53 protein-coding genes, 1 rRNA gene and 1 riboswitch (1 of these 55 running past the window's edge) are annotated in these 56,729 nt (G+C 70.3%); of the genes, 27 read left to right on the forward strand and 27 right to left on the reverse strand.

What is annotated here, in order from left to right:
* Positions 1-83 (forward strand): 5S ribosomal RNA (rrf, locus tag E1295_RS12055); the annotation flags it as partial.
* Between the two features lie 143 nt (positions 84-226).
* On the opposite strand, the gene E1295_RS12060 is transcribed toward rrf, so the two are convergent.
* Positions 227-706, reverse strand: coding sequence for a GNAT family N-acetyltransferase (locus tag E1295_RS12060; protein ID WP_220448670.1), 480 nt, complete (start codon positions 704-706; stop codon positions 227-229).
* A gap of 31 nt (positions 707-737) precedes the next feature.
* On the opposite strand from E1295_RS12060, the gene E1295_RS12065 reads away from it, so the two are divergent.
* Complete coding sequence (locus E1295_RS12065; RefSeq protein ID WP_246079988.1) at positions 738-1,448, forward strand: class I SAM-dependent DNA methyltransferase; 711 nt, start codon at positions 738-740, stop codon at positions 1,446-1,448.
* 138 nt (positions 1,449-1,586) lie between these two features.
* Here the strand turns inward: E1295_RS12065 and E1295_RS12070 are convergent, their stop codons facing one another.
* Positions 1,587-1,994 (reverse strand): RidA family protein, encoded by a 408-nt coding sequence (locus E1295_RS12070; RefSeq protein ID WP_132630346.1) that lies wholly within the window; start codon positions 1,992-1,994, stop codon positions 1,587-1,589.
* A 9-nt stretch (positions 1,995-2,003) separates the two neighbouring features.
* Here E1295_RS12070 and E1295_RS12075 point away from each other — a divergent pair, with 9 nt between their 5' ends.
* Entirely contained in the window at positions 2,004-2,576 is a 573-nt protein-coding gene (locus tag E1295_RS12075; protein WP_246079989.1) for a TetR/AcrR family transcriptional regulator, read from the forward strand.
* 97 nt (positions 2,577-2,673) lie between these two features.
* Here the strand turns inward: E1295_RS12075 and E1295_RS12080 are convergent, their stop codons facing one another.
* Positions 2,674-3,438, reverse strand: a complete 765-nt coding sequence (locus E1295_RS12080; protein WP_132630399.1) for a PhzF family phenazine biosynthesis protein — start codon at positions 3,436-3,438, stop codon at positions 2,674-2,676.
* A 168-nt stretch (positions 3,439-3,606) separates the two neighbouring features.
* Here E1295_RS12080 and E1295_RS12085 point away from each other — a divergent pair, with 168 nt between their 5' ends.
* Complete coding sequence (locus E1295_RS12085; RefSeq protein ID WP_132331033.1) at positions 3,607-3,990, forward strand: cell division protein SepF; 384 nt, start codon at positions 3,607-3,609, stop codon at positions 3,988-3,990.
* Positions 3,991-4,416: 426 nt separating this feature from the next.
* Here E1295_RS12085 and E1295_RS12090 read toward each other — a convergent pair whose 3' ends face one another.
* The 5 genes from E1295_RS12090 to E1295_RS12110 all read right to left on the reverse strand — a co-directional run bounded on the left by E1295_RS12090 (position 4,417) and on the right by E1295_RS12110 (position 11,716).
* A complete protein-coding gene (locus tag E1295_RS12090) occupies positions 4,417-5,748 on the reverse strand; it encodes a hypothetical protein (RefSeq protein WP_246079990.1) in 1,332 nt (443 codons plus the stop codon).
* A 119-nt stretch (positions 5,749-5,867) separates the two neighbouring features.
* The gene (argS, locus tag E1295_RS12095; RefSeq protein WP_132630347.1) at positions 5,868-7,595 is read right to left on the reverse strand and encodes an arginine--tRNA ligase; all 1,728 of its coding nucleotides are present in this window, start codon (positions 7,593-7,595) and stop codon (positions 5,868-5,870) included.
* On the reverse strand, positions 7,592-9,862 hold the full coding sequence (locus E1295_RS12100) for an HAD-IC family P-type ATPase (RefSeq protein WP_246079991.1): 2,271 nt from the start codon (positions 9,860-9,862) through the stop codon (positions 7,592-7,594). Before E1295_RS12100 ends, argS begins: the two co-directional genes overlap by 4 nt.
* Positions 9,863-9,949: 87 nt before the next feature.
* Positions 9,950-10,969 carry a phosphate acyltransferase PlsX gene (gene plsX / locus E1295_RS12105; protein ID WP_132630348.1) on the reverse strand — a complete coding sequence of 340 codons (1,020 nt, stop codon included), beginning with the start codon at positions 10,967-10,969 and terminating at the stop codon, positions 9,950-9,952.
* A 189-nt stretch (positions 10,970-11,158) separates the two neighbouring features.
* A complete protein-coding gene (locus tag E1295_RS12110; protein WP_132630349.1) occupies positions 11,159-11,716 on the reverse strand; it encodes a DUF1707 SHOCT-like domain-containing protein in 558 nt (185 codons plus the stop codon).
* A 177-nt stretch (positions 11,717-11,893) separates the two neighbouring features.
* On the opposite strand from E1295_RS12110, the gene E1295_RS12115 reads away from it, so the two are divergent.
* On the forward strand, positions 11,894-13,210 hold the full coding sequence (locus E1295_RS12115) for a KamA family radical SAM protein (RefSeq protein WP_132630350.1): 1,317 nt from the start codon (positions 11,894-11,896) through the stop codon (positions 13,208-13,210).
* A gap of 448 nt (positions 13,211-13,658) precedes the next feature.
* On the forward strand, positions 13,659-14,528 hold the full coding sequence (locus E1295_RS12120) for a hypothetical protein (protein WP_132630351.1): 870 nt from the start codon (positions 13,659-13,661) through the stop codon (positions 14,526-14,528).
* Between the two features lie 1,049 nt (positions 14,529-15,577).
* Here the strand turns inward: E1295_RS12120 and E1295_RS48640 are convergent.
* The 3 genes from E1295_RS48640 to E1295_RS12130 all read right to left on the reverse strand — a co-directional run bounded on the left by E1295_RS48640 (position 15,578) and on the right by E1295_RS12130 (position 17,703).
* A complete protein-coding gene (locus tag E1295_RS48640; RefSeq protein WP_165977444.1) occupies positions 15,578-15,733 on the reverse strand; it encodes a hypothetical protein in 156 nt (51 codons plus the stop codon).
* A 175-nt stretch (positions 15,734-15,908) separates the two neighbouring features.
* Positions 15,909-16,775 (reverse strand): ABC transporter ATP-binding protein, encoded by an 867-nt coding sequence (locus E1295_RS12125; RefSeq protein ID WP_181957977.1) that lies wholly within the window; start codon positions 16,773-16,775, stop codon positions 15,909-15,911.
* Complete coding sequence (locus tag E1295_RS12130) at positions 16,768-17,703, reverse strand: ABC transporter permease (protein ID WP_132630352.1); 936 nt, start codon at positions 17,701-17,703, stop codon at positions 16,768-16,770. The genes E1295_RS12125 and E1295_RS12130 overlap by 8 nt, the downstream gene beginning before the upstream one ends.
* A 604-nt stretch (positions 17,704-18,307) precedes the next feature.
* On the opposite strand from E1295_RS12130, the gene E1295_RS12135 reads away from it, so the two are divergent.
* The 5 genes from E1295_RS12135 to E1295_RS12155 all read left to right on the forward strand — a co-directional run bounded on the left by E1295_RS12135 (position 18,308) and on the right by E1295_RS12155 (position 23,913).
* A complete protein-coding gene (locus tag E1295_RS12135) occupies positions 18,308-19,816 on the forward strand; it encodes a peptide ABC transporter substrate-binding protein (protein ID WP_246079992.1) in 1,509 nt (502 codons plus the stop codon).
* A 125-nt stretch (positions 19,817-19,941) separates the two neighbouring features.
* Entirely contained in the window at positions 19,942-20,886 is a 945-nt protein-coding gene (locus E1295_RS12140) for an ABC transporter permease (RefSeq protein ID WP_132630354.1), read from the forward strand.
* On the forward strand, positions 20,879-21,853 hold the full coding sequence (locus E1295_RS12145) for an ABC transporter permease (RefSeq protein ID WP_132630355.1): 975 nt from the start codon (positions 20,879-20,881) through the stop codon (positions 21,851-21,853). The genes E1295_RS12140 and E1295_RS12145 overlap by 8 nt, the downstream gene beginning before the upstream one ends.
* Positions 21,854-21,866: 13 nt before the next feature.
* Complete coding sequence (locus tag E1295_RS12150; RefSeq protein ID WP_132630356.1) at positions 21,867-22,913, forward strand: ABC transporter ATP-binding protein; 1,047 nt, start codon at positions 21,867-21,869, stop codon at positions 22,911-22,913.
* Complete coding sequence (locus E1295_RS12155) at positions 22,897-23,913, forward strand: ABC transporter ATP-binding protein (protein ID WP_132630357.1); 1,017 nt, start codon at positions 22,897-22,899, stop codon at positions 23,911-23,913. Before E1295_RS12150 ends, E1295_RS12155 begins: the two co-directional genes overlap by 17 nt.
* Before the next feature lie 54 nt (positions 23,914-23,967).
* On the opposite strand, the gene E1295_RS12160 is transcribed toward E1295_RS12155, so the two are convergent.
* The 5 genes from E1295_RS12160 to E1295_RS12180 all read right to left on the reverse strand — a co-directional run bounded on the left by E1295_RS12160 (position 23,968) and on the right by E1295_RS12180 (position 28,209).
* Positions 23,968-25,152 carry a lipid-transfer protein gene (locus tag E1295_RS12160; RefSeq protein WP_132630403.1) on the reverse strand — a complete coding sequence of 395 codons (1,185 nt, stop codon included), beginning with the start codon at positions 25,150-25,152 and terminating at the stop codon, positions 23,968-23,970.
* Positions 25,149-25,553, reverse strand: a complete 405-nt coding sequence (locus E1295_RS12165) for a Zn-ribbon domain-containing OB-fold protein (protein WP_132630358.1) — start codon at positions 25,551-25,553, stop codon at positions 25,149-25,151. Before E1295_RS12165 ends, E1295_RS12160 begins: the two co-directional genes overlap by 4 nt.
* Positions 25,554-25,578: 25 nt before the next feature.
* Entirely contained in the window at positions 25,579-26,727 is a 1,149-nt protein-coding gene (locus E1295_RS12170) for a S8 family serine peptidase (RefSeq protein ID WP_132630359.1), read from the reverse strand.
* Positions 26,724-27,248, reverse strand: a complete 525-nt coding sequence (locus E1295_RS12175; protein ID WP_220448671.1) for a hypothetical protein — start codon at positions 27,246-27,248, stop codon at positions 26,724-26,726. Before E1295_RS12175 ends, E1295_RS12170 begins: the two co-directional genes overlap by 4 nt.
* 154 nt (positions 27,249-27,402) lie before the next feature.
* Entirely contained in the window at positions 27,403-28,209 is an 807-nt protein-coding gene (locus E1295_RS12180; RefSeq protein WP_132630361.1) for an SAM hydrolase/SAM-dependent halogenase family protein, read from the reverse strand.
* Positions 28,210-28,326: 117 nt separating this feature from the next.
* Here E1295_RS12180 and E1295_RS12185 point away from each other — a divergent pair, with 117 nt between their 5' ends.
* From E1295_RS12185 to E1295_RS12195, 3 genes are read left to right on the forward strand one after another with little or no spacing between them, the layout of a single operon-like run.
* Complete coding sequence (locus E1295_RS12185) at positions 28,327-28,629, forward strand: DUF3263 domain-containing protein (RefSeq protein WP_132331069.1); 303 nt, start codon at positions 28,327-28,329, stop codon at positions 28,627-28,629.
* Between the two features lie 39 nt (positions 28,630-28,668).
* Positions 28,669-29,439: a trehalose-phosphatase gene (gene otsB / locus E1295_RS12190; protein ID WP_166427189.1), complete on the forward strand. Its 771-nt coding sequence runs from the start codon at positions 28,669-28,671 to the stop codon at positions 29,437-29,439.
* Positions 29,440-29,462: 23 nt separating this feature from the next.
* Positions 29,463-30,038: a hypothetical protein gene (locus E1295_RS12195; protein WP_132630362.1), complete on the forward strand. Its 576-nt coding sequence runs from the start codon at positions 29,463-29,465 to the stop codon at positions 30,036-30,038.
* 4 nt (positions 30,039-30,042) lie between these two features.
* Here the strand turns inward: E1295_RS12195 and E1295_RS12200 are convergent, their stop codons facing one another.
* On the reverse strand, positions 30,043-31,467 hold the full coding sequence (locus E1295_RS12200; RefSeq protein ID WP_132630363.1) for an alpha,alpha-trehalose-phosphate synthase (UDP-forming): 1,425 nt from the start codon (positions 31,465-31,467) through the stop codon (positions 30,043-30,045).
* A gap of 178 nt (positions 31,468-31,645) precedes the next feature.
* On the opposite strand from E1295_RS12200, the gene E1295_RS12205 reads away from it, so the two are divergent.
* The 6 genes from E1295_RS12205 to E1295_RS12230 all read left to right on the forward strand — a co-directional run bounded on the left by E1295_RS12205 (position 31,646) and on the right by E1295_RS12230 (position 36,749).
* Entirely contained in the window at positions 31,646-32,200 is a 555-nt protein-coding gene (locus E1295_RS12205) for an RNA polymerase sigma factor (protein ID WP_132331073.1), read from the forward strand.
* A gap of 79 nt (positions 32,201-32,279) precedes the next feature.
* Positions 32,280-32,421: riboswitch (SAM riboswitch) on the forward strand.
* 13 nt (positions 32,422-32,434) lie between these two features.
* A complete protein-coding gene (thrC, locus tag E1295_RS12210; protein WP_132630364.1) occupies positions 32,435-33,667 on the forward strand; it encodes a threonine synthase in 1,233 nt (410 codons plus the stop codon).
* Positions 33,668-33,692: 25 nt separating this feature from the next.
* Positions 33,693-33,968 (forward strand): MoaD/ThiS family protein, encoded by a 276-nt coding sequence (locus tag E1295_RS12215; protein ID WP_132331077.1) that lies wholly within the window; start codon positions 33,693-33,695, stop codon positions 33,966-33,968.
* A gap of 239 nt (positions 33,969-34,207) precedes the next feature.
* A complete protein-coding gene (locus E1295_RS12220) occupies positions 34,208-34,408 on the forward strand; it encodes a cold-shock protein (protein WP_106250594.1) in 201 nt (66 codons plus the stop codon).
* Positions 34,409-34,760: 352 nt separating this feature from the next.
* Positions 34,761-36,389: a chaperonin GroEL gene (gene groL / locus E1295_RS12225; protein WP_132630365.1), complete on the forward strand. Its 1,629-nt coding sequence runs from the start codon at positions 34,761-34,763 to the stop codon at positions 36,387-36,389.
* Between the two features lie 156 nt (positions 36,390-36,545).
* Complete coding sequence (locus E1295_RS12230; protein ID WP_132630366.1) at positions 36,546-36,749, forward strand: hypothetical protein; 204 nt, start codon at positions 36,546-36,548, stop codon at positions 36,747-36,749.
* Between the two features lie 49 nt (positions 36,750-36,798).
* Here the strand turns inward: E1295_RS12230 and E1295_RS12235 are convergent, their stop codons facing one another.
* Together E1295_RS12235 and E1295_RS12240 are read right to left on the reverse strand one after the other, a co-directional pair.
* Positions 36,799-37,329, reverse strand: a complete 531-nt coding sequence (locus E1295_RS12235; protein ID WP_166427190.1) for a YbhB/YbcL family Raf kinase inhibitor-like protein — start codon at positions 37,327-37,329, stop codon at positions 36,799-36,801.
* A gap of 65 nt (positions 37,330-37,394) precedes the next feature.
* Positions 37,395-39,413, reverse strand: a complete 2,019-nt coding sequence (locus E1295_RS12240; protein WP_132630367.1) for a HelD family protein — start codon at positions 39,411-39,413, stop codon at positions 37,395-37,397.
* A gap of 120 nt (positions 39,414-39,533) precedes the next feature.
* Between E1295_RS12240 and E1295_RS12245 the strand changes: the two genes are divergently transcribed.
* Complete coding sequence (locus E1295_RS12245; RefSeq protein WP_132630368.1) at positions 39,534-39,869, forward strand: hypothetical protein; 336 nt, start codon at positions 39,534-39,536, stop codon at positions 39,867-39,869.
* 221 nt (positions 39,870-40,090) lie between these two features.
* Here the strand turns inward: E1295_RS12245 and E1295_RS12250 are convergent, their stop codons facing one another.
* The 3 genes from E1295_RS12250 to E1295_RS12260 form a co-directional block, all read right to left on the reverse strand.
* The gene (locus tag E1295_RS12250; RefSeq protein WP_246079993.1) at positions 40,091-41,737 is read right to left on the reverse strand and encodes a DNA repair helicase XPB; all 1,647 of its coding nucleotides are present in this window, start codon (positions 41,735-41,737) and stop codon (positions 40,091-40,093) included.
* A 175-nt stretch (positions 41,738-41,912) separates the two neighbouring features.
* Complete coding sequence (locus tag E1295_RS49630) at positions 41,913-42,269, reverse strand: DUF4190 domain-containing protein (RefSeq protein ID WP_181957978.1); 357 nt, start codon at positions 42,267-42,269, stop codon at positions 41,913-41,915.
* Between the two features lie 96 nt (positions 42,270-42,365).
* On the reverse strand, positions 42,366-43,844 hold the full coding sequence (locus E1295_RS12260) for an AMP-binding protein (RefSeq protein WP_132630370.1): 1,479 nt from the start codon (positions 43,842-43,844) through the stop codon (positions 42,366-42,368).
* Between the two features lie 340 nt (positions 43,845-44,184).
* On the opposite strand from E1295_RS12260, the gene E1295_RS12265 reads away from it, so the two are divergent.
* Positions 44,185-44,865, forward strand: coding sequence for a hypothetical protein (locus E1295_RS12265; RefSeq protein WP_132630371.1), 681 nt, complete (start codon positions 44,185-44,187; stop codon positions 44,863-44,865).
* A gap of 4 nt (positions 44,866-44,869) precedes the next feature.
* On the opposite strand, the gene E1295_RS12270 is transcribed toward E1295_RS12265, so the two are convergent.
* Positions 44,870-47,257 carry a helicase-associated domain-containing protein gene (locus E1295_RS12270; RefSeq protein WP_132630372.1) on the reverse strand — a complete coding sequence of 796 codons (2,388 nt, stop codon included), beginning with the start codon at positions 47,255-47,257 and terminating at the stop codon, positions 44,870-44,872.
* A gap of 45 nt (positions 47,258-47,302) precedes the next feature.
* Here E1295_RS12270 and E1295_RS12275 point away from each other — a divergent pair, with 45 nt between their 5' ends.
* Positions 47,303-48,277 (forward strand): hypothetical protein, encoded by a 975-nt coding sequence (locus E1295_RS12275; protein ID WP_132630373.1) that lies wholly within the window; start codon positions 47,303-47,305, stop codon positions 48,275-48,277.
* Here E1295_RS12275 and E1295_RS12280 read toward each other — a convergent pair.
* Together E1295_RS12280 and E1295_RS12285 are read right to left on the reverse strand one after the other, a co-directional pair.
* On the reverse strand, positions 48,270-48,887 hold the full coding sequence (locus E1295_RS12280) for a TetR/AcrR family transcriptional regulator (protein WP_132630374.1): 618 nt from the start codon (positions 48,885-48,887) through the stop codon (positions 48,270-48,272). The genes E1295_RS12275 and E1295_RS12280 overlap by 8 nt on opposite strands.
* Before the next feature lie 61 nt (positions 48,888-48,948).
* Positions 48,949-49,344 carry a hypothetical protein gene (locus E1295_RS12285; protein WP_132630375.1) on the reverse strand — a complete coding sequence of 132 codons (396 nt, stop codon included), beginning with the start codon at positions 49,342-49,344 and terminating at the stop codon, positions 48,949-48,951.
* Between the two features lie 113 nt (positions 49,345-49,457).
* On the opposite strand from E1295_RS12285, the gene E1295_RS12290 reads away from it, so the two are divergent.
* Both E1295_RS12290 and E1295_RS12295 read left to right on the forward strand, forming a co-directional pair.
* Positions 49,458-50,066 carry an HAD family hydrolase gene (locus tag E1295_RS12290; RefSeq protein WP_281284735.1) on the forward strand — a complete coding sequence of 203 codons (609 nt, stop codon included), beginning with the start codon at positions 49,458-49,460 and terminating at the stop codon, positions 50,064-50,066.
* 90 nt (positions 50,067-50,156) lie between these two features.
* Positions 50,157-50,552, forward strand: a complete 396-nt coding sequence (locus tag E1295_RS12295; protein WP_132331104.1) for a cold-shock protein — start codon at positions 50,157-50,159, stop codon at positions 50,550-50,552.
* 5 nt (positions 50,553-50,557) lie between these two features.
* On the opposite strand, the gene E1295_RS12300 is transcribed toward E1295_RS12295, so the two are convergent.
* Complete coding sequence (locus E1295_RS12300; protein ID WP_132630377.1) at positions 50,558-52,093, reverse strand: MFS transporter; 1,536 nt, start codon at positions 52,091-52,093, stop codon at positions 50,558-50,560.
* A gap of 125 nt (positions 52,094-52,218) precedes the next feature.
* Between E1295_RS12300 and E1295_RS12305 the strand changes: the two genes are divergently transcribed.
* A complete protein-coding gene (locus tag E1295_RS12305) occupies positions 52,219-53,019 on the forward strand; it encodes a DUF3027 domain-containing protein (RefSeq protein ID WP_132630378.1) in 801 nt (266 codons plus the stop codon).
* A 113-nt stretch (positions 53,020-53,132) separates the two neighbouring features.
* Positions 53,133-56,165, forward strand: coding sequence for a sacsin N-terminal ATP-binding-like domain-containing protein (locus E1295_RS12310; RefSeq protein ID WP_132630379.1), 3,033 nt, complete (start codon positions 53,133-53,135; stop codon positions 56,163-56,165).
* An 84-nt stretch (positions 56,166-56,249) separates the two neighbouring features.
* Here the strand turns inward: E1295_RS12310 and E1295_RS12315 are convergent, their stop codons facing one another.
* Positions 56,250-56,729, reverse strand: the final stretch of a protein-coding gene (locus E1295_RS12315; RefSeq protein ID WP_132630380.1) for an alpha/beta hydrolase. It continues 996 nt past the right edge of the window; 480 of the gene's 1,476 nt are visible here — the last part of the coding sequence; its start codon lies off the right edge, out of view; the stop codon is at positions 56,250-56,252.

Below are 56,729 nucleotides of genomic sequence, written 5' to 3' on the forward strand. Positions count from 1 at the left end.
ACATTCCGAACCCGGAAGTTAAGCTTCTCTGCGCCGATGGTACTGCACTCGGGAGGGTGTGGGAGAGTAGGTCACCGCCGGACAATCTTTGTGGGGGGGGTTCCACGCCTAGGGCGTGGAACCCCCCTTTTTTTTGTTGCGCCTGCAGGACCCGTGACCGCCGGTACGAGACTGCCGGCGGAGACGTCCTCACCTGTGAACCGGCGGCGATGGGAATCGGTTTGGGCTACGAGGAGAACTCGAAGGGCTGATGGGGGACGGCGAGCCGGTAGATCTGCCGGGAGCCGCCTTCCGGTCCCGGGTCGGTGGCCTCGGCAGGGGTGAAGCCGAGCCGCTCGTAGAAGGCGCGTGCACCGCTTGCCGTGGCACCAGGGTGGTCGGCGCCGAAGGTGACCACCTCGACGGTGCCTGGGCCGCGTACGAACCTGTGCATCGCCTCTGTCAGCAGTGCCCGGCCGACCCCCTGACCCCGTGCCTGCTCCGAGACGACGAGCCAGCGGATGTGGTAGATCGGCGCATGCGTGGTGGCGAACATCAGGCCGCCGGCCAGCCCCGGGCCCGACGAGGTCGCGACGAGCGCCGTTGAACGGAGCACATTCTTGCGCACGGCATCATGGAAACCCGGTTCGGAGACCATGGGCCCGAACCACTGTTCGACCTCGGCTGCCAAGTTCAGGAAACCGGTGAAGTCCTGTTCGTCAGCCACTCTGACCTGCATTGGTGGAGTATGCCACTGAATGGGGTGCGTCTCGCAGGGACTGTCGCGCTGCTGCCAGGCTCTAGCATGGCTTTCCATGACAGAGCCGGACCTTCTTACCGCAACCCGTGAGGCGTACGACGCCGTCGCCACTCGTTATGCCGAGGACATCCCTCCGCAGTACCGTGCCGAACCGCTCAGTCACGCGATGATCCCCGTCTTCGCCGAGCTGGTCCAGGCCCACGGCGGCGGTTCGGTGGCGGACGTGGGATGCGGTCCCGGCCACGTCACCGCGCATCTGGATTCCCTCGGCGTGACCGTGTTCGGCGTTGACCTTTCACCGGAAATGATCGTGCTTGCTCGGAGCCGGCATCCGGAGCTGCGCTTCGAGGTGGGAACGATGGAGGCGCTCAAGGTCGAGGACGCTGCTCTGGCCGGAGTCCTCGCCAACTACTCCATCATCCACACCCCGCCCGAACGGCTGCCCGAAACGTTCGCCGAGTTCCACCGCGTGCTCGCGCCCGGAGGCCATCTGCTGCTCGGCTTTCAGGCGCATGAAGACCCCACCAAGGTGGGCGAATCGTTCGACCACCTTGTGTCACTCGCCTACAGGCATTCGCCCGACCACATCGCCGGACTGCTGCTCAGCGCCGGGCTCACGGAGGTGGCCCGGCTGGTGATCTCCCCGGACCTGGACCCAAGGCGGGGCTACCCGCAGGCGTACCTCATCGCCCGCCGCGCGGTGAACTGAGTTTCGGCGCGGTGTGCCCAGGGCCAAGTGACGGGCTCGACGTTGTCACCTCCGCCCGCTGCCTCTGTTGACGGGTGCAGACGTCTCATCGATCTCGAGCTCCGCGCTTGTCCGAGGGGCGGGTGCGGGGTGCCGCGTTCAGTCGATGACGGCAGTGACCTCGATTTCTACGAGCAGGTCGGGTTCGCCCAGCGCGGCGACACCCAGCAAGGTGATCGGCTTGACCGGGTCTACTCCCAGCTTGGCCGCCGCCCGAGCGACGCCCTCTCCCAGCAGGGGCATCTTGTCGGGTGTCCAGTCGACGAGGTAAATGGTCAGGTCGGCCACGTCATCGAAGGATCCGCCGACCCCGGCGAGGGCGGTGCCGATATTGAGGTAGGCCTGCTCGACCTGAGCGGCCAGATCCCCCTCGCCGACCGGCCGGCCCTGGGCGTCGCGAGCCACCTGGCCGGCCAGGAACATCAGTTTCGATCCGGTGGCGATCGACAACTGGCGGTAGACGTCGGGTCTCGGCAGCCCGTCGGGGTTGACCAGGGTCACGGTCATGTCCGCTCCTTGCTGATCAACCGAGCGGCACAGATGCTCGCCGCCCGGCAGCCGGTCACGCTCCGCTCGCTGGTGGCCGGCACCGGGGTGTCGACCATGGCCGTCTACACCTACTTCGACAGCATGGACGGTCTGTGGACAGCGATGCGACAGGAAGGTTTCACCCGCCTGGCCGCCCAACTCGCCGCGGTCGCGCCATCGAAGGATCCGGTGCGGGACCTGGCCGCCCTCGGCGCCGCGTACCTGTCCAGCGCCCTGGCAAGTCCGGATCTCTACCGGGTCATGTTCGACGCCGGGTCCGAGCTGGAGGACGCCGCGGCCGCCGATCACACGCTGCACTGTCTCGTACGGGCCGTCGAACGGGCGACTGACGTCGGCCGCTTCCGCGACGACATCGACCCGCTGGAACCGGCCACGCAGAGCTGGACCATCGGCCATGGACCGGCCATCGCAGGTCGTGAACGGCCCTCTGCCCCGTCAGTCGCTGGACCATGGCGTGCCGCTGGTGACCGCCCTGTTCACCAGCGCGGGAGACGACCCCGACCAGTGCCGTCGGTCGGTCGAACGAGGCTGGCGCCCTGACCTCTGATCGCCCGCTTCACGTTGTCCCGCAGCGATGGTGACCGTTCATCCGCGTCAGCGTCTCGAACATCCGCGAGCACCCTCCTCGCGGATGCAGTTAGAGGTGCAGGGTGCCGGAAAGGACCGTGACGGCCCGGCCGGCCAGGTGAACGCGGTCGCCGTCGTGGGTCACGTGGACGAGGCCCCCTCTGGCCGACAGCTGGGCTCCCACCAAGGACGGGCGGCCGAGGCGGGACGCCCAGTACGGAGAGAGCGCGCAGTGGGCCGAGCCCGTCACCGGGTCCTCCGGGACGCCGACATTGGGGGCGAAGAAGCGGGAGACGAAGTCGGTCTCCGTGCCCCGCGCGGTGACGATCACGCCTCTCGCGTCGACGGCGGCCAGGGCCGGAATATCGGGGGTCAGCGACCGTACCGATTCCTCTGAGTCGAGCTCGACCAGCAGGTCGAGGTGGCTTTTCCCGACCTGAACCGGGGTCGCCCCGAGCGCTTTCTCGAGGCCGGCGGGAACGCTGGAGGGGGTCACCTCCTTCGCTGGGAAATCCATCGTGATCATGCCGTCGGAGCGTCGATTCACGGTAAGCGTGCCGCTGGCCGTCGTGAATTCGACCCGGCCGCTCGCCGCCCCGGTCGAATAGAGGACGTGGGCGGTCGCGAGGGTGGCGTGGCCACAGAGCGTGACCTCGACCGCAGGCGTGAACCAGCGCAGAGAATCTCCGAGCAGGAAAGCGGTCTCGGAGAGGTTCATCTCCGTGGCTACGCTCTGCATCCATCGGTCAGTAACCGGAGAGTCCAGCAGGCAGACCGCTGCGGGATTACCCTTGAAAGCTGTGTCCGTGAAGGCGTCCACAGTGAAGAGGCGCATGTGCTCGATGCTATCCAGGGGTCGGATATCCAGCTGCAACCGGGCTGCAAGCCGTACAAAATGGAATTAGTCCTGGGCGTGTCGCGTGGCGAATGCGGAATCGTCGGTTACCGTCCAATGTGTAGGGACGTGCCGATTACGGTGAGTTCCTGAGGAAAGGACAAGCCGATGGGGGCAGTGCGCAAGGTGGTGAGCTACCTTGGCCTGGGCGGAATCGACCAATACGACGAGGGCTACGACGACGACGGGCACTACGAGGACGAATACGTGCCCGCTACGGAGCGTGCCGCCAGGCGGTGGCGCGCGAACGTCGACTCGTCACGCATCGTGATGGTCCAGCCGCTCAAGTACAACGACGCGCCGATGATCGGTCAGCACTTCCGTGACGGACAGACGGTCATCATGGACGTCACGGGCATGCCCATGCCCGAGGCGACCAGGATGGTCGACTTCGCCGCAGGGCTGGCCTTCGGGTGTGAGGGAAGGATCGAGCGCATCGCCGACCGCGTCTTCCTGCTCGCACCCGCACACGTGGAGATCGAGGTTTCGTAGGAGACCCGCTGTGATGCGGGCCGCGGGTCTCCTGACGGGACGAGAGCTTCTTGTCGCGTGCGGGCGGGACGGGACGGCGGCCGGGTCACTCCGGGAACGGGCTGCGACGGTGTGTTCGCCCCTCCAGCTCAGCAGGTCAGGCCGCGACAAGCGAGCCGGTTAACGCCCCACGGGTGCGGGCCTGGACCCACGTGCGGGCGGACGATCCCCAGTACGCACCCGGCGCTCACCCGGGCGGGGAAGCCGTTGATTCCATCCGGAGAGCGATTCCGGGTCCCGCATGCTCAAAGCTCGGACGGGGGGTTCTGGAGTCCGCTGCTGGTGAGTGAGCCGGAAGGTTGCTGCTGCCTCGCGGGTGGGTGAGCCGGTAGGTTCTGGAGTCCGCTGCAGGGCGGGAAGTACGGCTCGTCCGCGAAGGTAGGAGGGTCAGCCCGCGCGTGGGCCACGGCGGATCAGCCGGGTGAGTTCCACCGCGTCGTCGGCGGCCTGCCTGGCGCGTACGTCGGCTTCGCGGGCGTAGGCGTGCAGCGCCCACACCGCCCCCTCGGCCAGCTCTTTCAGCTCGCTCACCTGGGCCGTCACGAAGCGGGCGTCGGCTTCGACGAGTTTGCGGCGCAGCCAGAGTTGCCAGCCGGCCAGGCCGATCATGGTTACGGCGGCCGCGACGAGCAGGTTGTGGAGGAAGGCGGCGCCGATGAGGCAGGCTACGCCGGCGACGATCAGCACCATGGCGGCCCATGGCCGGCCGCGGGGGGTGACTCCGTCGGCGACGATGGCGTCCTCGGCGGCGGCCATCGACTGCTGGTCGGGGCCTTCGGGACGCAGGTGGATGCGGTGGCCGAGCAGGGGGACCGTCAGCGTCTCCGGCGGCTCGAGGCGGCTGTCGGCCTCCAGTTCCTCGCAGACGCCCCGCAGGATGGGCGCCGCCACGTGCAGGGCGATCGCCGCCAGGTGCGGGTCGGCGCCGGGGTGCAGGTCGTCGAGCAGGTGGGAGTTGAGCGAGGCCATCGGGCCGGCCGGTCCGCTCTGGCCGATCAGCGAGCGTAGCACGGCGAGTGGTTCGTCCTCGGCCCACGACGTGGCGGGGCTGCCGGTGCTGTTGTCGAGCGGGGCGGAGGAGTCGTGGTCGGACTGGCGGGCCGAGGTGATCTCGGCGACCCGGCCGCGCAACCTCGCCAGGCGGGCGGCGGCCATCGCGGGCCTGGCCAGTTCGGGTAGTTCGGCCATTTCGGGAAAGTCGACGAGGGACGGCGGCACCACGACCGACGGCTCGTCGGGGACCAGCGCCTGCACCCACTGCTTCGGGTCCGCGTGTTCCTGCACGGCCAGTACGTCGAGCTTGCGCAGGACGAAGATCTTGCCCGCGGGGCCGTAGGCGCCCCGGGCGGCGGCCAGCCAGAGCGAGCGTTGCCCGTGGGTGACCGGCCGGTCGAGCGACAACTCGCCGAAGGCGGTGCCGAGCCACGAGGCGTGGATGCGGCTGCCCTGCCCGGACACGGCCAGGGCCAGGCAGAGGAAGAGCGCGGTCTGTTGCTGGTCGCGCCCGGCCGCCCTGCTCAGCGGCTCAAGGGGGTCGTCGCCGGCGAGGATGGCGACCAGCGCCTCGACGGCAGGAGGCAGCCAGTAGCCGGGGATGTCGCGGAAGCCCGGGGCGGCGGGAGGTGCGGAGCCGTTGGCGGCGAGGTGCGTGAGCAACGCCTCCGCGTAGCGATGCACCTCCGTCGCCGCTTGGGGGCTCGCAGTCAGGTCCGTGCTCAAGGCAGAGAACTCCCCCATTTCGGCCTCAGTTCATGACCGCGTAAAGCCTAGCTGCTGGGGCGCTCCAACGAGGTGAAGGCGCGCCCACGACGGAACGGGAGCTTTGCGTCAACTGCCTGTTACATGCGCTCGGGGACAGGGACGCCCAGAAGGTCGAGCCCGGTCTCCAGCACGGCCGTGGTCAGCGCGCACAGGGCGAGGCGGGAGTCGCGCGTCTCCGGCGGGTTGTCCTGCCGCAGCACCGGGCACTGCTCGTAGAACGTGCTCAGGAGGCTGGCCGTCTCGTAGAGGAAGGCGCACAGCCGGTGGGGCTCGGACTGCTCGGTCACCTGCTCGACGAGCGCGCCGAAGCCGAGCAGGTGGAGGGCCAGGGCACGCTCGGCGGGGGCGCCCAGCAGGATCGGGCCCTTCGCGTCGGACGTCTCGATGCCGGCCCGGCGGAAGATGGAGCGGATCCGGGCCGTGGCGTACTGCATGTAGGGGCCGGTGTTGCCGGTGAAGGCGAGCATGCGGTCGAAGTCGAAGACGTATTCACTGTCGTGGCTGACCGACAGGTCGGCATATTTCACGGCGCCCATGCCGACGGCCCGCGCGATCTCGCTCGTGGTGGCCTCGTCGTAGCCCCGGTCGGCGATCGCGGCCGTGGCCCGGTCGACGGCCTCCCGCAGCAGGTCCATCAGCTTGATCGACTCGCCGGAACGGGTCTTGAACCGGCGGCCGTCCTTGCCCAGCATCATGCCGATCTGGACGTGCTCGGCCGAGACCGTCTCAGGCAGCCAGCCCGCGACCCGCGCCGCCGCGAACACCATGCGGAAGTGCAGCGCCTGGTCGGAGCCCACGACGTAGAGGATGCGGTCGGCCTTGAGGTCGTGGACGCGGTAGCGGATGGCCGCCATGTCGGTGGAGGCGTAGCCGTAGCCCCCGTCGCTCTTCCTGACGATGAGCGGCAGGGGTTTGTCGTCGGAGCCGGTGAAGCCGGGCGGGAACACGCAGAGCGCGCCCTCGCTGACGACCGCCGCCCCTGAGCCCTCCAGGTCGTCGCACGTCTTCTGGAGCATGGGGTTGTACATGCTCTCGCCGGCGATGTCGGCGTCGGTCAGCGTGACGCCGAGCAGCTCGTAGATCTTGTTGAAGTAGCGGACGGTGGCGTCCATGAACACGTGCCAGAGCCGCATCGTGTCGGGGTCGCCGGACTGCAGCGTGGTCACCCGCACCCGGGCCCGCTGCTTGAAGCCCTCGTCGTTGTCGAACTTGACCCGCGCCGCCTGGTAGAACTCCGTGCCCAGGCCGGCTTCGAGCTGCTCGACGGCGATCTCCTCGCCGATGTCGAGCAGGTGCTCGATGAGCATGCCGAACGGGGTGCCCCAGTCGCCCAGGTGGTTCTGCCTGATCACGGTGTTGCCGAGATGCTCGTGCAGGCGGGCCAGCGAGTCGCCGACGATCGTCGTGCGGAGGTGGCCGACGTGCATCTCCTTGGCCGCGTTGGGCGCGGAGTAGTCGATCACCACGGTCTGCGAGGGGGCTTTGGAGCCGACGCCGAGCCGGGGGTCGGCGAGCATCTGCCGGGCCTCGGACTCGATCCACGAGTCGTCGAGCGTGATGTTGAGGAAGCCGGGGCCGCTGACCTCGACCGTGCCGGGGAAGTCGGACAGTGCGCCCCTGATCGCCTCGGCGACCTCCCGCGGCGCCCGTCGCAGCCGCTTGGCCAGGCTCATCGCGACGTTCGCCTGGAAGTCGGCGAACTGGGAGGGCCGGATCAGCGGGTCTGCGTCGGCGTGCTCGGGGCCGAACGCGTGCGCCAGCGCCTGCCGGACGCGCTCGGTGAGCACAATCTGCGGGTCGGTCATGGTCTAAGGGTACCGGCGAGCCTGACCGCGATGCCGATCGCCGCAGCCGCCACGACGGCGATGCCGACGGCCGTCAGATCCCTGGCCACGTCGCCCGGGCGGAGCGCGAAGAACTCCCTGACGAAGGGCAGGGTCAGGCTCACGGCGAACAGCACGGCCATGGAGCCGACGAGGACCGTACGCCACCAGTTGAGCGGCCTGGCGATCAGCACGAGCACCCACCACGTGGTGAGGAAGAGGGCGAGCACCGCGGCGGTCTGGGTCTCGACGAGCGTGGTGGTGCCGTCGTGCGCGGACCAGAACGCCAGCAGCACCGCCGCCGCGCACAACACCCCGGCGGGTACGGCGAAGCGCAGCACCCTGGGGACGAAGCCCGGTCGCGGGCGTTCGAGCGTGGGCGTGAGCGCGAGGAAGAGCACGGGGATGCCGATGGTCAGGGCGTTCGTCAGGGTCGAGTGGCGCGGCGCGAACGGGAACATGGTCCCCGTCAGCCCGACGATCACCGACAAGACGATCGCGTAGAAGCTCTTGACGAGGAACAGGTGGGAGACACGTTCGATGTTGGCCAGCACCCGGCGGCCCTCGCCCACGAGGTGCGGCAGCGTGGCGAACCTGTCGTCGAGCAGCACCACCTGGGCGACCGCCTTGGTGGCCGGGCTGCCCGCGCCCATCGCGATGCCGAGGTCGGCGTCCTTCAGCGCGAGCACGTCGTTGACGCCGTCGCCGGTCATGGCCACGGTGTGGCCGCGGGCCTGGAGCGCGGCGACGAACGCACGTTTCTGCCGCGGGGTGACCCGGCCGAAGACCGTGTGGGTGTCGAGCAGCTCGCCGAGCTTGCCGGGGTCGTCGTGCGGCAACGTGCGGGCGTCGATCGAGCGTTCGCCGCCGGGGATGCCGAGGCCGGTCGCGATCGCCGAGACCGTGTCGGGGTTGTCGCCGGATATGATCTTGACCGTCACGCCCTGCTCCTCGAAGTAGCGCAGGGTGTCGCGCGCGTCCGGCCTGACCCGCTGGGTGAAGGTGACGAGCGCGACGGGCTCCGGCCGCGCGGGGGTCGCGCCCGCCGGCAGGCCGTCGTCCGTACGGCACAGCAGCAGCACGCGAGTGCCGGCGGCGGCCAGCTCGGCGGCGCGGTCGTGACACTCGCCCGCGTCGAGCAGCACGTCGGGAGCCCCCAGCACCCAGGCGCCGCGCTCGCCGAAGTCGGCGCCGCTCCACTTGCGCGCGGAGGAGAACGGCACGGTCGCGCGGGCCGCCCACCCGTCCTCGATGCGCGGGTAGCGGGCGCGGAGGGCCTCGGCGGTGGCGTTGGGACGCTGGTCGAGGTGGGCCAGGGCGGCCAGCGCCGCCTCGGCCGGCTGGTCGTCGCGCAGCGGCAGCACCTGCCCGAGGTCCATCCCGCCGGAGGTGAGGGTGCCGGTCTTGTCCAGGCAGAGCACGTCGACCCTGGCCAGCCCCTCGATGGCGGGCAGCTCCTGGACCAGGCACTTGCGCCGCCCGAGGCGTACGACGCCGACGGCGAAGGCGATCGAGGTCATCAGCACCAGCCCTTCGGGGATCATGGTGACGATGCCCGCGACCGCGCCGGTGACGGCGGTGCCGAGGTCGGCGGAGTTGCTGAGCTGGCTGTAGAGCAGCAGGCCGCCGACCGGGACGAGGAGCCAGGTGACGTACTTGATGAAGCCGGCGATGCCGTCGCGCAGCTCGGAGCGGGCGAGGTGGAAGGTGCTGGCCTCCTCGGCCAGGCGCACGGCGTACGCGTCGGTGCCGACCTTCGTGGCCACGAACGAGCCGGAGCCCGCCACCGCGAAGCTGCCCGACAGGACCCCGTCGCCCGGGCGTTTGTGCACGGGGTCGGCCTCGCCGGTCAGCAGGGACTCGTCCACCTCCAGCCCGTCGGACTCGACGACCTCGCCGTCGACCAGCAGGCGCTCGCCGGGGCCGAGCAGGATGAGGTCGCCCAGCACGATGTCGGGGGCCTCGATGCGCTCCTCCCGGCCGGCGCGGCGGACGCGTACGGGCGCCTCGTTGATCACGGCGAGACGGTCGAGCGTGCGCTTGGCGCGCAACTCCTGGACGATGCCGATCAGTGCGTTGGCCACGATGATCAGCCCGAACATGACGTCCTGCCACTCGCCGAAGACGAGCACAAGGACGCTGAGCACGCCGATGACCAGGTTGAAGAGGGTCAGGACGTTCGCCCTGAAGATCGCGCTCAGCGACCTGCTCGAGCGGCGCGGGACGTCGTTGGTCCGCGCTCGCGCCACCTGAGCCGGAGTCAGGCCCCGCATCGTTGAGGCAAGCCCGTCCACATACCCCCCTGTCGCTGTGGATCGGTCTCACACCCTAAAGGGTCACCACAATCGGTGGGAGCGATGTGTGGCGGCGATCCGCTCGCCGACCTCGGTCACGATGCCGCTCGACGACAGGTCGGCCGCGAGCCGGCAGGCCGCGCTGACGCCCTGGGCCTTGGACGAGCCGTGGGCGATGACGACGGTGCCGTTGAGCCCGAGCAGGACCGCTCCGCCGTACGCCTCCGCGTCGAGGCGGCGGCGCAGCTCGCGCAGGCGCGAGCGCTGCATGGCGGCGCGGAGCCTGGCCAGCCTGCTGTCGCCGATGCTCTCCTGCAGCTCCGTGAACGCGTAGCGGACCGCGCCCTCCATGGTCTTGAGCGCCACGTTGCCGGTGAAGCCGTCGGTGGTGATCACGTCGGCCCGGCCGGTCAGCAGGTCGTAGCCCTCGACGTTGCCGGTGAAGTGCAGGCCGGGCGAGGTCTGCAGCAGCTCGTGGGCACGTTTGACGAGCTTGTTGCCCTTCTCGGCCTCGCTGCCGATGGTGAGCAGGCCGACCCTGGGCTGCTCGACGCCGTGGGCCAGCTCGGCGTAGGCGGAGCCGAGATGGGCGAACTGGACCAGCATCTCCGGCTTGGCCTCGGCGTTGGCCCCGGCGTCGAGGAGCAGGGTGGGGTGGGGGAGCGTGGGCAGGGCGACGGCTATGGCCGGTCTGAGCACACCCTGCTGGCCCTTGAGCCGCAGCCTGCCGGTGGCCACGATGCCCGCGGTGGAGCCGGCGGAGACCACCGCGCCGGCGTCGCCGCGGCGTACGAGGTGGCAGGCGACCGCGAGGCTGGAGCGGGGGCGGCGCAGGCTGGCCAGCGCGCCCTCGTCCATGGCCAGGGCCTCCTCGGCGCGGACGATGGGGATCTCCTTGTCCGCGTCGTGGTCGGCGAGCGCTTCGTGGAGCACGCGCGGCGAGCCGACGAGCACGACGCGCAGGCCGCGCTCGCGTACGGCGTGGACCGCTCCCGCCACGATCTCGTGGGGTGCGTGGTCGCCGCCCATCGCGTCGAGCGCGATGGGCCTGCTGTCGGACAATGATCACCTCGTACGGCTTCGAGCCCGCCGTCATGGCTTGGCCGGAACGCGGGCTCGGACGTCCGCATCGCAGGCACGGCAGGTGCCAGGTTAACCGGCGGGTAGGCCCTCCTGGTTCCCGGATGGGCGGGTTCCAGTCGTGCCCGGCCTCGGAGGGGTCGCGCGCGATCGATCAGAGGTGAGGCGCGGTCAGCGCAGGTTCCAGTCGGAGACGCCGCGCGACACGATGACCTTGGAGAACTTCGACGCCCCCGTGACGCGGATCAGCGGACCGTCGGCCTCGGAGCCGCCGCTCACGTTGCGTTTGCCGAACACGGAGCTGCCCTCGTCGATCACGTGGGCGTTCTCGGGGACGCGCACGATCAGCTTGCTGAACCAGGCGTTGGTCTCGATAGTGATCTCGCGGCCGGGCAGCACGGCGTCGGACAGGTCGATGATCAGGGCGCCGAACCGCGCGGACAGCCGGGTGTTCCTGGAGGCGATCCAGCGGCCCTTGCGTATGACTTTGCTGAACTTCGAGTCGATGACCTGCTGTTCGATGGTGGTGGGCACGTTTGCTGCGGACACCTGGGGCAGGTCCTTGGTGATGGGGACGAGCTCACCGACCGTCTTGGCGGTGTAGGCGAGGTCGAGCCGGTCGGCGTGCTCCACACTGGTGAGTCTGCCCGCGGCGAGTGCCTCCGAGAGCACGGCGGCCACGCGGTCGCGGTCGGCGTCGGAAGCGCGGAGGTCCGGATCGTCGGTCACGCACACGAGTGTAGGCCCATTCGCGATATGTCGCGAGTGTCGGCAAACCTGCAGAGAAACTTGGAGCCTGGTGGAACCGGTGACGCGGCTGGGAGCGTCCGGGTATTAAGAACCGTAGACGCGCGACAAGGTCGTGAGGTTTACATCAGATCGAACAAAAAAGATGGGACAGGCCTAGTGATCTTGAACCAGGCGGGCACCCGACGCTTCAAGGCGTACACGTCCAAGCATCTCGACGAGCTTCTGCGGCGTGCGGGGCTCGGCGACGAGGAGCGGCTGAAGGTCCGCGCCGTCGCCACGGTGCTGCCGTTCCGGACGAACGCCTACGTCGTCGAGGAGCTCATAGATTGGTCGGCCGCGCCCGACGACCCGATATACCGGCTCGTCTTCCCGCAGGAGGACATGCTGCCCGTCGAAGACGTCGCACGGCTCGCCGACCTGCTCAAGGCCGAGGCGCCCAATGCCGAGATCCAGGCCGAGGCCAACCGGGTCCGCGCACAGCTCAACCCGCATCCCGCAGGCCAGAAAGAGCTCAACGTCCCGAAGATCGACGACGAGCCCGTACCTGGCGTGCAGCACAAATATCCCGAGACTGTGCTGGTCTTCCCCAAGCAGGGGCAGACCTGTCACGCCTACTGCACCTACTGCTTCAGGTGGGCGCAGTTCGTCGGTGACGCGGACCTCAAGTTCGCCTCTGACGACATCGGCCAGATGGTGAGCTACATCCGCAGCCATCCCGAGGTCACCAGCGTCCTGATCACCGGCGGCGACGCCATGATCATGGGCGAGCCCGTCATCCGGCGATACATCGAGCCGCTCCTGGAGCTGGAGCAGCTCGAGTCCATCCGCATCGGCACCAAGGCGCTGGCCTACTGGCCGCAGCGCTTCACCACCGACCCCGACGCCGACGCCACGCTCGGCCTGTTCGAGGAGGTCACGAACGCGGGCAAGAACCTCGCGTTCATGGCGCACTTCTCGCACCCGCGCGAGCTGGAGTCGCCGCTGGTGGAGTCGGCGGTCAAGCGCATCCTGGGCAGCGGCGCCACGATCCGCACCCAGGCGCCGCTGATCAGGTCCATCAACGACGACCCGGCCGTGTGGGCGGGCATGTGGCGGCGTCAGCTCAGGATGGGGCTGATTCCCTACTACATGTTCGTCGAGCGCGACACCGGTCCTCAGGACTACTTCGCGGTGCCGCTGGCCCGTGCGTACGAGATCTTCCGGGACGCCTACGCCTCCGTCTCGGGGCTCTGCCGCACGGTCCGCGGTCCGTCCATGTCGGCCACGCCGGGCAAGGTGTGCGTCGACGGCGTCACGGAGATCGCCGGGGAGAAGGTCTTCATGCTCCACCTCATCCAGGCGCGCGACCCCTCACTCGTGGGGCGGCCGTTCTTCGCGCGCTACGACCCGGCCGCGGTGTGGCTGAGCGACCTCCGCCCAGCCTTCGCCGACCGTTTTCCGTTCGAGCAGGACGAAGCCCTGCTGCCCGCCTGACGGTCGCGCGCGTCCGGTGCGACCGTCGTCCAACGCGACAGGAAAATTACACCCCGGCCCGTGACATTTGTATTCGCGACCCATTGTTCACGGGCCGGAGGGTGGTGATAGTGAGGCCTCGCGCATGGGCGTGCACTATCAGAAACAAGGCCCTCCTATTTCCCGTTTTGTCTTCCCGCTCAACGCTCCCCCCTCACTCGGTAACCGAGCTGCAAACCCCTTCCACATGGGCATTCATGAGCCTGCGGCCGGTCACAGCGAGTGATAGAACTGCTGGCGTAGCTCAGCCGTGACGGCACGCCCGATGTGGTGCCCATAGCGCGTACGCCACGGCATTCGGGGGTTATCGATTCGCATTTCCATCGCATTCGAGAGCGATCGATCACGAGCCGGGAAGGCAATCATGAATCGAGTAGTCAAGGCGGCTGTAGCCGTCACAACATTTGGCTTGGCGGCGGCTTTGGCCGGGCCGGTCCAAGCGGAAGCCCTGGACAGCCGGGGCGTCGGCACCACCACCGCGACGAGCCCGCTGGGCGGGGTCCTCGACGGCGGCGTCGCCACCGGCCTGGTGCGTGCGCTGTTCGGCGCCACGGCCCAGCCGGTGGCCCTGACAGAGGCCGAGAAGGACGCCCTGGCCGAGGCCCGGAGGAGGGCCGACAACCAGCGGCGGACCATGGGCACGGCCAACTCGGCCGAGGACGTCGTCAAGGGCGGCGACCCGCTGACCGAGCTGTCGCCGATCGTCGGCGGATTCTCCCCGCTCGGCAACGGCCGCGGCAGCGTGACGTCGTCGCTGCCCCTGCTGTCGGGCGCGGCGCGCATGGCGGAGACCGCGACGCCGTCGGTCAAGACGTTCAACCAGGGCCGCAGCGAGGTCGCCACCCAGTCCGCGGGCGTGCACGGCGTCGTCGCCGCCATGGCGGGCCTGGCCGAGTCGTCCTTCGGCAGCACGCTGGGCAAGGTGCCGGCCGGCGGCGGCGCACCCGTCAAGGGTATCGAGTCCCTGTCGGCCGAGGCCTCCATGGCCGGCCTGACGCAGGCGGCCAAGAACGCGCTGCCGGGCATCCCCGGCGGACGGCTGTCCACGGTCGTCGGCAAGGTTGCGCCCGCCGAGGCGGCTCCCGTCGCCGAGGCGCTGACCGGCCTCACGCAGGCCGCCACGCTGGACGGGGCCGCCCCCCTCGTCGAGGAGGCCGCCGGAGCCGTCGAGAGCAGCGGCACCAAGGCCGCCGCGTCCTACCGCGACGTGGTGACCGCTCTGGGGTGGTCCACCAGCGCGCTGACCAGCTCGGTCCGGCAGTCCTGGGACCGCGACTAGCCACGACGGAGGCGCCGGCGAGCGTGGCTCGCCGAGGGCCGGCATGAGGGTTCACGGGCGTCACAGGTGCCGACGCCGGGAACCGTGTCGTGCCGGTGACCCGTACGCCGTCCCGCGGCCGGAGCGAAACGACCTCCGGCGGGGACATCGCCGTCCACGCAACGGTGTCTCACCGCAGCCGGGACGCCGCACCGACCTGCCGGACCACATGGGGCGCTCACAGGTGCCGAGCGCTCCGGCGGTGGCTTCTCACGCAGGTGCCGGGTGTTCCCGCGCCGTTCGGGCGTGGAGTGCCCGCAGGGTGTTCCGGGTCTGTCTGGTGTGGAGTGCTCGCAGGTGTTCCTGGTCCGCCGGGTGTGGAGTGCCCGCAGGGTGTTCCGGGTCTGTCTGGTATGGGGTGCTCGCAGGTGCCGGGCGCTCCGGACCGGTCGGGCGTGGTTCGCTCGCACTTGCCGGGTGGTCCGGGTCCGCTGGGCGTGGTTCGCTCGCAGGTGCCGGGTGGTCCGGGTCCGCTGGACTTGGAGCGCTCGCAGGTGCCGGGCGTTTCCAGGAGCGGCCGGGCGTGGCGAGGCGTCGTTCGTACGGGCCGCGCACGCGGGTGGTCTCATGACGGGCCAGGGCGGACGCGCCCCGAGCCCGTGGCGAGCTCGCGCACCGCGCCGCCACTGCAGGGCGGCGGCGCCGCACGAGCCCGCCCGCCGCCGACCCCGCCCCGGGGTCGGCGGCATGCTTTTTCCCCTTTTACGGCACCGCCAACGTCCCCCCACCCCCCCGCACGCGGCCGGGGGCCTCCAGGAAGACGCACTCTGACCCGCACGGGGCGGGCCGCCGAGACGCGCGCACAGTGGGCCCTCGAAGGCCGGACGTGCCGGCCCGCACGAGCCCCCTTGAGCATGGCCACGTGAACGGACGTGGGTGAGTCGTCGGGCATCGAGCGCACGGCAGGCGAGCGCGTGACCTGATCGGCAGGCCGGGTGCGTGACGTGAACGGCAGGCGGGTGCGTGACGTCATTGGGACGTTCGGGTTGTTCGGACGGCGTGTCGCGGGGTCAGGGGAGGCGCACGCCGGTGCGGCGGGCTATCTGCGCCTGGAGCCTGGCCATCTGCCAGTGGAGCTCCAGCAGCTGCTCGGCGAGCTGCATCCGCGGGATCTCGGACACGTCTTCGGTGGCCAGGTGGTCAATAGCGGCCGAAAGCTCCCCCATCGCGCGCTCCCACTCCATCGCCGTTCCCCAGCTCGAATCTGCGTTCGAATTCTATCGGAACGGCAGGCTCGCTGTCAGTCATTAGCCCCTCGCGTCGCGCGAGTTTCCGCACACACGGTCGATTTCGGGCATGACGAAAGGCGCCGCACCGGCGACGGGGTCGGTGGGCGGGGGATCAGCCCTTGTTGTAGGCGGCGATGACCTCTTTGGGGTCGCCGTCCATCTTGATCTTGCCCTTGTGCAGCCAGATGACGCGGTTGCAGGTCTCCTCGATGACCTTGTGGTCGTGGGCGACGAGGAAGACGGTGCCGGCCGACTCGCGGATCTTGCGGATGCGCTCCTGGCTCTTCTTGCGGAATTCGCGGTCGCCGGTCGCCAGGGCCTCGTCGATGAGCAGCACGTCGTGGGTCTTGGCGGAGGAGATGGCGAAGCGCAGGCGGGCGCCCATGCCGGAGGAGTAGGTGGACATGGGCAACTGGATGAACTCGTTGATGCCGGAGAAGTCGACGATCTCCTGGTAGTTCTCGCGCACCTCGGCGGGCGTCATGCCCATGGCGTAGCAGCCGAGGACGATGTTGCGCTCGCCGGTCAACTCGCGCATGAGAGCCGCGTTGACGCCGAGCAGTGACGGCTGGCCGTCGGTGTAGACGGCGCCTTTGTGCGGCGGCAGCAGACCGGCGATCGCCCGCAGCAGCGTGGACTTGCCCGAGCCGTTGCGCCCCACGACGCCGATGGCGTCGCCGTGATAGGCCACGAACGTCACGCCTTTGACCGCGTGGACCTCTTTCATCTGCGGGCGTCCCTGGCGCTTCAGAAGGCGCGTGAGGGCGTTGACCGCGTTGCCCTTCTCGGACTCCGAGGCCGCGCCGTAGACGCGGTAGACGATGTGGAGGTCGTCGACGATGACGGTCGGAGTGCCCGTGGGGACGTCAAGAGGTCGCTTGCCCGAGGGCTCCGGGTTGGGATGCACCCTGACATCCTTGCCCGGGACGGCGGGCTTCTCGCCCTTCACCTGTGACAGCTCCTTGGTCAGTTCAGCCACGCCCGTACCTCTCCTCGGACCGCCAGAAGTACCAGAAGCCGAAGCCGAGTGCGAACACCGCCCAGAATACGCAAGACAGCACCACCGTCGCCGGGGGGTGGTGGCCGTAGCCCGGGTTGTGGGTCCCGATGAGGATCTCGCGCATCCACTCGATGTAGGAGGCGGCGGGGTTGAGGTACATCGCGTCCGCCACCCACTGCGGCAGCCCGGCCTTCCCGACGACCTTGTCCTGGATCGAGAAGAACACCCCCGAGGCGTAGAGCCAGGTGCGGGAGATGAACGGCAGCAACTGGTTGAGGTCGCGCATCTGCGCGCCGAGCCGGGCGACCACCAGGCCCATCCCGACGTTGAACATCGTCTGGAGCAGCAGCACCACCGGGATCATCAGCCAGTAGAGCGTCGGCCACTCGCCGGTCGCCCACACGATGGTGAGGAGCACGCCCATGGAGATGGCGAGTTGCTGGAGCTCCTGGATCGTGTAGGCGAGCGGCAGCGAGGCCCTGGGGAAGTGCAGGGCCCGGATCATCGACAGGTTGCCGGAGATCGACTTGGCGCCGGCGGTGACGGTGCGCTGCGTGTAGGTGAAGATGAACATCCCGGTCAGCAGGAACGCCGGATAGTTCTCGATGCCGTCTCTGCCGCCGAGGACCACGCCGAACATCACGTAGTAGATGCCGGCGTTGAGCAGCGGAGTCAGCACCTGCCACAGCTGGCCGAGCGCCGAACTCGAGTATTTCGAGACGTTGCGCGAGGTCGCGTATGTCAGGATGAAGTGGCGGCGCTGCCACAACTGGCGCAGGTAGACGGGGAACCTCGGCCGCGCGATGGCACGGCGAAGCCCGTATCGCTTGGCGAGCTTGGCCAGCGGCTCCTGCCCGCTTCGGCCGCCCGCCTGGGCGTCCGCGACAGCGGATTCCGGCTGGCTCATGGCAAGGACTCTATTGGATCCCGGTCGGTGGAGTGCCTGTCGCGCGGGTCGGCGACAGTCAGTTGGACGGAGTCTCGGGACGCTGGGTTCCAAGGCGTCGTCAAGACCTGCTCAACCGTAACCCAGCCGGGCGGGGCGCGGCGGCAAGGGCACGAGCACCGTCATGTAGGGGGTAACTTTCATCGACTGTTCACGTCCATACAGAGCCTTCTTGGGGTGTTCTGTACGGTCTCATACCGATAGGGCTAATTGTCTGTGACGGTGGATAGGCGTACGTGTGACCGAACTGCAACGCGCCAGAGACGTCCTGGTGGCAAGTAGTGAGGGATAGTCGCGATCGACTGGCAGGGCGTCGGCTGGTTTGACCATGTCAGCCAAACCCGGGGGGAAACCAGGAACCCCCCGTCAGGCTGCTCACGATCACCGCAGCTCAGCGCTTACGCCCACCTGTAGAGGGAGGATTTCTTTCACCATGCGTGTTACTAAGGGCGCACAGATCGTCGCCGGTACCGCGCTGCTCGCCCTCGCGGTTGCCGCGTGTGGCGGCGGTGCCTCGGACAGCGGTGGCACTGCCGCGGGCGGCGGGGACACCACGCCGGTCCGCATGGAAATCGGAGAGCCTCAGGAGCTCCTGGTTCCGCAGAACACCACCGAGACCGAAGGCTCCGAGGTTCTCGCCGCGCTTTTCTCTCCGCTCGTCGGCTATGACGAGAACAAGCAGCCAGTCGAGGAGGCCGCCGAGTCGATCACGACGGAGGACAGCAAGGTCTGGACGATCAAGCTGAAGTCCGGCTACACGTGGCACGACGGCACCGCCGTGACGGCCGCCGACTACGCGCGCGCGTGGAACTATGCGGCGCTGCAGGACAACGCCATGAGCGCGTCCTACTTCTTCGGCCGCATCGACGGCTACGACGACGTCCACCCGGGTGAGGGCAAGAAGCCGTCGGCCAAGGAGATGAAGGGTCTCAAGGTCGTCGACGACCTCACGCTCGAGGTCACGCTCGCGGCGCCGTTCTCGCAGTTCAAGACCATGCTGGGCTACACCGCCTTCTACCCGATGCCCGAGTCGGCCCTCGGCCCCGACGGCAAGGTGACCCAGGCCTACGGCGAGCAGCCGATCGGTCAGGGCCTGTTCAAGCTGGACAAGCCCTACAAGAAGGGCACCGACGCGACCATCGAGGCGTCGGTCTACGACAAGTATCCCGGCAAGAAGCCCTCGAACTGGACGAAGCTCCAGTTCAAGGTCTACACCAGCGCCGAGACCGCGTACAACGACCTCCAGGCCGAGAACCTCGACGTCGACGACTCGCTGCCTCCCTCCGCGATCGCCAGCGCCAAGGCCGCGCTCGGTGACCGCTACTTCGACGAGCCCGACGCCTCCATCGGCTACATCGGCGTTCCGCTGAAGTACAACCCCGACTTCAAGGACGTGCAGGTCCGCCGGGCCATCTCGCTGGCCATCGACAGGAAGACCATCGCCGAGACGGTCTTCTCCGGCACCCGCGCGCCCGCCGACGACTTCATCAACCCGGCCATCCCCGGCTACCGCCAGGGCGCCTGCGACGCGTGCACGTACAACCCGGCCGAGGCCAAGAAGCTGTACGACGAAGCGGGCGGCCCGAAGAACATCGAGATCGGCTACAACGCGGACGGCGGCCACAAGGAGTGGATCGAGGCGGTCGCCAACAACCTCCGCGCCAACCTGGGCATCGAGGTCACGCCCAAGCCGTTCGAGAAGTTCCAGGGCATCCTGGACGCGCTGGACAGCAAGGAGTACAAGGGTCTGTTCCGGATGGGCTGGGCGATCGACTACCCGGCGGCCGAGAACTACCTGACCCCGATCTTCGGCACCGGGGCCATCGCGTCCGGCTCCAACTACGGCGGCTACTCGAACAAGGAGTTCGACGAGCTGCTGAAGAAGGGCGACCAGGCGACCGACGCCGCCGAGGGCCTGAAGTTCTACCAGCAGGCCGACGACATTCTGATCAAGGAGCTCCCGTACATCCCGGTCTACTTCTACCGGAGCAACTTCGGACACTCCACTAAGGTGAAGAACGTCAAGCTCAACCTGCTCAACCAGATCGACTGGGCAGACGTCGAGAAGGCCTGACGTCGTTCGCCGGGGTGGACGGCCGCGCCGTCCACCCGTCGGAGGGCTGAACTTGGAGGCAGTCGCTCGAGCCGGGAACTCACGGACTCCGAGGGCTGCCTCCAGGTGTGTACCGGAGGGCTTGAATGGGCCGTTATGTCATCAGGCGCTTGATCCAGGCGATTCCCGTCCTGTTCGGCGCCACGCTGCTGATCTTCTGTATCGTCTTCGCACTGCCCGGTGATCCCATCGCGGCCTTGTTCGGGGACAAGCGCCCCGACCCCGCGATCGCCGAGGTCCTGCGCGAGCAATATCACCTGAATGATCCGCTGCTGCTGCAGTACTGGTACTACATCAGCGGCGTGCTTTTCCGCGGCGACTTCGGCGTCAACTTCGCCGACGTGCCGGTGTCCCAGATCATGGCGGGCAAGTTTCAGGTCACCCTGAACCTCGCACTGACCGCGCTGGTCATGGAGGCCGTCATCGGCGTCGGGCTCGGCCTGTGGGCCGCGCTGCGCCGGGGCAAGGCCACCGACACCATGATCCTCGCCTCGACGCTGCTGTTCATCTCCGTCCCCACGCTGGTGACGGGGTTCGTGCTGCAGCTGCTGCTCGGCGTGAAACTCAAACAGTGGACGGGCGCGGACATCTTCCCCGTCGCCGGCACGTTCGCGGGCTGGCGCAGCTATCTGTTGCCCGGCTTCGTGCTGGCGGGCACGTCCATCGCCTATCTGACCAGGCTCACCAGGACCAGCCTCGCCGAGACCCTGCGGGCCGACTACATCCGCACGGCCACGGCGAAGGGCCTGTCGAGACGCCGCGTCATCGGCAGGCACGGGTTGCGCAACGCGCTGATCCCGCTGGTCACCTTCCTGGGCGCCGACCTCGGCAACCTGATGGGCGGCGCGGTCATCACCGAGACGATCTTCAACCTGCAGGGAATTGGAAATCAGCTCTTCCAGTCGGTTTACTTGCGGGAGCAACCGGTGGTCGTGGGCATCGTCACCATCCTGGTGCTGATCTACATCCTGGCCAACCTGGTCGTCGACATGTTGTACGCCCTGCTCGACCCGAGGATCCGCTATGAGTAACCAAACCCCGCCGGTCCCGGCCGGGACCGGGCTCCCGGATACGCAGACCTTGGTCACGGAGCCTGGTCAGGCGCCGAAGCGCAGGGGCAAGAAGGCCAAGGACGGCAAGCCCGCCAGCCTGTGGACCGACGCCTGGTACGACCTCAGGCGCCGGCCGATGTTCATCATCTCGGTGATCATCATCTTCATCCTGCTGGTCATGTCGTTCTGGCCGTCGTTGTTCACCTCGATCGACCCGTTCAACGCCAGGAGCTGCGACCTGTCGACGGCGCGTCAGGGGCCGAGCCCCGGCCACCTGTTCGGCAGGGACAACCTGGGCTGCGACCTCTACTCGCGGACGATCTACGGCGCCCGCAACTCGATCATCATCGGCGTGTTCACCACGATCGTCACCACGTTGATCGGCAGCCTGCTCGGCATCGTCGCCGGCTACCGGGGCGGCGCCGTCGACGCGGTGTCCTCGCGGTTCACGGAGATCTTCTTCGCCATCCCCGCGATCCTCGGCGCGCTGCTGATCGCGGCCACCTTCCGCGGCAAGGCCAACAGCATCCTGCTGGTCATCCTCGCGCTCGGTGTGCTCGGCTGGCCGATGACGTACCGCATCATGAGAGCGGCGGTGATCACCGCGAAGAGCCAGGACTTCGTGGTGGCGGCCAGGGCGCTGGGCGCGGGAGCGGGCCGGATCATGTTCCGCCACCTGCTGCCCAACTCGCTCGCGCCGGTCATCGTCGTGGCCACGATCAACCTGGGCGGCTTCATCGCCGCCGAGGCCGCGCTGTCGTTCCTGGGAGTCGGCGTGTTGTCCCCGGACATCTCGTGGGGGCTGATGATCGCCGACGCGCGCAACCGGTTCCTGGAGGCACCGCTGCCGCTGGTGTTCCCCGCCGCGTTCCTGTGCGTCACCGTGCTCGCGTTCATCATGATGGGCGACGCGGTGCGCGACGCGCTCGACCCGAAGCTCAGGTAGAAGGGGGGATCACGTGAAGAAGACGTCAGCGGACGTGCTGCCTGGGCTCTCCGAAGGAGGGGCGCCGGGCGACCACCCACTGCTCGCGGTCGACAACCTGCACGTGGAGTTCCAGACCCGTGCCGGGGTCGTACGCGCGGTCAACGGGGTGAGCTACACCGTCGGCGCCGGCGAGACCCTCGCGGTGCTGGGCGAGTCGGGTTCCGGCAAGTCCGTGACCGCGCAGGCGATCATGGGCATTCTCGACATGCCGCCCGCGGTGATCCCCAAGGGGGAGATCCGCTTCAAGGGCACCGACCTGCTCAAGCTGTCGGAAGAGGCCCGCACGCAGGTGCGCGGCCAGCGGATCGCGATGATCTTCCAGGACGCGCTCTCCGCGCTCAACCCGGTGTTCACCGTGGGCTGGCAGATCAGCGAGATGTTCCGGGTGCACCGCGGCATGTCGAAGGCCGACGGGCTGAAGAAGGCCGTCGAGCTGATGGACCGCGTACGCATCCCGGCCGCCAGGCAGCGGGTCCACGACTATCCGCACCAGTTCTCCGGGGGCATGCGGCAGCGCATCATGATCGCCATGTCGATCGCGCTGGACCCCGAGGTGCTGATCGCGGACGAGCCGACCACGGCGCTCGACGTGACCGTCCAGGCGCAGATCATGGAGCTGCTGGCCGAGCTGCAGCGCGAGAGCCAGATGGGTCTCATCCTGATCACGCACGACCTGGGCGTGGTCGCCGACGTGGCCGACAAGATCGCCGTCATGTACGCGGGGCGCATCGTGGAGAACGCCCCCGTGCATGACATCTACAAGGGGCCCGCGCACCCGTACACGAAGGGGCTGCTGGAGTCGATCCCCCGGGTCGACCTCAAGGGCCACGAGCTGTACGCGATCAAGGGCCTGCCGCCCAACCTGCTCGACCTGCCGACGGGCTGCGCCTTCCACCCCCGGTGCCCGTACCGGCAGGACAACTGCGTGACCGACGCGCCACCGCTCCACGACGTCAGTGGCACGCGGAACAGCGCCTGCCACTACTGGAGGGAGGTCCTCGATGGCGAGCACCAGTGAGCGCATCCTCGAGGTGCGCGACCTGGTCAAGCACTTCCCGCTCACCCAGGGCATCGTGATCAAGAGGCAGATCGGCGCCATCAAGGCGGTCGACGGCGTCTCGTTCGACCTGCACAAGGGTGAGACGCTGGGCATCGTCGGCGAGTCGGGCTGTGGCAAGTCCACGCTCGCCAAGGTGCTCATGGCGCTGGAGCGGCCCACGTCGGGCTCGGTCAAGATCAACGGCCGGGACATCGCACACGCCAAGGGCGCCGAGCTCAAGCGGATGCGGCGCAACATCCAGATGGTGATGCAGGACCCCTACACCTCGCTGAACCCCCGGATGACCGTCGGCGACATCATCGGCGAGCCGTACGAGATCCACACCGAGGTGGCGCCCAAGGGCGACCGCCGCAAGAAGGTGCAGGAGCTGCTGGAGGTCGTGGGCCTCAACCCCGACCACATCAACCGCTACCCGCACCAGTTCTCCGGCGGTCAGCGGCAGCGCATCGGCATCGCCCGCGGGCTGGCGCTGCAGCCGGAGATCATCGTCTGCGACGAGCCGGTGTCGGCGCTCGACGTGTCGATCCAGGCGCAGGTCATCAACCTGCTGGAGCGGCTGCAGAACGAGTTCGACCTGGCCTACATCTTCATCGCCCACGACCTGTCGGTGGTGCGCCACATCTCCGACCGGGTCGGGGTGATGTACCTCGGCAAGTTCGTGGAGCTCGGCAAGGACACCGAGATCTACGACCGGCCGGCGCACCCGTACACGCAGGCGCTGCTGTCGGCGGTGCCGGTGCCCGACCCCGAGGGGCGGGAGCAGCGCGAGCGCATCATCCTCCAGGGTGACCCGCCCTCGCCGGCCAACCCGCCGTCGGGATGCCGGTTCCGTACGCGGTGCTGGAAGGCGCAGGAGATCTGCGCCGAGGAGGAGCCGTTGTTGCAGATCCGGCCCGGCACGGCGCACGAGAGCGCCTGCCACTTCGCCGAGACGCACGACGTGGTCCACGTCGGCTGAACCGGCCGCACGTGCGCAAGCCCTCCGAGCCCGGCTCGGGGGGCTTGCGCACGTTCAGAGGGTGGCGACCAGGGCGGAGCCGTGGCCGAACAGGCCCTGGTTGACGGCGAGGCCGACCCGGGGGTCCGGGACCTGACGCCGGCCCGCGCGCCCGCGCAGCTGGGTGACGAGCTCGCAGAGCTGGGCGATGGCCTGGGCGGGGATCGCCTCGCCGAACGAGGCCAGCCCGCCCGACGGGTTGACCGGGATGCGGCCGCCGAGGGCCGTCTCGCCGTCGCGCAGCAGCTTGTCGGCCTCTCCCGGCGGGCACAGGCCGGTGTCCTCCATCCAGTCGAGCTCCAGCGCCGTCGACAGGTCGTACACCTCCGCCAGGGAGACGTCCTCGGGGCCCACCCCGGCCTCCTCGTAGGCCGCGTACGCGATCGCAGCCCTGAACGGCTTCTCGGGCGGCGGAGCGGCGGCCCAGGAGTCGGTGGCGAAGTTCGGCAGTTCGAGGACGGTGCTGGGGAAGGACGGGGTGACGGTGGAGACTGCGGCCAGGCGCACGAAAGGGGTCGCGCCGCGGCGGCGGGCGTACTCCTCGGAGGCGAGCACCACGGCGGCGCCCCCGTCGGAGGTGGCGCAGATGTCCATCAGCCGCAGGGGGTCGGCGACCATGGGGGAGGCCAGCACCTCGTCCACGGTGACGGGTCTGCGGTAGCGGGCCATGGGATTGAGCGAGCCGGCCCGCGCGTTCTTGACCTTGACGGCGGCGAAGTCGGCCGGGGTCGAGCCGTGCACGGCCATGCGCCTGCGCGCGTAGAGGCCGAAGTACGCGGGGTTGGTGGCGCCGAGGAGGCGGAAGCGCAGCCAGTCGGGGTCGCCGGGCCGGTCGCCGCCCACCGGGGTGAAGAAACCCTTGGGGGTGGAGTCCGCGCCCACGACCAGGGCGACCTCGCACAGGCCCGCCAGGATGCGGGTGCGCGCGATGTCGACGGCCTGGGCGCCGGAGGCGCAGGCGGCGTAGCAGGAGGCGATCCTGGCGCCCGACCAGCCGAGCGCCTGGGCGTAGGTGGCGCCGGCGACGAAGCCGGGGTAGCCGTTCCTGATGGTGTCCGCGCCGACGAGGAAGTCCACGTCGGTCCAGGCGACGCCGGCGTCGCCGAGGGCCGCGCGGGCGGCCGCGACGCCGTACTCGACGAAGGGCCGGCCCCACTTGCCCCAGGGGTGCATGCCCGTGCCCAGCACCACGACGCTCATGACGCCCGCCGCCACATCCACACCTGCGGCCCGTCGGCCAGGGGGCCCGAGGTGAGCTCCAGTTCCATGCCGACCTCCAGGTCCTCCACCGTCAGGCCCTCGACCTGGCCGAGCACGACGATCCCGGCCTCCTCCAGCTCGACCGCGGCCAGGGTCACCGGCTCGTACGGCTCCGCCGCCACGTACGGCGGAGGCGGCGGGTAACAGGCGTTCGTGTACGACCAGACCCGCCCGCGTCCCGGCAGCCTGAGCTCCCGCAGGTCGGTGCCGCCGCAGCGAGGGTCGGGGCAGAGGCCGTGCCGCGGCGGGAAGCAGATCGTGCCGCAGCCGGCGCACCGGGTGCCGATGAGGCGGACGCCGTCGTGGTCGATGGCGAACCAGCCGTCGATGGCAAACGTCATAGCCGGAGTATCACACAAGCGCTTGCTAGGTTACACCCCTCCGCCGCCGCCGCTGCGTGACCAGCACCCGCGCCGACATCGCCGCCACCAGCACCACCATGCCCGCCACGACCGGCCCCCTGGAGGGCGGCGACGCCCCGCAGAAGTACCGCTCCGGCGCCGCCGCCCCCGACGTGGGCATGTCCAGCCGGGCGGCGGCCCGCAGCGCCCGCACCGCGTCGACCACCCCGTGCCCGTAGGCGCGGCTGTGGCCGTCGGCCGGCCGCTTCCTCGTGCCGAGCTCGATGGCCCGCCGCACGTGGTAGGGGGACAGGCTCGGGTGCGCCGACCTGACGAGGGCCGCGACGCCCGCCACCAGGGCCGCCGCCGAGCTGGTGCCGTCGCCGATCACGTACGAGCCGCGTTCGTCGGCCGTCACGATCTCCGTGCCCGGCGCGACCACGGAGACGTAGTCCTGCCGGTTGGAGAACCCGGCCACCGCGAGCCCCCGGTTCACGGCGCCGACGGCGATCACGCCGGGGTAGGCGGCGGGGAAGTTCTTCCTGTTGCCGGAGGCGCCGTCGTTGCCCGACGAGGCCACGAGCACGGCGCCCCTGGAGATCGCGTACTGGACGGCCTCCTCCTCCGGGGCCGAGCCCTCCCATGAGCCGCTGCCGCCGCCGAGCGACATGCTGATCACCGCGGCGCCGTGGTCGGCCGCGTAGCGGATGCCCCTGGCCAGCGCGTTGCGCCCGCCGTGACGTTGCTTCTCGCGCTGTGGGTCGCCGTTGTCCAGCGTGACCCTGACGGACAGCACCTTGGCCTTCGGCGCCACTCCGAGCACGCCGCCCTCGTGCTCGTCGCCGTGCCCGCGGCCGGCGATCAGGCTGGCCATGGCGGTGCCGTGGCGTCCCCACCGGTGGGGGCTCGCGTCCACGCCGGTCAGGTCGGGCCCCTGGATCACGGCGCCCGCCAGGTCGGGGTGGCGGGCGTTGACGCCCGTGTCGAGCACGGCCACGACGACGCCGGCGCCCTTGCTCGTACGCCAGGCCTGGGGCAGCCGCAACGCGCCGAGCTGCCACTGCCCGGCCCGCGCGACCCGGCCGACGTCGTCGGAGGCGCTCGGCGCGGCGGCGCCCAGCACCGTGCCCACTGCCAGCGCTGTCACCAGGGCCGGCACGAGGAGCCTGCTCATCGGGTCAGCGCCCGGTGCAGCGCCGTGACGAGCTGGTCCGCGGCGGCGCCCAGCCGCGGCTCGACCGCGTCACCCGGCTGGTACGCCCGCCCGTCGGCGTAGCCCGCGGCGGCCGCCACCACGTAGCGCCCGCCGGGCCGCAGGACCACCCCGGTGACGTACTGGCGGTCGCCGAACCGCTCGGCCGGGCCTCCGGGGAAGGCCACGGGCCGCACGGTCGCCGGCCGCCCGGCGCTGAAGGGGGTGAGCTGCGGGCCGTCGAGCACGGCGATGCCCACGGTGGCGACGTAGGTGCCGGTGCTGTCGGCGTACGTCGCGCGTAAGGCCGTGCGGCAACCGGGCCCCACGGCCGAGGGCTGGAACGCGGCCGGGCACGTGGCCTCGGGCGCGACCCCGGCCAGCACGTACGTGACCCGCGCCCCCGACGGGCTGACGCCCGGCACGGCGAAGGGGAAGACCCTGGTCACCGGATGGTGGTCGGGCACGGGAGGCTCGGGGGCGGGAAGGAGCGTGGACACCATCGACAGCAGGACAACAGGAAGCTGGTACACGTCGACCTCAAAGGGAGGGGGAGGGGACGTTTGACCCGCATTCTGACACGCGACCGCCGAGCCAACCCGACGCTTCAGTAAACAGACCGATACGCGGAGTAATTCCGTTCTGTGGCTTTCGCCCCTAAGAAAGAGGAGAAAGTCGGACATGGGCGCCGGGCGGAAGCCCCAGCCGCTGCGCCGCGTCCCCGCAGTTCACCGCGATCGCGACCAGCCCCGCCGAGTCCGCGAACGCCACCAGCTCACCCGGCGGCACCGCCGAGAACGTCTCCCGGTAGGGCAGCGAGAGCTGCCGCCGCCCCAGCCGCACCCCCAGCGTGTCGCCCACCCGCACGCCCAGCGCCTGCAGGTCGCGCGCCGCGATCGACAACTGCGTGTTGCCGTAGCGGTCGACCGAGACGACCTCGCCCTCGACCGAGCCCTCACGCAGCTGGGAGGTCGGCTCCGGCAGCGAGACCAGCCTGTCGACCGGGATCTGCGGCCCCAGCTCCGCCGTGCTCAGCCCGCCGTGGACCTTGGCGGCGACCGGCGCGAACACGTCGCGCCCCGGGAAGGTGGGCGAGACCGGCCGCAGGAAGTGCTCCTCGTTGCTGATCTCGTGGGCCGTCCGAGCGCCGCCGACGGCGTGCACGGCCCAAGACAACAGCCCGTTGTCGGGCCCGATGAACACCCGGCCGCCCGCCTCCACGGCCACCGCGCGCCTGGACGCGCCCGCCCCCGGGTCGACCGCGGCGATGTGGACGCCCGCGGGCAGGTAGGGGATGGTCTGGGCGAGCACGGCCGCGCCGCGCCGTACGTCGCCCGCCGGGATCAGATGGCACACGTCGATCACCCTGGCCTCGGGGGCGATCCCGGCGATCACGCCATGGCAGGCCGCCACGTAGCCGTCCTCGAGCCCGTAGTCCGTGAGCAGGGTGATTACTGAGGTCACATCTCGTGACTGTACGTCTGTCGAACCGCCATGAACAGCAGCGCGCCGCACATTACGATGGCCACGGGCCGTGTGCGTGCGACGTGACCGTCACACGCCCCTTCCGAGGAGGACACCATGGGAGCACCGCTCAGCGGTGACAATGCTGCCCAGGAGCCGTCCGGCCGGCAACCACTCTCACAACGCGATCATGAGCTCCTCGCCTTCGAACGCCAGTGGTGGCGCCACGCGGGCGCGAAGGAGCAGGCCATCAAGGAGACCTTCGGGTTCTCCGCCACCCGCTACTACCAGCTGCTCGGCGAGTTGATCGACAGGCCCGAGGCGCTCGAGCAGGACCCCATGCTGGTCAAGAGGCTGCGCAGGTTACGCTCCACCCGTCAGCGTGACCGCGCGGCCAGAAGGCTTGGCATGCGCCCCTGACCGGCTGGGTACGGCAGCCGCGTGAGGAACATCCCTGGAATGGAAGCGATTCTGAGCGATCCGGCGGGCGCCGTGATCGGGCTCGACTTCGACGGCACGCTGTCGCCGATCGTGCCCGATCCCGCCGAGGCCGTGATCCACCCGAAGGCGGCCGAGGTCCTCGCCGACCTGGGCGCCCACGTGCTCTCGGTGGTCATCGTGACCGGCAGGCCACCGGCCACCGTGCTGGAACTGGGGCCGGGGCTGAGCGACGTGCCGGGGCTGGTCGTGCTCGGACACTACGGGTTCGAACGCTGGGAGCACGGCCGCGTCTCCGCGCCCCCGCCCCCCGCCGGCGTGCCGCGCACCGAGGCCGAGCTGCCGTTGCTGCTCGACTCGCTGGGCGTCGAGGGCGTGACCGTCGAGGACAAGGGCCGCGCCGTGGCCGTGCACACCCGGCGCAGCCCCGACCCCGACGGCACCCTCGCCACGCTCCGCGAGCCGCTGGCCAAGCTGGCCGAGAAGCACGGGCTGGTGGTCGAGCCCGGCCGCTACGTGCTCGAACTGCGGCCGCCGGGCATGGACAAGGGCCAGGCGCTCAGCCTGTTCCTGTCCGAGCGGGCCGCGAGGTCCGTCCTGTTCGCCGGCGACGACCTCGGCGACCTGACCGCGTTCGACGCCGTCGAGGCGTCCAACCTGCCCGGGGTGACCGTGTGCAGCGGCTCCGCCGAGGTGACGGCGCTGGCCGAGCGGGCCGACATCGTGGTGGACGGCCCCGAGGGGGTCGTGGCCCTGCTCGGCGAGCTGGCGGCCGCGTTCAGCCGTTCTTAAGCGGTCGCTTCTATGGTCGGCGCATGTCGAAGCGCCATCTCGCCGTCGCGGCCGCGGTCGCGGCCACCGTACTCGCCGCACCGCTGCCCGCCGCGGCGGACTCCACGCGGCCGCTCAAGCTCAGGGGCGGCCTGACCCTTCTGCTGCCCGCCGCCTGGAAGGTCCACCGGGTCAAGCCCGGCTGGACCCGCGTGGTGACAGGGAAGTGCGCCGCGCCCAAGGCCGGCTACGGCACTCCAGGGTGCGACAGCTTCTGGATCCTCGGACCGAAGGCCATCCGGCAGGGCGATGAGCTCTTCAGGCCGTACACCGGGGCCTCGGCCTTCTACCCCGCCACCGACGTGCAGCGTTGCCCGCGCAACAGCAAGTGGGGGCAGACGCTCGGCGCGGCGAGGAAGAAGGGCCTGCGCCAGGTCGGGCCGGGCCACCGGGCCGCCTACCGCGAGTGGGCGGCCGCCTGCGTCTCGTACGCGAACGGCCGGGTGAGGTCGCGTTTCGTGCAGCGCGAGTGGTTTCTGCCGACGACCAAGGTGCTGGTCGTCGACCAGTGGAGCACACCGGGCCTGTCCGGCGTGCTCCAGCGTGCCCGCTGGAGCTGAGCCCTCAGTCCAGGGCGTGGAGCTGGGCCGCCAGCCACTTCGGCGGGGGCAGGGCGGTGGCCGCCGCGTGCAGCCTGTCGCGGCGCGCCCGCCGCTCCTCCTCCGGCATGACGAGCGCGTCGTGCAGGGCGGCGGCCGTGCCGCTGACGTCGTAGGGGTTGACGAGCAGCGCGTGGGGCCCCAGCTCGGCCGCCGCGCCCGCCTCACGCGACAACACCAGCGCGCACCGGGGCGAGAGCACGGGGCCCTCCTTGGCCACCAGGTTCATGCCGTCGCGGATGGGGTTGACCAGCAGCACGTCGGCCATCCGGTACGCGGCCAGCGAGCGCGGGTAGTCGTCGTTGACGTTGAGTATGAGGGGGTCCCAGTCCTCCGTGGCGTATTCGTCCTCGATCTGCTGGGCGCAGCGCTGCACCGACGCGGTGTATTCGCGATATTCGGGCAGGTCGTGCCGGCTCGGGTAGGCGAAGGCCAGGTGCACGACCTTCCCGTGCCACTCGGGGTGGGCGCCGAGGAACTCGCCGTAGGCGACCAGGCCGCGCACGATGTTCTTCGACAGCTCGGTGCGGTCGATGCGGACGATCAGCTTCCGGTCGCCGACCTGCTCCTTCAGCGCGGTCATGTGCGACTCGACGTCGGGCTCGCAGGCCCGCTCCCACAGGGCGGCGCCGTCGACGCCGAGGCTGTGCACGCCGATGCGGGTCGTCCTGCCGGCGTGGGTGACGCTGCGCCCGACGCGGTCGGCCTCCGCGCCCAGCAGCGCCTCGCAGCAGTCCATGAACGACTGCGCCCACCTGTCGGTGAGGAACCCGGCGTGATCGGCCCCCAGGATGCCTTCCAGGACCTCCGTCGCCACCTCGTCGGGCAGCAGCGAGAAGTATTCGGGCGGCGCCCACGGCGTGTGGCTGAAGTGGGCGATGCGCAGGTCGGGCCGCTCGGCCCGGAGCATCGCCGGGGTCAGCGTGAGGTGGTAGTCCTGGATCATCACCCTGGCCTCGTGGCCGGCCTCCTCGGCCAGGGCCAGCGCGAACGCGCCGTTGTAGTCGCGGTAGGACTCCCACTCGCGCCCGAACTTGGTGCCGAAGACGGGCGCGTTGGGGATGTCGTAGAGCAGGTGGTTGACGAACCACAGCGTGGAGTTGGCCACGGCGTTGTAGGCGCGGTGGAAGGTGGCGGGCGGGATGTCGAGCATGCGCAGCGGGCCGGTGTCGTAGCCGGCCTGGTCGATGCGGCCGCCGGGGGCCAGGCGCACCGCGCTGCGGTCACCGTCGGACAACGCCGCACAGACCCACAGGACTCCGTCGTCCTTGGCCACGCCGGACAATCCCGACACCAGGCCGCCCCCGCCGCGGCGCACGGTCAGCTCGCCGTCGTCGGAGACGGTGAAGGAGACAGGGCCGCGGTTGGAGGCCACCAGGATGTTGTTCACCGCGCCCGCTCCGGCCGCGCGGGCCGCCGGCAGGGCGGCGAGCTGGTGTGAGACCTCAAGGTGACTCCTTCCGGCTGGCGGGTCGGTGCAGACGGGACCACACTGATCATCGTGGTGAACGGCCCATCGGAAAAGGAAGGATGCCAACAAGGCTCCCTATGACCCTAGGATCCCAGGCATGGCGCTTGATGAGCTAACCGAGGAACTCGCCCGCTCGGCCGCGGCCGGAGACCACCGCGCTCTTGGTGAGCTGCTGCGGCGGATCGAGCCCGATGTGATGCGTCATTGCGCCCGCATCCTGCCCTACCACCAGGACGCCGAGGAGGCCTCCCAGGACACCCTGCTGGCGGTGGCGCGCAACATCGGGCGCTTCGAGGGACGGGCCAGGTTCAGCACCTGGCTGCACATCGTGACGGCCAACTGCGCGCGGACCACGTACCGATCGCTCAAGCGCAGGGCGGCCGAGCAGAGCTCCGACGAACTGCCGATGCAGAAGCCCGACGTGCGGCGCGTCAGCGTAATCGCGGGCTCGCGGCTCGACCTGCTCGACGCCATGGAGGCGCTGGAGGCCGACAAGCCGGACCTGGCGCAGGCGCTGGTCCTGCGCGACATCGTCCAGCTTGACTACAACGAGGTGGCCGACCAGCTCGGCATCCCGCTGGGCACCGCCAAGTCGCGCATCCACCAGGCGCGCAAATATGTCCAGGGCGTGCTGGGGGAGGACTATCGCTGAGATCGTGCGTCTCAAAGTGTGAGACGGAAGGATGTTTCCGCCACGTGGGCGGGTAGAGTCCGATTCGACAACTGAATATTGCTCATCCAGAGGGGTGGAGGGACCGGCCCTGCGAAGCCCCGGCAACCCTCCCGGCTTGTGACTCGCGACCTGGCGAGGCCGACCGGGACAAGGTGCCAATTCCGGTCTGTGGTCAAGGTGGCCGTAGACGAAGATGAGGGAAGGCCTCGCTTCATGTCGCTCGAATTTGGTCCCGCCGTCGGTCTGTCCTGCCGCGAGTGCGGCGCACGCTACCCGCTCGGCCCGAGCTTCGCCTGCCAGGAGTGTTTCGGGCCGCTCGAAGCGGCTTACGAGTTCGGCGCGGTGACCCGCGCGGCGATCGAGTCGGGACCCCCCAACATCTGGCGTTACCGGTCGCTGCTGCCCGTGCCGGCCGACGTCGCCGACAAGCCCAACATGAACCCCGGATGGACCAAGCTGGTCAGGGCCGGCAACCTCGGGCGGGCGCTCGGCATCAGGTCACTGCACGTCAAGGACGACTCGGGCAACCCCACCCACTCCTTCAAGGACCGCGTGGTCGCCATGGCCGTCGAGGCGGCCCGCAACTTCGGCTTCCACACGCTCTCCTGCTCCTCCACGGGCAACCTCGCGGGCGCCGTCACGGCCGCCGCCGCGCGGGCCGGGCTGGAGGCGTGCGTGTTCATCCCGGCCGACCTCGAACAGGCAAAGATCGCCATGGCCCGGGTCTTCGGCGGCCGGCTGATCGGCATCGAGGGCACCTACGACGACGTCAGCAGGTTCTGCTCCGAACTGATCGGCGACCCGCTCGGCGACAAGTGGGGGTTCGTCAACGTCAACCTGCGGCCCTACTACGCCGAGGGCTCCAAGACGCTCGCGTACGAGATCGCCGAGCAGCTCGGGTGGCGGCTGCCCGAGCAGATCATCGTCCCCATCGCCTCGGGCTCGCAGCTCACCAAGATCGACAAGGGCTTCAAGGAGCTGGTCGCGCTGGGGCTGGTCGAGGACACCCCGTACAAGATTTTCGGGGCGCAGGCGGCCGGGTGCTCGCCCGTGTCGACCGCCTACAAGGCCGGCCACGACGTGGTGCAGCCCGTACGGCCCGACACCATCGCCAAGTCGCTGGCCATCGGCAACCCCGCCGACGGCCCGTACGTGCTGGACATCGCGCGGCGGACCGGTGGAGGCGTCGAGGACGTCACGGACGACGAGATCGTGGCCGCCATCAAGCTCCTGGCCTCGACGGAGGGCGTCTTCGCCGAGACCGCGGGCGGCGTGACGGTGGGCGTGCTGAAGAAGCTCACCGAGACCGGGCAGCTCGACCCGGAGGCCGAGACCGTGGTCCTGAACACCGGCGACGGCCTCAAGACGCTCGACGCGATCAGCGGCGACGCCGCGCCCACGGCCGTCATCCGGCCCTCTCTCGACGCGTTCCGCGCGACTGTCTGACAACCACGAAAGGGCGAGTTCAACCATGAGCGTTTCTGTGCGGATTCCCACCATTCTGCGCACCTACACCGGGGGCAACGCGGAAGTCAGTGGCGAGGGCGCGACTCTTCGTGACGTGCTGGCCAAGCTGGACTCTGACTACCCGGGTATCGGCGCGAGAATTCTGGATGAATCGGGCAAGATTCGACGTTTCGTCAACGTTTATGTGGGGGAAGAGGACGTCCGATTCGCCCAGGGGTTGGACACTCCGGCGCCGGAGGGCACCCAGATCTCCATCATCCCCGCCGTCGCGGGCGGGTGAGTGCGGCAGATCACACTTCGGCGAAGGCGCCCCTTGTGGGCGCCTTCTTCTTTCCCCGCAATTCAACGTTGAACCAACGATGGGAGAAATGTGGTGTCTGCAGATTGACTCTGTTGCCCAACCCCTTGCCACAGGTATGGTCGAGGGCGATCGCCTGGCTGATTTTCTGTTAAGTCGGGCGATTACAGGTCTCGCGGAGGAATGGGCGAGATCTGGGAGCCCAGTAAGAGGAGTCGGAAGTGGCGCAGGGCACCGTCAAATGGTTCAACGCGGACAAGGGCTACGGCTTCATCGCGGTAGACGGTGGTAAGGATGTATTCGTCCATTACTCAGCGATCATGATGGACGGGTACCGCTCTCTCGAACAGGGACAGCGCGTCGAGTTCGAGATCACGCAGGGCCAGAAGGGGCCGCAGGCGGAGTCCGTCAGGACGGTCTGATTCACCGCACTGGTTGCACCGGCGGGATCGCGCGGCAGCGCAGTCCGTGTGAACCGCCACCTTTCTTTCGTCGACCCCTGGTACGGCGAGTCGTGTGCGCGAACCGCGGCCAGCGGTGCGTCCACGGGGCGGCTCGCCGGACAGACGACTGACCTGGGGGGAAGCATCGGCCGCAGGTGAGTTCGCTTGCACTCGGCAGGGTAGAGTGCTAAACAGTTCGTTGGCACTCTGTGCAGCAGAGTGCCAACAGGATCGGGGCGATGGGGTCCGCCGAAGGAGACGCTGACCCATGCCGTCGCGGGCGTCGGCTCGGTCCACGACAAGCCACCCTGCATCTGGGAGGTCTAGCCTTATGGCAGCCAAGATGATCGCGTTTGACGAGGACGCCCGGCGCGGTCTCGAGCGCGGTATGAACCAGCTCGCCGACGCCGTCAAGGTGACCCTGGGCCCCAAGGGGCGCAACGTCGTGCTGGAGAAGAAGTGGGGCGCTCCCACGATCACCAACGATGGTGTGTCCATCGCCAAGGAGATCGAGCTCGAGGACGCGTGGGAGAAGATCGGCGCGGAGCTGGTCAAGGAGGTCGCCAAGAAGACCGACGACGTCGCCGGTGACGGCACCACGACCGCCACCGTGCTCGCCCAGGCGCTGGTGCGTGAGGGCCTGCGCAACGTGGCCGCGGGCGCCAACCCGATGGCTCTGAAGAAGGGCATCGAGTCGGCCGTCGAGCGGGTCAGCGAGGAGCTGTCCAAGCTCGCCAAGGACGTGGAGACCAAGGAGCAGATCGCTTCGACCGCCTCCATCTCCGCCGCCGACCCTGAGATCGGCGCGCTCATCGCCGAGGCGATGGACAAGGTCGGCAAGGAAGGCGTCATCACCGTCGAGGAGAGCAACACCTTCGGCCTCGAGCTCGAGCTCACCGAGGGCATGCGCTTCGACAAGGGCATGACGTCGATGTACTTCGTCACCGACTCCGACCGCATGGAGGCCGTGCTCGAAGACCCCTACATCCTGATCGTCAACGGCAAGGTCTCCGCCAACAAGGACCTGCTGCCGCTGCTCGACAAGGTCGTGCAGTCCGGCAAGCCGCTGCTGATCATCGCCGAGGACGTCGAGGGCGAGGCCCTGGCGACCCTGGTGGTCAACAAGATCCGCGGCCTGTTCCGCTCCGTGGCCGTCAAGGCCCCGGGCTTCGGCGACCGCCGCAAGGCCATGCTCAACGACATCGCGATCCTGACCGGCGGTCAGGTCATCGCCGAGGAGGTCGGCCTCAAGCTCGAGACCGCCACCCTCGACCTGCTGGGCCGTGCCCGCAAGGTGGTCGTGACCAAGGACGAGACGACGATCGTCGACGGCGCCGGTGACGCCGAGCAGATCTCCGGCCGGGTCAACGAGATCCGCGCCGAGATCGAGCGCACCGACTCCGACTACGACCGCGAGAAGCTGCAGGAGCGGCTGGCCAAGCTGGCCGGCGGCGTGGCCGTCATCAAGGCGGGCGCGGCGACCGAGGTCGAGCTCAAGGAGCGCAAGCACCGCATCGAGGACGCCGTGCGCAACGCCAAGGCGGCCGTCGAGGAGGGCATCGTCCCCGGTGGTGGCGTGGCGCTGCTGCAGGCCGGCGCCAAGGCGTTCGACAAGCTGGAGCTCAACGGCGACGAGGCCACCGGCGCGGCGATCGTGAAGAAGGCTCTGGAGGAGCCGCTCAAGCAGATCGCGGTCAACGCCGGTCTCGAGGGCGGCGTCGTGGTCGAGCGCGTGCGCAACCTCACCCCGGGTGAGGGCCTCAACGCCGCGTCGGGCGAATACGTCAACATGTTCGACGCCGGCATTCTCGACCCGGCCAAGGTGACGCGGTCGGCGCTGCAGAACGCCGCCTCGATCGCGGCGCTCTTCCTGACCACCGAGGCCGTCATCGCCGAGAAGCCGGAGAAGACCCCGGCCGCTCCCGCCGGCATGCCCGGCGGCGGCGACATGGACTTCTAGGTCCTGTTCGCGGCGCACGTCCCCAAAAGAGCGGCCCGGTTTTTCCGGGCCGCTCTTGTTTTCGTTTCACTGCCATTACGTTTCGCAATTGAACTGCTACTTCGAGTGAGAAAGGGTTGTCTGCACATCGCCTCACCTCACAGAAGGAGCAGAGAAATGTTCTCCCGCAGCAAGCGTCTGCTGAGCGTCGCCGTTCTCGGTCTCGCCGCCGTCACCCTCACGGCCGTTCCCGCGCATGCCGTCAACGAACCGGGGGTCGTCGTCAGCGGCGCCGTGACCGAGGGGACACCGCTGTGCGAGCTACGGCGTTGGGTGCCGCTGCTCGGCAACCTCCAGCCGCTCGACGAGATCTGCCCCTAGAGCCCACAGAAAGGCGCCCCACCGACGCGGTGGGGCGCCTTCGTCGTCGTCAGACGCCGTAGTGGGGGATGAGGTGGCCGCGGGCCAGCGTGTTGGCGGTGATGTTGAAGCCCACCACGGCCGGGCTGGTGTCGCTGCCGAGACCGAGCGAGTCGACCCCCAGCGCGTGCACGGTGAAGACATAGCGGTGCGGGTCGCCGGGAGGCGGAGCGGCGCCGCCGTAGTCCTTGCTGCCGTAGTCGTTGCGGGCGTGCACCGCGCCCGCCGGCAGGCCCTTGAACTCCGGGGCCGTGCCCGCGCCCGTCGGCAGCTCGCTCACCGAGGTGGGGACGTCGAACAGCACCCAGTGCCAGAAGCCGCTGCCCGTGGGGGCATCGGGGTCGAAGCAGGTCACGGCGTAGGAGCGGGTCTCGGCCGGAGCGCCGGACCAGCGCAGGTGGGGCGAGAGGTTCTGGCCCGTCATGCCCCAGTCGTTGAAGACGTGGAGGTCGTTGAGCCGCTCACCGTCCTGGAGGTCGTCGCTCTCGACCACGAGCGCGGGAACCGACGGCAGGTGTTCATGGGGAAGGGGTGCTGGCACGGCATCCTCCTAGGTTGAGAGCTGCTTGCCCAGCCATCCTAGAAGCGGCCGTGCCGGACGCCCTGTCAGCTCGCCAGCTGTGGCGGCAGCGGCTTGTCGTGCAGGACCGTCAGCGAGGTCACCGCCCGGGTCAGGACCACGTAGAGCCTGGCCAGGCCGCGCGGCTCGGCCGCGACGATGTCGGCGGGCTCCACCACGACGACGTGGTCGTACTCCAGGCCCTTGGCGAGCGTCGCGGGCACGATCAGCAGGCGGTGCTCCTCGGCCGAGTCGGCGTCGAGAACGGCGTGGGGCAGGCCGTCGAGCGACTCGGAGACCACGGCCACCATCGCGTCGGGGACGATGACGCCGATCGAGCCCTCCTTGGCCAGGGCCTCCTCGGCGGCCTGCGCGACCGAGCCGCCCTCGCGCACCGTGAGCGAGCCCGCGCCCGGCCGCAGCGACTGCGGGGCGGCCAGGCTCGGGGCGATCGAGGGCAGCAGGCGGGCCGCGTAGTCGAGGACCTCCCTCGGCACGCGGAAGCCGAGCGTCAGCTCCGTGACCTCGCCCTCGGGCTGCCCCAGGTGGCCGAGGACCGACGTCCACGAACGGGTCGACCACGGGGTGGTGCCCTGGGCGAGGTCGCCGAGCACCGTGGCGGAGCCGTTGCGGCAGCGGCGGCCGAGGGCGCGCAATTGCATCTCCGACAGGTCCTGGGCCTCGTCGACCACCAGGTGGCCGAGCGACGGCGTACGTTCCATCAGGTCGCGCAGCTCGTCGAGGAGGGCGGCGTCGGCGGCCGACCATTTGGCCGACTTCCAGCTCCGGTACGGCTTCCGCCACAGGAGCAATTCCTGCTCTTCGGGCGACAAATCTGATTTAGCGGCCCGCGCCAGGAATTCGGAATCTGACAGCAGACGGTGGAGAATCTGTTCGGGTGTCAGTTTGGGCCAGACCGCGTCCACGAGTTGTTTCACCGGCTTGGAACGCGCCACCGCGTCCTGGACCCGGTCGTCGGGCGACTCGCCGCGCTGCTCCATGCGTACGAGGACCATGTGCGCCAGCCGCTGCGCCAGCGCCGCCCGGCCGGGGTTGTAACGGGTCGTGCCGCGCAGGGAGGCCACGATCTCGCGTACTTCGTAGTCGGCCACCCGGTGCCGGTAGGCGCCCTTGGTGTAGACGAGGCCCTCCTCCGGTTTCACGATGTGCAGCCAGAGGGCCCGGTCGAGCACCGCCGCCATCCTGGCGTCGCCCTTCACCGCGGCCACGGCCGGGTCCTCGGTCGCGGCGTGCTCCCCGAGCAGGCCCGACACGGTGGTCTGATCGACCTTGACCTCGCCGAGCGCGGGCAGCACCGAGGAGATGTAGGACAGGAACGCCCGGTTGGGGCCGACGATCATCACGCCCGACCTGGCCAGCCGCTCGCGGTGGGTGAACAGCAGGTAGGCGGCGCGGTGCAGGCCGACCGCGGTCTTCCCGGTGCCGGGGGCGCCCTGCACGCACACCGTCTGGGCGAGGGTGGAACGCACGATCTCGTCCTGGTCGGGCTGGATCGTGGCGACGATGTCACGCATCGGGCCGGTGCGGGGGCGTTCGATCTCCTGGGTCAGGATCTTGGACGGGCCGATCTCGACGCCCTCGCCGAGCGGTTCGTCCTCGAACGCGGTCAGCGCCCCGCCGTGGTAGCCGAAGCGGCGCCGGCGCACGATCCCCATGGGGTCGGCGGGACTGGCCTGGTAGAACGCGCGGGACACCGGCGCGCGCCAGTCGATGACCAGCGGCCGGCTGTGGCCGTCGTGCACGTGGCGGCGCCCGACGTAGATCGTGGCGGGCAGGGCGTCGGGCTCGTCGTCGTCCTGCGCGGTGGCGCGGTCGAGGCGGCCGAAGAACAGCGGGGTGTCGGGATGGTCGGCCAGCGCGGCCACCCGCTGGTCGAGCAGCGACTGGAGGATCTGCTGCGAGACCCAGTCGCCGGCCGCGTCGGACGAGAGCGACTGGGCGTGGACGCGCATGGCTTTGAGCGCGGCTCTGGACTCGGCCAGGTGAGCCTGCTCGGCGGCGAGCACGTCGGAGGGTATGTCGGGGGCCAGTTGGTGTGCGGGCATGCGAAAGCGCCTCCCTGGGGTGAACGACGGAGGTGGTTGAAGGCAGCGAACCCGACAGTTTAGTCGCCGCGATTCCCGGCTTCCAAAGCATTTAGCGCGTCGCGGCCTGGGTACGCATAGGTGGTGGTGCGGGTCCGGCTGCGTTTCTCGCCGATCATCCCCACGGTCGCGAGCTCTCTCCTGGCGGCGCTGTGGGGTCTGTCGGTGTTCGCGGGATGGGGGCTGCAGGCGTTCTGTGCGGGTGGCGAGTCGGTGGCCACGTGCTCGGAGCGGCTGGGCATGGTCGCCACGCTGTCGGGTGCGTTCGCGGTGGTCGCCGCGTGCTGCACCGTGGCGGCCTGGCTGCCGTGGGCGCGGCACGACCCGCGGACGTTCGGTCAGCTGATGGGCGCGGGGATGCTGTTCTGGATCGTCGCGGAGGGCGTGCTCTTCGTCGGCGGTCTGCTGGTCAGATAAGGGGCAGATCCGCTCTCATGGGATCAAGCTCGGAATACCGAAAAATTCGGGCATATCAGGTGGGTTTGTCGGATCATGGGGGTATGTCGCAGGCGGCGTGATAGTACGCAGGTGAGGGGGGTGGTTCGATTGTCTTCGACCCGCGGAGTCTCGTGGACGTGAAGCCACGCTGATGCCCGGCCGCTCGGGCGAGCGGCTGGGCATGACCGCCGGCATCCCCGTCACACACCGCCGAGCACGTCGTCGGCATCGATGATCTGATAGGCGTACCCCTGCTCGGCCAGGAACCGCTGCCGGTGCGCCGCGAACTCCTGGTCGACCGTGTCGCGGCTGACCACCGTGTAGAACCGGGCGCCCCCGCCGTCGGCCTTGGGCCGCAGCACCCGCCCGAGCCGCTGCGCCTCCTCCTGACGCGAGCCGAACGTCCCCGACACCTGGATCGCGATGGCCGCCTCCGGCAGGTCGATGGAGAAGTTGGCCACCTTCGACACCACCAGGACCTGAATCTCCTTGTCGCGGAAGGCCTGGTAGAGGCGCTCGCGCTCCTTGACCCGCGTCTCGCCCTTGATCACCGGCGCGTTGAGATGCTCGCCGAGCTCGTCGAGCTGGTCGATGTACTGGCCGATGACCAGCACCTGCTCGCCCAGATGACGGCGTACCAGCGCCTCGGTCACCTGCGTCTTGGACGGCGTGGTCGCGCAGAACCGGTAGCGCTCCTCCGACTCGGCCATCGCGTACGCCAGCCGCTCCTCGTCCGTGAGCGTCACCCGCACCTCGACGCAGTCGGCCGGCGCGATCCAGCCCTGGTTCTCCATCTCCTTCCACGGCGCGTCGTAACGCTTGGGACCGATCAGCGAGAACACGTCGCCCTCGCGGCCGTCCTCGCGCACCAGCGTGGCGGTCAGCCCCACCCGTCTGCGGGCCTGCAGGTCGGCGGTCATCCGGAAGATCGGGGCGGGCAGCAGGTGCACCTCGTCGTAGACGATCAGGCCCCAGTCGCGGGCGTCGAACAACTCCAGGTGGCTGTAGACGCCCTTCCGCCTGGTGGTCATCACCTGGTAGGTGGCGATGGTGACCGGGCGGATCTCCTTCTTCGTGCCGGAGTATTCGCCGATCTCGTCCTCGGTCAGCGACGTGCGCCTGAGCAGCTCGGTCTTCCACTGGTGGGCGGAGACGGTGTTGGTCACCAGGATCAGCGTGGTGGCCTGGGCGTGCGCCATCGCGGCCGCGCCGACGAGCGTCTTGCCCGCGCCGCACGGCAGCACGACCACGCCCGAGCCGCCGTGCCAGAAGGCGTCGGCGGCCTCCTGCTGGTAGGGGCGCAGCTTCCAGTCGTCCTGCCGCAACGTGATCGGATGCTGCTCGCCGTCGACGTAGCCGGCCAGGTCTTCGGCCGGCCAGCCGAGCTTGAGCAGGGCCTGCTTGACGTTGCCCCGGTCGCTCGGGTGCACGATCACGGAGTCGGGGCCGAGCCGCTCGCCCAGCATCGGCTGGATCTTCCTGGAGCGCAGCACCTCCTCCAGCACGGCCCGGTCGGTGGAGGTCAGCACCAGGCCGTTGGCCGGGTCCTTCTCCAGGCGCAGCCGGCCGTAGCGGGCCATGGTCTCGGCGATGTCGACCAGCAGGGCGTGGGGCACCGGATAGCGGCTGAAGCTGATCAGCGCGTCGATGACCTGCTCGGCGTCGTGCCCGGCCGCGCGGGCGTTCCACAACGCCAGCGGGGTGACGCGGTAGGTGTGCACGTGCTCGGGGGCGCGTTCGAGTTCGGCGAACGGCGCGATCGCCTTGCGGCACGCGTCGGCCCGCTCGTGGTCGACCTCGAGCAGCAGCGTCTTGTCCGATTGCACGATCAGCGGTCCATCGCTCACTGGCTTGTCTCCGTGGGGTTCGGTACGGGGGCCCGGCAGGACCATCGTCTCCTGATCCCGGCTCGGCCGCTCCAGTGTGCAACATTCAGGGCGCCCGGATTAGTCCGGACGCCCCTGGACGCGCCGCCGTTGTCGAAGCCGCCGTGTCAGAGCCGCAGTGCGGCTCCAGGCCGGCCTAATCGTCGAGGTAGCCGTTGAGGCCCAGGAACAGGAACGTGCCGACGCCCAGCACGAAGCCCGTGCCGAACAGGACCCAGCTCCAGATCACCATCGTGCGGGCGGTCTGCGGCTCGTTGCGCGACCTGCTCAGCGCCAGCCCCGCGAGGATGGCGCCCGGCAGGCCGAGGACGTTGCAGCAGGAGACGAGCGCGAGAAGGTTGAGCACGAGCGAGACGATCGCGTTGGCCATCGGGCCGTCGTTGCGCGGCGGCGGCGGATAACCGTAGCCATAGCCGTATTGTGGCGGAGGCTGGTCGCCGTAGGGCGCGCCGTACGGTTGGTACGGATAGCCCGACGGGTCTTCCTGGCTCATGTTCACCTCCAGACAGGTCAACAATTATCACGGAATTGAGGCGCGGCTGACCGCAGTTCGTGTACTCGGGTGCCGCCGTGACGGGTTCGCCGCCGTTCAGCCCAGCAGCGCGCGCAGCGCCTTGCGGTCGAGCTTGAGCACGCTCGTGACCGGGATCGAGTCGGCGAACCTCACCTCGCGCGGATATTTCACCCTGCCCACCCGGTCGCGGGCCCACGCGATCAGCTCCTCGGCCTCGACCTCGGCGCCCTGCCTGAGCTGCACGAACGCCACGACCTCCTCGCCGACGCGCGGATCCGGACGGCCGACGACGCCCGACATCACCACGTCGGGATGCTGGTCGAGCGCGTCCTCCACGTCGCGGGGGAACACGTTGAAGCCGCCGCGGATGATGAGGTCCTTCTTCCTGTCGACGACGTAGAGGTAGCCGTCGTCGTCCACGCAGCCGATGTCACCCGTACGCAGCTCCCCGCCGGTCAGCGCCGTGCCCTCGGGGTCGGGTTCGTGCTCGCCCCAGTAGCCGAGCATCAGCGACTCGCCGGAGACGCAGATCTCGCCGATGTCCCCGGTCTCCGCCGCCTCGCCCTCGTTGTCGCGGATGGTGATCGTGTAGCCGGGCAGCGGCAGGCCGACGCTGCCGGCCTTGCGCCGGCCCGGCGGGTTGAAGGTCGTCACGGCGCTGGTCTCGGTCAGCCCGTAGCCCTCCAGGATCTGCACGCCCGGCATCCTGCGCTCGAACTCCGCCAGCGTCTGCCTGCCGAGCGGCGCCGCTCCGCACGTGAGGAAGGCGAGGTCGGGCAGCGGGTGCGACTCCAGCGGCTCGGCGAGCAGCATCTGGATCATTGACGGTACGACGGTGCCGTACTGGACGCGCTGCTCGGCGGCCAGCGACAGGAACGCCTTCGGCTCGAACCAGCGCATGAGGACCGCCTGCTGCGGCTCGGTGGCGTGCATCGAGGCGACCGAGATGATCAGCCCGTACGCGTGGGACAGCGGCACGGGCATCAGCGCCCGGGTCTTGCCCTCCTGCCGGGACAGCTCATAGACGGCCTTGCCCACCTGCCACAGGCCCCGGTGGCTCAGCATGACGCCCTTGGCCTTGCCCGTGGTGCCGCCGGTGTACATGAGGGCGGCCAGGTCGCCGGGGTCCCTGCGTACGAGTCCCTGCTCGGGGGCCTGCTCCAGCTCGGCCGTGCCCACGAGGACCGGGATGTCGACGGCGGCGGCGCGTACGGTCTCCTTCAGCTCGGGCGAGGTGACGATCGCGCGGGCGCCGCTGTCGAGCAGGATGTGCCGCAGCTCCTCGGCGCCCACCAGGAACACCACCGGCGTCACCACCGCGCCCGCCGCCCACAACGCCTGGTAGACCAGCGGAACCTCGGGCGAGGTCGCCATCATCACGGCCACCCGGTCGCCCGGCCTGATGCCTGCCGCGACGAATCCCCCGCACACGCGGCGCGCGCGTACGGCGAGCGCATGACTGCGCAGCCACGTCCCCTCGTAGAAGATCGCGTCGTGGTCGTCGAAGCGGCTCCAGGACTCCTCGGCGAGTCCGCCCAGCGTCTGCTCGGTCACAGGCCCAACCTGATGCGAGTGAGGTTGCGCCGTCAACCCTTGATGTCGGGGCGTAGCCCCCTCGGACGGTCAATGCCGGTGATTGTCGCCGGCCCGTAAAACGATATGAAACCCCGTCCGGCGGCCATTTCCGTTTTCTGCTCGACCTCGCTCGCGGCATGGTGGAAGATCTAGGCGAAGGGAGTGGTCGACGTGTCCTCATAATGCCGGAAGGCCGCACGCAAGGCCAGGTCGCAGCGGTGTTGTTACGCTCCGTATTGCCTTCGTGGAAAAAGAAGAAAGTCTTTGAACATCAAACTTTTCTGTAGACAAGTTTCCAGTCAACCACCGAGGTGGCTTCGTGACCGACACGCCTGAACCAGGCGAGATCGTCGACACCATAACGCTCGGTCAGAGCGTCATCGCCGTCAATGACCGGCCCCGCGCCGCGGCCGATCCGGTCGAGCGAGATCTCAGCCGGCGAGAGGCCGACATCCTGCTCCGCTCCTACCGCGAGCCCGGCTGCTTCCCCGAGGCCGTGCGCCGCCTGTCCATGCGGCACCTGCTGGTTCTCGTGGGGGCGGAGGAGACCGGCAAACGATTAGGGGCCATCGCCCTGCTCTCGCGCATGTCGTTGGCCGAGAGCACGATCACGGTGCTGTCCCCGGCCGCCACCCCCCTCGACCTGCTCTCCGCCACCGACTACGGGCCCGGGCGGGCGTACGTGCTGCACGACTGGATGGCCCCCCGCGCCGAGCGCATCGAACTGGTCAACCTCGCCCGCAAGCTCGCCGAGCTGGGCTCGTACCTCGTCATCACCAGGAACGGCGTGCCCTCCCTGGCGGTCGAAGTGGAGCAGCCGTGGTGCGCCCCCGACCCCGGCGAGCTGTTCGACCTCTGCCTGAGCACCTACGGGGCCCGCGCGGGCACCGGAGCCGAGCAACTGGCCGCCGCCAGGAACCGGGCGCTCGCCCTGCCGACACCGGCCGAGGTGGTCCGCCTGGCCGCGGGGCTGGTCCGCGACGCGGAACCGGCGCGCTGATCGCCTACAGGCCTGTCACGCCCGTGATGCGGTGGAGGGCGAAACGGTGCACGGCGGCACGGGTCTCGTCGTAGGCCGTCAGATAGCCGCCCTCCATGCGGGCCGGCTCCAGGATGCGCGAGGTCGCGTTGCCCTGGGAGTCGAGGTAGCCGATCCACACGCGGACACCCTGCTTGATGGCCTCCTGCAGGGCCGAGATCGTGGCGGTCGCGGGCCCGCGCGGCACCTGGCCGTTGGGCGCGTCGACGGGTTCGCGCCGCGCCAGGTGCGCCGCGTCGCCGGCCCGCAACGCGCGTACGGCCGCCGCCGCCACCTCGGGGTCGAGGCCGTTCGCCGACGCGACCGTGCGCACCGGCGCCGTGCCCTCGGTGCGGCGGCTGTCGAACTGGGAGATGATCACGTCGCCCTCGATCGACTCCGCGACCGGGGCGTACCCCATGGCGCGCAGCGAGTCGACCAGCGCCGCCCGTGACGATCGGGAGGCGATGACGGTGGGGGCGAGCCGGCGCAGCCGCAGCGCGGCGGAGCGGCGGTCGGCGGTGATCTGGTCGAGCAGCGCCGGGTCGTCACACCGGATGTACGCGCTCGCGGTGCCCACCCGGATGCGGCCGTGCCGCCTGGCCACGTCGGTCACCAGATAGGACAGCGCCTGCGGCACCGGGGTCGCCGAATGGCGGCCGAGCACCGACAGCAGCTCCTCCGCGCCGTGCCCCGCGTCGAGCGCCCGGCGTACGGAGCCCTCGCTGAACCGGTAGACCGTGGCGCCGCCCTTCGACTCGACGTCGGCGGTGAGCGCCATCCACCGGTTGAGCTCACTGGTCAGCGGGCCCGGCGCGACGGCGGTGAGGTCGGCCTGGAGCAGCACGTGGTCGACGGGCTCCGGCAGCAGCGGCGCGAGCATCGCGGCGGCGTCGTCGCCGTCGACGAGCGCCCGCCCGTGCCCGGCCAGCGCGCCCAGCCCGGTCACGCCCACCTGCTCGGCCTCCCGCAGCGCGAACTCGGTGAGCTGCTCGCGCAGCGGCCCCCGGCGGCGCGGCTGCTCCCACGCCAGCCGTTCGAGCACGGAGTCACGCTCGGGCGCGACCCCGGGGGCGCAGGCCAGCACCCGCAGCGTGGCCTGCCTGACCGTGGCGGCGGACGAACGGCGCAGGTCGGTGTGCAGGGCGTTGAACGGCCTGTCACGCTCGTCGCCGCGCCTCCCGCCCGTTTCGCCGTTCGCTCCTTTGTCCCCGCGGCTGCGTTCGCCGACGAGTCCGGGCACGCGGTCCATGCGCAGCCAGGTGGACGCCAGCGCCAGCCACCGGTCGGCGGCCGACCTGACCCGCCACAGGTCGTAGCCGGGCGTCGGCAGCCACTCGCCGTCGACGCCGCCTCCGGCCGCGATCAGGCCGGCCGCGTACGCCACCTCGACGACCAGCGCCGTCACCCATTCGGGCAGGTCGAGCTCGCCCGCCGTACGTTTCAGGTCGCGTACGCCGAGCCCGCCGGTGCGCAGCACCCCCGGCGGCTCGACGCTCCACCGTTCGCACAGCTCCTCCACGGCCCTGACGAACGTGAACGCCTGCCCGGCCGCCGTGCGGTCGGCCAGCTCGGGGTCACGCGCGGTTCCTTCGAGCGGCGGCGGCGTGGCCAGCAGGCCGCGGTGCACCCGGCCGCCGCGCAGGTAGAGGCCCACCTCGCGGGGCAAGGTCACGCTGTCCTCGCCGGTGGCCGCCAGCAGGCCACGCGCCAGCAGCTCCTCGATGGGCGAACGGGCCGCCGCCACCCGCACCTCGCGTCTGGCGTTGGGCACCCGCCCGGTCGGCGGGCCCCAGGCGAGCTGGTCGAGCGCGCCCTTGGCCTCGGCGGAGACGGCGCCGACGAGCTCGGCCGGCTCGGCCAGGGCTGCCGCAAGCCGCTCCTTGCCCGGACCCTCGGTGCCGGGGGCGACGTCGTCGGCCATCTCCTCCAGGTGCTCGGGCGCGTGGTGCCGGAACGCGTCGACGGCTGCGGGGCCGAGCCCCGCCGGGTCCTCCAGCACCTTGCGTACGCCGGGGCCCAGGTCGAGCGCGTCGTCGGGGCCGTAGACCAGGGCGAGGTCGCACAACCTGGTGAGCGCGTCCGACAGCGCGGGCTCCGGGTCTTTCTCCTGGTCGTCGGCCAGGGCCGCGGCGATGAGGTCGTGCAGCCGCTCCCTGGAGATCGCCCCCGGCTGGACGGCGAGCGTCTCGACGACTGCCAGCGTGAACCGGTCGAGCCGGTCGAGCACCCTGCCGATCGCCGAAGGACTGGCCGCCCGCGACGCCAGGCCCTCCAGGTGGGCGGGCACCGGAGTGATCAGCTCGGGACGCGCGGACACGAGCGCCCGCAGTTGCCCGTCGGTGCGTCCCCTGATCCACTCCGTGAACTCCATCGTTGCCATGGTATGTCCACCCTGATTGAGGCAGCATTGCTTGACGTGATTGAGCGAGCCGACCAGCAGGTGCTGAACTACGTCTCCAAGGCGGCCGACGCCGCCCACGGCGTGCTCAGAGCCGACCAGCGGCTCGACTTCGCCAAGCGGCTGCGGGCCAGGATCGAGGTCGAGCTGGGCGGCGGTCGCAAGCCTCGCGAGGTGGCGAAGGTGCTGGCCAGGTTCGGGGATCCGGCCGCGCTGGTCGAGCGCGAGGCCCGCCGGCTGGCCGCGGCGGGGATCGCGACGCTGCGCTCAGGACCGCCGGCGACCCCCACGACCGCGCCCGTCACGCCGGACACGCCCGCGCCGGGCGCTTCCGGGTCGGGTGCTGCCGGGCCGGGCACCTCCGCGTCGGGTCCCGGCGCGTCCGGCGCGTCCGCGTCGGGGTCCCGTACGGTCGGTGGGTCGCCGCCGGAGGAGGAGGCCGGAGCCACGCTGCGCTTCGCCGCCGTCGCCGAGGACCGTGACCTGCCGCCCGGCGTACGCGAGCACCGCAGGATCGCCCAGGAGCAGCTGAACCGGCGGCCCGGCGTGGACCTGCCGTTCGCGGGGCTGCGCAAGGTCGCCATGTTCAGCGCCAACCCGCTGGCCACCGACGGCAGGGACGCCAGGACCATCGTCAAGGAGCATCCGCGCGACGCCGCCGCGATGGTGATCCTGGTGGTGGCGGCGCTGCTGGTGCCGTTCGACCTGCCGCCGCTGGCGATCTTCCAGGTGCCCGTCGTGGTGTGGGCGCTCGGCGCCGCGCTGGTGCTGTGGAGCGACGTCTGGACGATCCGCGACAAGGTGCTCGGGATCGGCGCGCCGATGCTCGGCTACTCGGTGGGCGGAGTGCTGATCGGCGGCCTGCGGGTCGGTACGGAGGCCGGGCTGTCGGCGTTCGTGACGCAGTTCTTCGACGTCAGCGGAACCATGTTCATGATCGGTACGGGGCTCGGCGTGGTGTGGCTGGCCTACCGGCTGCTCGACGTCACCTGACGGGTGCCGGGGCGGGGAGCAGCCCGACGGCCAGGCGTACCCACGCGGTGACGAACTGGTCCTTCTCCGCGTGGCCGGGCAGTTCGCCCACGGTCTCCTGGAACAGCCGGTAGTGCACGACCGAGCCGCCGAGCACGGCAGCGATGCCCGCCCAGTCGAGTTCCACGTCCTGATATTCCGGTTGTGCCCTGAACCAGGTGACGATCGCGTCGAACATGGGCTGCAGCAGCCCCTGCCGTACCACGGCGACCAGTTCGGGGAACTGGCTCAGGTCGCGGAAGAACACCCGGGTCAGCTCCGACTCCTCGCGTACCTTGGCCAGCCCGGCGCGGCACATGTGGGCCAGGCGTTCCTCCAGGTCGGCGGAGGACTCCATGGCGCTCAGCTCGGCCAGGCTCTCCGCCACCTGGCTCCTGGTGCGCGCGGCGTGCTGGTTGATCGCGGCGGCGAGCACCTCGTACTTGGACTTGAAATGCCGGTAGAGCCCTCCGGCGCCGGGTGAAAGCCCTGAGGCGGCCTCGATCTCGGCCACGGAAGTGGCGGCGTAACCCCGCTCGGCGAACAGCCGCAGAGCCTCATCGACGATCCGCTCACGGGTCGATCTGGTCATGTTTATCCTGATACCTCCGGTAAGGAGCGTAGCCGTTGCCCGCAACGGCTCCCCGTCGCCCTCACGGAGCGGCGCGCCGGATCAACCCGGCCAGCGCCGAGCCGATGATCAGCCACACGACCGCGGCGAGGCCGTAATTGACGAGCGCCGTGTAGCGGGGGTCGTCGAGCTGGAACAGGCCGGCCAGGCCCAGGGACGCCCACGAGGCCAGCGATTCGACGAACTGGTACCAGATGTTGGCCGGGTTGGCCTCGAACACGGTGAACACCGCGTAGAGCAGCACGGAGAGCGCGGCCACCCTGGAGGCCACCTTCACCAGGTAGGCCACCGCGGACACGGCACGCTGCCACGGCGTCGCGATCCGGCCGCCGGGCATGGCGGGCCGGTGCGGGCGCGGCTGGGCGGAGGAGGCGACGAGCCGGTCTCCGGCCTGCGGCGGTCTGGGGGTGTGGGTCACGGCCGCTCCTCTCCCATAAGTAATTCCTTTCTTCCCATTACTGGGGTTCCAGAACAAGGGCCCGTTACGGGGAGTAGGGCCCTGTTTGGCATCCTGCTCCTGTGGTTACTTCGGTGGGGTTCGACCTTGACATGACTTTGGCCGACACGCGGGCGGGGATCGCGGCCACTTACGACGAGCTGGCCGTCCGCCTCGGTGTGCCCTTCGACAGTGCGGCGATCGTGCGCCGGCTGGGCCCTCCGCTGGAGATGGAACTGGCCAACTGGCTGGCGCCCGAGGCGGTGCCCGCCGCGGCCGATCTCTATCGTCAGCTCTATCCGGAGCTGGGCGTTCCCGTGCACACGGCGATGGCGGGCGCGTACGACGCGATCGAGGCCGTACGCGCGGCCGGCGGGCGGGTCATCGTGGTCACCGGCAAGAACACCAGGGACGCGATCGGCACGGTCGAGCTGCTCGGGCTGGCCGTGGACGAGGTGGTCGGCTCGCTGTTCGGCGCCCGGAAAGGATCGGCACTCGCGCGGTTCGGCGCGGCGGCTTATGTTGGTGACCATGTCGCGGACATCGAGGCGGCACGTGCGGGCGGCGCGGTGAGCGTGACCGTCGCGACGGGCCCTTACACGGCTGGAGAGCTGCAAGATCACGGAGCTGATGTGGCGTTGCCCGACCTGACCGATTTCGCCGCCTGGTTCGCCGACTGGCGTACACAAGCGGAACTTGGCTAATTCGCCGCCATTTACCCGGTCGCCCTGGCGCTCTTCGGGGCATAACCTACATCCATCCTTCTTTTTCGACTGTTTGAACGAGGTCCTCCTGTGCCGAGTGGCAAGGTCAAGTGGTACGACGCCGACAAGGGATTCGGCTTCCTCACCCGCGACGACGGCGGTGAGGTCTTCGTGCATTCATCCGCGCTGCCCACCGGCGCAGGCCCGCTCAAGCCCGGCCAGAAGGTCGAGTTCGGCGTGGCCGAGGGCCGCCGGGGCCAGCAGGCGCTCTCGGTCCGCATCCTTGAGCAGCCGCCGACGCTGGCCAAGGTCAAGCCCAAGGGCAAGCGGAAGAAGCCGGACGAGATGGTGGTCATCGTCGAAGACCTGATCAAGCTGCTCGACGGCGTGTCGACCTCCTACCAGCGGGGCAAGCACCCGGACGCGGCGCACGCCAAGAAGATCGCGCAGGTGCTGCGGGCGGTCGCCGACGACCTCGACGCCTGAGGCGTTCAGCCGTTGGGATTGGTCAGCGGCTTGGTCGGGTCGAGGGTGTCCTGACGCTGCTGCGGTGGGTGCGGCTGCTGGGCGGCGGCCTCGGCGCGCTGCCGGTGCAGCTTGGCGTCGGCGGCGCGCGCGTGCTTGATCCTGGAGACCAGCAGCCACGCGAGCGCCACCGTCAGCGCGACCGCCAGCGTGACCAGCCCGGCCGTGCTGCTCTGCGACAGCGAGAGCACCAGCCCGGCCAGCCCGCCGAACACCCAGGCGAGCTGCAGCACGGCCTCGACCACCCCGAACGTCGACGAGCGCACCTCCTCACCGATCTCGCGCTGCACGATCGCGTCGAGCGCCAGCTTGCCCAGCTCCTGCGCGAACGCCGTGATCAGCGAGATCGCCAGCGCGGCCCACAGGCCGAAGAAGATCGCGGTCAGGATGGTGGTGACGCTGGTCACGGCCAGGGTGGCCAGCACGATGAGCTGCGGCGCGTGGTTGCGGGTCCAATTGGCGACGGCGGCGCCCGCCAGCCCGCCCAGCCCGGCCGCCGCCGCGAGCAGCGCGATCGTCTTGGGGATGTCGAAGAACGGGTCGGCCGCCGCCTGCGGCTGCGTCGCCGCCAGCCAGGGAACCGCGCGGTCCTGCACCAGGAACAGCAGGAAGAACAGCAGGAACCCGGAGAAGACCCGGACGGCCACGTTGGCCCACACCGCCTCGGCGACCGTGGGGCCCACCTTGAGCAGCGTGCGCCAGCGGGGTGCGGCGCCCTCCTCCTCCAGGTCGGGGGAGTCGATGTGCCGCGGCAGGCGTACGGCGGCGATCCCGAGCAGCAGAAAGGCCACCATCGCGATGCGCAGCACCGCCGCGCTGCCCAGCCACGCGGTCAGCCCCGCTCCGACCGGCACGACCACGCCCGCGGAGACCAGCGTGAACAGCGCCACCCTGGCGTTGGCCGAGACCAGCGTGATGTCGGCGGGCAGCACGCTCGGCATGATCGCCGCCCTGGACACGTTGTGCGCCTTCGACAACACCAGCACGCCCAGCGCACCGATGAACAACGTCGGCAGGTCGCCCGGCCCCACCGCGGCGGCCATGGCGAAGCACAGCAGGCCCCGCCCGAACAGCGTGCCCGCGATCACGTAGCGCCGCCCCGACCTGAACCGGTCGAGTATCGGCCCGACGAACGGCGCGAGCAGCGCGAACGGCAACATCGTGATGACGAGGTAGAGGGCGACCGAGCCGCGGGCCTCCCCGACGGGCACCCCGAAGAACACCGTGCTCGCCAGCGCCACGGTGACCAGCGCGTCGCTCGCGCTGTTGCCGGCCGACAGCTCGATCAGGCGGCCGAGCCCGGTGCGGCCGGCGCCGTCGGCGTGGGTGAGGCGGCGGGTGGCCCGGCCCACCTTCTGCGCGCCCTTCGCGGTGAACCTGCCCGCCCGCGCGGTGCCGCCAGCCGTGGCCTTGCTCGCGCGCAGGGTGGCACGGCCCGCGTCGGCGACGCCGTGCGCCATCCGCCGCGAGACCTCGCGGGCCCGCTCCCAGCCTCCCTGCACGCCTACCAGTCTTACCCGATTCGTCGCTGATCTCGGAGCGGGATCCCCCGTTGTGGGACTTCCAGGTCCCGTCATGGGTGAGAATGAAGTGTGAGCGAACAGCACCTTTCGGCGGAGGCGGTCCGATGAGCCGCACCAGGGCCCGCGTCTCCGCTCCCGACCAGGCCTGTGTCGCCGCGGTCGATCTGGCGCGCGCCGCGGCCGAGGAGCTGGCGCGTCCGGGCGAGCCCGGCGAGCACCTCGGCTACGAGAGCGAGGGCGACCGGATCGTCACCCACTATTTCGCCTGCCTCGACCGCGCCTATCGCGGTTGGCGCTGGGCCGTCACCGTCACGCGCGCCTCCCGCGCGAAGAAGGTCACGGTCAGCGAGGCGGTTCTGCTGCCCGGCTCCGGGGCGCTGCTGGCGCCCGAGTGGCTGCCGTGGAGCGAGCGGCTGCGGCCGGGCGACCTCGGGGTGGGCGATCTGCTGCCGACCGCGGACGACGACGACAGGCTGGCGCCGGGTTTCACCGAGACCGACGATGACACCGATCGCCAGATGGTTTTCGAATACGGCCTGGGCCGAGCCCGTGTGCTCTCGGCCATCGGCAGAGACCGGGCTGCCAGACGCTGGCACGCGGGCGAGCACGGGCCGCACACTCCGATCGCACACGCCGCTCCCGCGCAGTGCTCCACCTGCGGCTTCTACTGGTTGCTCGCGGGTGAGCTGAGGTTGTCGTTCGGCGTCTGCGCCAACGAATACGCCCCCGACGACGGCAGGGTGGTGGCCGCCGACCACGGTTGCGGCGCCCACTCCGAGGCCGCCGTGCTGCCGGCCCCCGTGGAGCAGGCCATCCCCATCCTCGACGACCTCGGTTACGACCTGATGGAGGAGGAGACGGGCTCGGTCGACGCGTCCGCCTCCGAGGAGCTCGGCCACTCCTGAGGGGCGTGCGCGGCGCCGTGAGGGTAGGTGGGGCGCTGGGACGCGCGCCTCACCTGTCGGTGAAGGCCGCTAACCTACGGTGGCCCCCTATCCTCACACCAGGATCGTGATAGATGAGCGACACCTACGGCACCGACCGGATGCGAGCGGCCGTGCTCTCCGCCTGGACGGCCTCGCCAGCCCGGTTCCGCGAAGACGCCAACGCGGAGGAGGACTTCGCGCTCGGCGGTTACCGCGACCGGCTGATCGTCGAGCTGGCACAGAACGCCGCCGACGCCGCGTTGCAGGCGGGCGTGCCAGGGGTGCTGCGGCTGACCCTCCAGGGCGACGTGCTGACGGCCGCCAACACCGGCGCGCCCCTCGACGCCACGGGCGTCGAGGGCCTGTCGACGCTGCGGGTCTCCGGCAAGCGCGACGACGCCGGCGCTGCGGGGCGCTTCGGCGTCGGGTTCGCGGCGGTGGTCTCGGTCTGCGACGAGCCGGCCATCGGCTCGCGCGGCCTCGGCTCCGTACGCTGGTCGCGCGCCGACACCTCCGCCGCGGTGGCGCAGATCCCCGAACTCGCCTCCGAGCTGGCCGACCGTTCCGGCCACGTCCCGCTGCTGCGGCTGCCGTTCGACGCGCCGCCGCTCGACGTGCCCGACGGTTTCGACACCATCGTCCGCCTTCCGCTGCGCGACCGGGCCGCCGTCGACGCGGTGCGGCGCATGCTCACCGAGACCAGCCCCGCGCTGCTGCTCGGCATGCCCGCGCTGGAGTCCATCGTGATCGACCTCGACGGGTCGGCCCGCACGGTCGTCGCCGACGGCTGGCACGTGGTGTCCGAGTCGGGCCGGTTCACGCCCGACGAGGTGAGCACGCTCTTCGCCGACCGGCCCACCGAGGAGCGCGCCCGCCCCTACTGGTCGCTGCGCTGGGCGGTCCCCGTCACCGGCACCGGCGAGCCGGGCGCGCCGCCCGACACGGTTCCGGCCGTCGTGCACGCGCCCACGCCCAGCGACGAGCCGCTCGACCTGCCCGCGCTGCTGATCGCGTCGTTCCCGATGGCCACCGACCGCCGCCACGTCGCCAAGGGCCCGCTCACCGACTTCCTGGTCGAGCGGGTGGCCGACGCCTACGTCCGGCTGCTCCAGGAGTTGCCGCGCACGTCCAGGCTGCTCGACCTGGTGCCGTCCCTCATGGGCAAGGGCGAGCTCGACGCCCGCATCCGCAGGGCCGTGCTGGCCCGGCTGCCCGAGACGCCGCTGCTGCCGGCGCTGTCGGCGCCCGCGCCGGCCGTCCAGACCCCCTCGTTCGCCGAGGCCGAGGTCTACGAGCCCGACGCCGAGTGGCGGGTCGAGCATCCGGCGGCCGAGCCGGGCGACGACGGATGGGTGGTCCCGGGCCGCGAGGCCGCCGTCGTCGCGGGCGCCTCCGCCGAGCTGCTCGCGACGGTCGCCGGCTTCGTCCCCGGGCTGCTGCCCGCGGGCTGGCCGGCCCGGCATCCGGCCATGACGTCGCTGGGCGTGCGCAGGGTCGAGCTGGCCGACGTCGTCGACCTGCTGTCGGGCGAGGCCGTGGAGGCGCGCGAGCCGTCGTGGTGGCGCTCGCTCTACGACGTGCTGCCCGTCGACGACCCCGAGGCGCTGGGAGCGCTGCCGGTGCCGCTCGCCGACGGGCGGCTCGTGCGGGGGCCGCGCGGCACGCTCATCCTGGCCGACGGAGGCGCCGACCTCGACCTGACGCCACTCGGGCTGCGCATCGTGCACCCGGAGGCGGCTCATCCCGCGCTGCTGCGGCTCGGCGCCGCCGAGGCCACGCCCCGGACGATCCTCGACGACCCGCTGACCAAGGCCGCGGTCGCGCAGTCGCTCGACAGCCCCGACCCCGAGCCGGTGGCGCGGGCCGTGCTGTCCCTGGTGGAGGCGTCAGGGCTGGCGCCCGGCGAGGCGCCGTGGCTGGCCGAGCTGGCCCTGCGCGGCACCGACGGCGAGCTCTACCCCGCGGGCGAGCTCATGCTGGCCGACGGCGCGCTGGCGGGGGTGGTCGAGCCCGGCACCCACCTCGGCGTGGCCGCCTCCGAGCTGGCCGAGACCTACGGCTCGCGCGTGCTGGCCGCCGCCGGCGTGCTCGACGGTTTCGCGCTCGTGCACGAGTCCGACGTGCTGCTCGACCACGACGAGTGCGACCACGACCTCGACGGCGAGGACGAATGGCTCGACCACGTGCTCGACCTGCTGCCCGAGCTCGACGTGCCGCCGCTGGTGCCCGAGTTCGTGGCGGTGCGCGACCTGGAACTCGTGGCCGACTGGCCGGCCGCGCTCGCCCTGCTGACCAGGCCGCCGCTGCGCGCCGCGCTCCACCCGCTGCGCATCGAGGGGGTGGAGGTGCCCTCCTACACCGCGTGGTGGCTGGCCGGCCATCCCGTGCTCGGCGGGCGCAAGCCGCTCGAGCTGCGGCTGCCCGGCGCCGACCCGCTGCTGCAGGGCCTCTACGCCGACGCTCCCGCGGGCCTCGACGAGGGCGCGTTGTCCATGCTCGGCGTACGCACCACGCTGCCCGCGCTGCTCGACTCCCACGGCGGCCCCGAGGAGCTGCTGGACCTCATGGCCGACGAGGCGATCGAGGTCGACCGGGCGCAACTGCGTGCCCTGTGGGTCGCCCTGGCCGCCGTCGATCCCTCACGGGTGGCGCCGCCCGCCCGCCTGCGTGCGGTGCTGAAGGGCTCCGTCGTGGTGGCGCCGGCCGACGACGTCGTGGTGGTCGAAGCCCCTGACCTGCTCCAGCTCGTCGCCGACCGGCCGCTGGTGCTGGCCCCCTACGACCTGGCCGAGGCGCTGTCGGAGCTGCTCGACCTGCCGCTGGCGGGCGAGCTCACCTCCGGCGAGGTCACCTCCCAGGGCGAGGTCATGCAGGTGCCGGACGAGGTGCGGTCCCTGCTGCCGACGGCGCCGCAGACGTACGTCCAGCACGAGAAGCTGCTCGTGGACGGGGTCGAGTGCTCGTGGCGGTTCTTCGAGGGGTCGGTGCACTGCACGGGGGTCGACGGGCTGGCCAGGGGGCTGGCGTGGGCGACGGGGCAGTGGAACGACCGGCTCGCGGTGGCCGCCCTGCTGCGTGACCCCCAGTCGGTGCCCCTCCTGCTCGCCGAGGCCGATCTCTCCTGACCCTCCGCCCGGCGCCGGCACCCGGCCGGGCAGCCGGACACCCCCGCGCGACCTCGGCGGCGCGTGGGGGTGAGGTGGGGACGGTCAGGCGGCGCAGGTGGTGCCGTCGTCGGGCACCTTGCCCTCCACCAGGTACGTGTCCACCGTCTTCATGACGCACCCGTTGCCGCTGAGGTAGGCGCCGTGGCCCTCGCCTTCATAGGTGACCAGGACACCGGTCTTGAGCTGCTCGGTGAGAGCGGGGGCCCACCGGTACGGCGTGGCCGGGTCGCCCTTGGTGCCGACCACGACGATGGGCGCGGACCCTGTCGCGTCGATGCGCTTGGCCTCGTCGTTGCCGGGCACCGGCCAGTGCCCGCACGACTCGCCCGAGCCCTCGACCGACAGGATGGGGAAGATCTTCTTGATCTTGGCGTTGGTCTTGGCGGTCTCGGCGGCCGTGGGCCGCTCCGCGTTGTCGACGCAGTTGATGGCCTGCAGGCTCGTCATGACCGTCGAGTAGGTGCCGTCGGCCTTGCGGCCGGTGTAGGAGTCGGCCAGGGCGAGCAGCGCTGTGCCGTTCCC

The sequence above is a fragment of the Nonomuraea mesophila genome, assembly GCF_004352805.1.
Taxonomy (GTDB): Bacteria; Actinomycetota; Actinomycetes; order Streptosporangiales; family Streptosporangiaceae; genus Nonomuraea; species Nonomuraea longispora.

Excerpts from the sequence above, each read along its gene's own strand:
- E1295_RS12065 (WP_246079988.1), top strand. The coding sequence starts at position 738 with ATGGGGTGCGTCTCGCAGGGACTGTCGCGCTGCTGCCAGGCTCTAGCA.
- E1295_RS12070 (WP_132630346.1), bottom strand. The coding sequence starts at position 1,994 with ATGACCGTGACCCTGGTCAACCCCGACGGGCTGCCGAGACCCGACGTC.
- E1295_RS12080 (WP_132630399.1), bottom strand. The coding sequence starts at position 3,438 with ATGCGCCTCTTCACTGTGGACGCCTTCACGGACACAGCTTTCAAGGGT.
- E1295_RS12085 (WP_132331033.1), top strand. The coding sequence starts at position 3,607 with ATGGGGGCAGTGCGCAAGGTGGTGAGCTACCTTGGCCTGGGCGGAATC.
- argS (WP_132630347.1), bottom strand. The coding sequence starts at position 7,595 with ATGACCGACCCGCAGATTGTGCTCACCGAGCGCGTCCGGCAGGCGCTG.
- E1295_RS48640 (WP_165977444.1), bottom strand. The coding sequence starts at position 15,733 with ATGGGGGAGCTTTCGGCCGCTATTGACCACCTGGCCACCGAAGACGTG.
- E1295_RS12130 (WP_132630352.1), bottom strand. The coding sequence starts at position 17,703 with ATGAGCCAGCCGGAATCCGCTGTCGCGGACGCCCAGGCGGGCGGCCGA.
- E1295_RS12135 (WP_246079992.1), top strand. The coding sequence starts at position 18,308 with ATGGAAATCGGAGAGCCTCAGGAGCTCCTGGTTCCGCAGAACACCACC.
- E1295_RS12140 (WP_132630354.1), top strand. The coding sequence starts at position 19,942 with ATGGGCCGTTATGTCATCAGGCGCTTGATCCAGGCGATTCCCGTCCTG.
- E1295_RS12145 (WP_132630355.1), top strand. The coding sequence starts at position 20,879 with ATGAGTAACCAAACCCCGCCGGTCCCGGCCGGGACCGGGCTCCCGGAT.
- E1295_RS12155 (WP_132630357.1), top strand. The coding sequence starts at position 22,897 with ATGGCGAGCACCAGTGAGCGCATCCTCGAGGTGCGCGACCTGGTCAAG.
- E1295_RS12160 (WP_132630403.1), bottom strand. The coding sequence starts at position 25,152 with ATGAGCGTCGTGGTGCTGGGCACGGGCATGCACCCCTGGGGCAAGTGG.
- E1295_RS12165 (WP_132630358.1), bottom strand. The coding sequence starts at position 25,553 with ATGACGTTTGCCATCGACGGCTGGTTCGCCATCGACCACGACGGCGTC.
- E1295_RS12170 (WP_132630359.1), bottom strand. The coding sequence starts at position 26,727 with ATGAGCAGGCTCCTCGTGCCGGCCCTGGTGACAGCGCTGGCAGTGGGC.
- E1295_RS12175 (WP_220448671.1), bottom strand. The coding sequence starts at position 27,248 with ATGGTGTCCACGCTCCTTCCCGCCCCCGAGCCTCCCGTGCCCGACCAC.
- E1295_RS12185 (WP_132331069.1), top strand. The coding sequence starts at position 28,327 with ATGGGAGCACCGCTCAGCGGTGACAATGCTGCCCAGGAGCCGTCCGGC.
- otsB (WP_166427189.1), top strand. The coding sequence starts at position 28,669 with ATGGAAGCGATTCTGAGCGATCCGGCGGGCGCCGTGATCGGGCTCGAC.
- E1295_RS12195 (WP_132630362.1), top strand. The coding sequence starts at position 29,463 with ATGTCGAAGCGCCATCTCGCCGTCGCGGCCGCGGTCGCGGCCACCGTA.
- E1295_RS12205 (WP_132331073.1), top strand. The coding sequence starts at position 31,646 with ATGGCGCTTGATGAGCTAACCGAGGAACTCGCCCGCTCGGCCGCGGCC.
- thrC (WP_132630364.1), top strand. The coding sequence starts at position 32,435 with ATGTCGCTCGAATTTGGTCCCGCCGTCGGTCTGTCCTGCCGCGAGTGC.
- E1295_RS12215 (WP_132331077.1), top strand. The coding sequence starts at position 33,693 with ATGAGCGTTTCTGTGCGGATTCCCACCATTCTGCGCACCTACACCGGG.
- groL (WP_132630365.1), top strand. The coding sequence starts at position 34,761 with ATGGCAGCCAAGATGATCGCGTTTGACGAGGACGCCCGGCGCGGTCTC.
- E1295_RS12230 (WP_132630366.1), top strand. The coding sequence starts at position 36,546 with ATGTTCTCCCGCAGCAAGCGTCTGCTGAGCGTCGCCGTTCTCGGTCTC.
- E1295_RS12240 (WP_132630367.1), bottom strand. The coding sequence starts at position 39,413 with ATGCCCGCACACCAACTGGCCCCCGACATACCCTCCGACGTGCTCGCC.
- E1295_RS49630 (WP_181957978.1), bottom strand. The coding sequence starts at position 42,269 with ATGAGCCAGGAAGACCCGTCGGGCTATCCGTACCAACCGTACGGCGCG.
- E1295_RS12270 (WP_132630372.1), bottom strand. The coding sequence starts at position 47,257 with ATGGAGTTCACGGAGTGGATCAGGGGACGCACCGACGGGCAACTGCGG.
- E1295_RS12280 (WP_132630374.1), bottom strand. The coding sequence starts at position 48,887 with ATGACCAGATCGACCCGTGAGCGGATCGTCGATGAGGCTCTGCGGCTG.
- E1295_RS12305 (WP_132630378.1), top strand. The coding sequence starts at position 52,219 with ATGAGCCGCACCAGGGCCCGCGTCTCCGCTCCCGACCAGGCCTGTGTC.
- E1295_RS12310 (WP_132630379.1), top strand. The coding sequence starts at position 53,133 with ATGAGCGACACCTACGGCACCGACCGGATGCGAGCGGCCGTGCTCTCC.